The organism is Pontibacter sp. E15-1, assembly GCF_022601975.1.
In the GTDB taxonomy this organism is placed as follows: domain Bacteria; phylum Bacteroidota; class Bacteroidia; order Cytophagales; family Hymenobacteraceae; genus Pontibacter.
The window spans coordinates 115343-173013 of record NZ_JAKVIR010000003.1 but is presented as its reverse complement, the minus strand read 5'-3'; the positions used below and the strand labels follow the sequence as shown (position 1 = coordinate 173013).

The following is a 57671-nucleotide window of genomic DNA, read 5'->3' as shown; positions in this document are numbered from 1 at the left end:
GAAAAGTTGAGCACGTACTTTCAGTACGCCGAGCCGATCCGCCGCCTGATCTATACCACCAACACCATCGAGGGCTTTCACCGCCAGGTCCGGAAAGTAACCAAGACGAAGGGCGCTTTCCCCTCAGACATGGCCCTGCTGAAGCTGATTTACCTCTCCCACCAGAACATCAGCAAAAAATGGGTCATGCCCCTTGCAAACTGGAGCCAGACGGCCCAGCAGCTGGCCATCTGGTTTGGCGAGAGGATGCAACTGGACTTGAAGTGAGACGCACTTCAAGAGTTTGGCCCTGTTGCTGTAAGGATTCACACCAGTACACCAACAGGGCCAGTAAATTGAAATAATGAAATGACACAGTTAGAATTACACTCCCACCATCATCCAAAACATCAAGTTTTGATGCGTTTAACCTGTTACACTCCCGAACCCCTTCTATCCCTAATGTTCTATTTATTCAGCTTCACAAGCTTCATTTCAAGCTTCTTCTCTTCTAACTGGCTATCCAGAACCAACACGTATCCTGGTTTTGCAGGATACACGTAGGAAAACGTTTCCTTGCTGGATGTAACGTCAACTTTGTCCGTTTTAAGGTCGCCTTCACCAGCGTACATAATGTTGACCAACGTCTTTTCCCAATACTTGCTCTTCTTTACCTCCCTGTAGTTGATGTAAGCTGTGTTGAAACTGGTTTGTGTGTTTTCTTCCTGTGTGAACTGGTAATTAAAGCCCCCAGTCATGTTGATCACCAAACCTATCAGGCCAGCGCCATAAAAACCTGATCCGGGCGGCAGGAAACATTCTGTCTGGTCTTTCTCAAAAAAATGAACGCCTTCCAGGTTCAGGTCAGAGTCGAGTTTGTAGATCATCATGTTGCCAATCACGCCTTTCGCCGTGCTGGTGCCGCCTCCTAAAACCGCCAGCGCAATGCCCACACCGTCTGCCTTAACTTTATACTGTTCTGCCACAATATGCTGCTTGCCGTCTGCCCCTCTAACTATTTTATGCACGAAGTTAACAAAGCCCTCATCCAGGCTCTTCTTTGCGTTCTGCGGCAGTAAGGGGTTTACATCCTTGTCCCAGGCATAGAACTTTGCAACTTTCTCCTTCCCATCCAGGCCAACCCGCTTGACAAAGAAGCCTTGGCTTTTATCAACGATCGCCTTGTCCTCCGGCCCGTAAAACTCGCCCATCATTATAAACTCGCTCTTCTTGTCGTCAAACGAAAAGGAACTCACAGACAGCTGCCGGTTGCCGTCTCTTTCAACCCCCATATCCAGCAACTTCTTGCCAGTCACCACATCGAAAGCTACCATAGAGAAAGTAAGCTTTTTAGATAGCATGTTCGGTCTGCGGGCAACGGTAGCCAGTATGTACTTATCTGTCACCTCATTCACCAGCAGCGATTCGTAATCTTTAGACTTATCATCAGACGCGGAAGTCCATTTCAGGTTGAGGTTGTTGTCGTACATTTCCAGCAAGAATCCTTTCATCATACCGGTATACCCATTTCTGACAAACCCCATGTCAGGAACAGGATAAATATTCAGACCGGAAAGCGGCTTGTTATCTCCGTTGCCTGGTGTTTGAAGCTCCTGTAGTGCAACGCTCAGGTCAGCCTTCGAGAGGTTAGCGAACTGCTTTGTCGCTATTTTGTTCAATGACTTATCAAAGACATCAATCTCAAGCGTTTTCCGTCTTGAGTTGTAAAAGTAAAAGCTGAAAGCTTTCCCGTTATAGGCGCTTCTTAGCAAGTGACTGTAATACCGCTCTTTTGGTAGCATGACGCTCTTTACCTTCTGCAAGTTCTGATCAAAGAAGTCCAACCCGTAGTTGTCATTTCTCTTGTCAGCCTTATCTGCATGGTAGAACATGGTATAACCCTTCACTTCATTCCCTTCATATATGGGCGTAATAGCTTTCTTGTTAAAGTTTGTAAAACCAGCCAGTGTTTGAGTCTGTGCATGACCGGCTGTTGCGAATAAAAGCAGCAGAAATGTAATAACAGTTTGTAATCGTTTCATTGTATAGTAAATATTAAGTAAAGAGTTTGTTTCATTTCTATTTCAGGCTTGCGGAGAAGAGCGTTTCTCTGAACCTCCCCTCTTTGTGTCTGTCGAGATAAGTCTTTTTTATTTGCTCAGCTACCTCCGTGTCTTCGCGTAAAACAGCAAAGGCATACTGTGCCGCTAATTGGTATTCGTGCGTTCCCTCCTCTATCCGCATTTTCTGTGCAAAGCAATTGCCAATGCCTTCAAAGTCGGAGGTGTTTAGGTTATAGAGCACACGGAGCAAGTGCTGAAAATTCTCAGGGTGGTGCTCTGATTCTACAGATACCACCTCTGCAAAGCGATGGAGCAGCAAATGGCGCTTTAGCTCATACAGGCACAGCATCACCATACTCTTCAGGTAGCCGCTCTCCGGCTGTTCCCTGAGCAAGAGCAGTGCGTTAAACAGAGCGTAGTCGTAGTTCTGCGTTTCGTACAGGCTTTGTACTACCTCCCTCCTGCAGAGTAGCTTAATGCTTTCCAACGCTGATGTTTGATAGGTTTGCCTGTTTGCTTCAACCGGGAAAGCTCTTTCCAGCTCTCTGATGTAGCCCATCCGCTTGAGGCAGTCCGGGTGCGTTCTCAAGGTATCAGGGTTATCTGGAAAAGCGACCATCGTCTCCCTTACATCAAAAATAGAAGATTCTTTTGCTTGCCCTTCTTCAAAGCTATAGCTGAAGTCTGAGCAGCTGAAAAGCGCACCCAGGTCAAGCTTCTGGGAAGAGTATGGTGCATCTATTTTATCTAAGGCCTGTAAGGCAGTATAGGCTTCGGCAGTGCTGTACTTTGTTCTGGAGAGAAAAACAAAACCTAGGGAATCTGCCTGTTTTTCGAATGAGCGCCTATGCTGCAAGTTGCCTAAAGAAAGCCCTTGAAGCAAAGCTCCCATTTTAGCGTGACGGTTGTACTCAACCTTGGCAGTTTGTCTGTACTGCTTCTTAAACTCTTTACTATAGAAAGCATCCAGACTCTCTTTAATGCTTCTCTCCATATGGCTTAGCTTTATATGGGCCAGCTCATGACAGATGATGAATGCTATCTGACTTTCGTTCTCTAGCTTTGCCAACAAGCCTATGTTAAAGAAGACCGTCCCATCGGCCAGTGCATATGCGTTCTCAACAGCGCTTCGTGTGAGGATAAGCTTTGTATCAGGCAAATCGCTGTTGGCTCTTACAATCACCCGATAGACCGACTGAATATATGGATCCACAATAGTATCCAACAGTGCAGAGCTTAACACCCTTCTATAACTTTCCTCAGCGCTTTTCTTAATGATGGTATTGTAACTTTCCCGGTAGTCAGGGCTCATGTTACGGGGAACCACAAAATGATTTTTAAGGGAAGCCTGTTGCGCAACTGCTAGCTCTCTTAATTTTGTTGAATCACTGGAATAGAAAGGGTAATATTCTTCCTCCTGCGCATATAAAGGAAAAATAGCGCTCATCATCAAGGTGAAAACGCAGATAATCATTTTCCCGGTTTGTTCACAGACGAATAAAGCCAGCATCAATAGTATATTTTAAAGCGCCACAAATTACATAAATATTAAATATTTAAAATATAAAAATTTATTATTTTTTAAATAGCGCACAACTTCCTTCGAAAAAATCAGAACATCACTTAATAAAGTTGCTTTCACAAAGCTTGTAAGCCAAAGAACGATGATGCAAAAGAGCCTTAACAAAAATAACTTACTTTTTGTGGGTCGCCGGCACCGTGCACCTCTCGTTCGGGGTGGATGGGGAGCAGCGCTGCGGACCTGTCCCTGTATGGGGCAGCGGGTATTCGAATCCAGTCTGGTGAAGGTGGCGGCCGAACAGCCTATCGTGACAGACGCGGGAAAGACCAGAGACGGGGTGAAGTCAATGGCCACGGATACACTTCGGCTCGCGGTTTGGCAGAGGGTACTTCCATGAGAGCGACCTGATGGAGGTCACGCTCCTGACGCCGGCCCATGAGGAAAGGGTCCAGATAAGCGTGGATTTATTGGCGTGACACACGACACGAGGAAACGGCATGGAAATGACATCCTCCCGAAAAATTGACCTCCTCTCTACTGCAGATTAGTTCTAAAGAGGGGAAGCCGACAGTTTATAACAGGATTCTACAGTAAGGAAGGAAATCGGTCACCCTAAAAAACAAAAAAGCCTGACTCATTTCTGAATCAGGCTTTTCTTAATCTGTGGTAGCGGGGACAAGACTCGAACTTGTGACCTTTGGGTTATGAGCCCAACGAGCTACCAACTGCTCCACCCCGCACTGTTATACTCTCTAAGAGTATGATGCAAAAGTATGCTTTTGTTTTTTCCCTTGCAAGCTATACTTACCATAAATCGTAAAAAAAGTTGCGGCTCCCTAAAACTTACTTGTTATGCCAAAGTGTATCTTCGAATATTTAAAGGAAAGGGGCTGTTGGTCGGATTTGCCGAGAGAATACACCAGCTGAAAGATTCCTGCGCCTGTGCTGAAGCTAATGCCGCCACCCACGCCGAAGGGGAAATCGCTTGCTGAAGACTGCTCCAAGTCGCTGCGGTAGTAGCCTTGGTCATAGAACAGCAGCACATAGGAGTCGGTGGCGGTGAAGAGGCGATACTCCAGCGTGCTAATGGCATAGGAGGAGGCGTAGAAGAAGTAATCGTCGAAGCCGCGCAGCGAGGAGAGGCCGCCGATGCGGTACATGTCGTTCAGGAAAAGCTGGTCGTTGAAGAGGGCCTGGCCCTGCAGCCGCGCCAGCAGGGCGCTGTTCCGGCCCAGCCGAAAGAAGTTTTCCAGGCGCAGCGCCAGCCCAAGCTGTGTCGTTTTGATGTTCAGGGTGTCATAGAAGCTTTTCTCCAGATCCGGACTGCGCAGCAGCTTCTTGGCGCCTGCCGAAAGCTGCATCTCTACCAACCGGCCACGCCTCGGGAAGTAAAAGTCATCGAGGTTGTTCCAAAGGTAGTTGAGGCCGTAGGTTGTGGTTTGGGCATCGGCCAGGTTAAACTGCCGCAGGCTCTGCGGGTTGGCGTCAGAGAGAATACGCGAGTTGCGCCACTCCGAAAACACGCTGAACTTGCCGTACTTGAGGGTATAGTATGCCAGCTGCACCCGCGGCTGCACCGTGATGAAAGACGAGTCTTGCTTAAGGAGGTTGAACTTCAGGCCGACTTCGAAGGGCGTCCCGAGCAGGTTGGGGTGCAGATACTCGCCATCCAGTATTACGGAGCCCTTGTTTACGCGCCGCCATTGCAGGCCCAGTTGCTTGCCGGAGCCCCTGATGTTCCGAATGTTCAGGTTGGCCTCACCCGTGATCAGCAGCTTGTCTTTCCGCGTAGGGTCGGGCAGAAACCCGACCACGCCATCCAGCTGGTTTGCCTGGCGGTCGTCCATAAAGTAATACACGCGGGCCTTGTCGCGGGCGAAGCGCACCTGCGGGGGCCGGGTCACTTTTATATAGGGGAGTGCCGACAGCATCCGCTGCGAGGCATTGATCTGGTCCTGGTTATAGGGCTGGCCGGGCAGCAGTTGCAGGTAACGCATCAGGAATTTCGGCTGCGTTTTCGTGTCGCCCACGATCTCCAGCGAATCATACGTCACAACAAAGGCCTTCTCCACCATCAGGGCCGCCTCCATTTTATTTCCCTCTATCCGGATGGAGTCGAGCCACACGGAGGCGAAAGGGTAGCCGTTGCGCTCGGCGTAGTCGAGGATGCGCTGTTGCAGCTTCACGTACTCGGCGGGTTTGAAAGGCGTGTCGTGGTAGAACTTTTCCCGGAACCCGGACTCCAGCAGCACTCCCTCGCTCAGGTTCCCGTTGCGCAGCTGTGCCCACACAAAAGGCTGACCTATATGAAGTTTCACGTGGAGCGCGTCGCCTTGGCGGTATACCGTGTCGGCAGAGGCCAGCAGGTAGGTGTCCTGCTGCAGCCGGTATACCAGCGCCTTCAACTCTTTGTATGCCTCCACCGAGTCCGGGAGCAGGCGCTGGTAGGTATACTGCCGCAGTACCTGTGCACCCTGGGCATCGGTTGCCTCCACGTTTAACCCCACCTTGGCCAATGCCTTCTCCGGTTTCCGGGCCGCCGGTTGCGGCTGCACTTTCTGGGGCATCTGCCCGACCTGCGCCAGTGCCAGCGGCAGCCACAGCATCATGCAGAAGAGAAAGGCAGTTATTTTGTACATTTGCGGAGTGAACTGTTAATGGGTTGAATTGTTAAATTGTTGGATGGTTTAGTTCGTTTTCAACTCTAGCTAAGCAAAGTGACCAGTTATACTGTTTTGCAGCCGTTCATGCCGCAAGTTTTGGCTCAGCGGTAACTTGCGGCATGAACGGCTATATGATTTGGTATAACCGCATAACAATTAAACCATTCAACAATCTAAACAATTAAACAATCTAACAATCAAATCTTGTCCCTTTAACCATCCTACAATTTAGCAATTAAACCTTGTCCGGCATATACCTCCACATTCCGTTCTGCAAACAAGCCTGCCACTACTGCGATTTCCATTTCAGCACCTCGATGGGCCTGAAAGAGCAGACGGTGCAGGCCATTGCCCGTGAGCTGGAGTTGCGCCATCAGTACCTGCGGGGGCAGCCGGTGCATACCATCTACTTCGGCGGCGGCACGCCCTCGCTGCTTAGCCAGCAGGAACTGCAACTGCTGCTGGAAACAGCAAAGCGGCTGTTTATAGTTTCGGAGGATGCTGAAATCACGCTGGAGGCAAACCCCGACGACCTGACCCCAGCCAAGTTGCAGGAGCTGAAAGCCGCCGGTATAAACCGCCTAAGCATCGGGTTGCAGTCGTTCCATGGGCCGCACCTGCAGCTGATGAACCGCGCCCACAGCGCCACAGAGAGCCTGCAGTGCGTGAAAGACGCGCAGGCCGCCGGTTTCCACAACATCACCGTGGACCTTATCTATGGCATACCGGCACCGGACCACCAGGTATGGCAGCGCGACCTGGAGACGCTGTTTGCGCTGGGCGTGCCGCACGCGTCCTGCTATGCCCTCACTGTTGAGCCTGCCACAGTTCTGGGCCGCTGGAGCAAGCAGGGAACGTTCACCCCCGCCGAGGATGACTTTACCGCCCGGCAGTTTGAGATCCTGCTCGGGCAAATGGCCCGGCACGGGTATGTGCAGTATGAGATTTCAAACTTTTGCCTGCCCGGCCACGAGTCGAGGCACAACAGCAACTACTGGCGCGGGGTGCATTACCTGGGCGTTGGCCCCAGCGCCCACTCCTTCAACGGCGTATCGCGGCAGTATAATGTGGCGCACAACAGGAAGTATACAGACGCCCTTGCCCTGGGCCAGATTCCCTTTGAAATAGAGACGCTCTCCCTGGCAGACCAGGCCAACGATTACCTGCTCACCAGCCTGCGCACCATCTGGGGCTGCGACCTGCAGCGGATCAGCACCGCGTATGGCTACGATTTCAGGGTGACGCACGCAGGTTACCTACAAGAGCTACAGGAAAAGGGATTGGCACACATGGCGGAGGAGGTGCTATACCTGACGGATGCGGGCAAACTGCTGGCCGACCAGATCACGCTGGAGCTTTTTATAGCCTAGCGTTAGCTGTTGTGCTATATCGGGTGAGAAAAGCAGAATCACCTCTTTACCATGTGCAATACCGCTCTATTGCCAGATATTTATATATACTTTTCTGATGTTTCACTAATCTGCTGCTCTACTGACATTTACACAGTGTGTTGCTAAAATACTCAGTTATAGGTATTTCAAGTGTAGAAGAAAAATCCCATTTTTGTGTACTTACTGCTACGATATGAAAAAATACGCTACACTGATTGTACTCTTCACCGTTTTCCATGCGTTTGCGCATGCAGCGCCACTGCCCGGAGGGGGCGGCAAAACGGAGCCCGGCGCCCTAAAAGCGCTCTCGGCCTACAATACAATGGCAAAGAAAGAGCGGCCAGATGAAGTTTTCAGGAAGAACATCATCAAGATCAACCTTTCCTCGCTGGCCCTGGACAATTACAGCCTGAGTTACGAGCGCTCGCTGTCGCGTAAAATCACGGCTGTGGCGGGGTATAGCTTCATCCCGAAAACGGATGTCGCCTCCATCTACCTGGTCGACAAGGTACTAAAGAAGTATACCACCATCAGCGACGAGACCATGGATGAACTGGAGGCTGCCACGCTGGCCAACAAGGCCTATACCGGCGAGCTCAGGCTTTACACCGGCAGAAATGCAGGGGCTCGGGGTTTTTACGTGTCGCTGTATGGCCGCTACATGGACCTGGACGCAACGTATACCCACGAGTACGAGATAGACGGCAAGTCCTACATCCTTCCGGTTGCCGGCAATGTGGAGGGGCTTGGGGGCGGCTTGATGTTTGGCGCACAGTGGCTGATCGCCAGGCGCCTTACCTTCGACTGGTATGTAATCGGGGCCCATTATGGCAGACTGAATGTGAATGCCTCGGCCGTAACAGACCTGAGCACCATGACGCCGCAGGAGCAAAGAGAGCTGGAGGAAGACATTGAGTCTGTGAACGACCAGCTGGATGGAAGGGCGGAAATAAAGGCGACCGTGACGGACGAGGGGGTCAGCATCAAAGGGAACGCGCCCTTTGCGGGCATCCGGGGGCTGGGCTTTAGCCTGGGCATTGCCTTCTAGGTGCCGGGAAAAGCTCAGAGTACGTTTAAAAAATTCATCTTTGGGAAACGAAATTTAAACATCCTCTCCATAAAAAAGTCCGTGGCCAGCATGTATGGCCACGGACTTTTTTATTATACCCAGCCCAGACGTGCTAAAACAACGCCTCGGCCACTTTTCTAACGGAGCCAGACTTACCCATGGAGTAGTAGTGCAGGCAAGGCACGCCAAATTCCATCAGTTCTTTCGACTGCTTTATTGCCCATTCCACCCCTACCTGCGCCGCCGCTTTGTTGTCGTGGCAGGCCTCCACCGCGTCTGCCAGGTCCGTGGGGATGTCGATGTGGAAGATGCTGGGGAGTATGGTGAGCTGCGATTTGGTTGTGAGCGGTTTAAGGCCCGGTATAATCGGCACATGTATACCCTCCTGGCGGCACAGTCGCACAAAATCGAAGTACTTCTGGTTGTCGAAAAACATCTGCGTCACGACGTAACTCGCACCCATGTCTATTTTTTTCTTCAGCCAGCGCAGGTCGGCTTTCATGTTTGGCGCTTCCGAGTGCTTCTCCGGATAACCGGCCACCCCGATGCAAAAGTCTGTGCCGTTGGTGTTGAGCTGCTCGTCGTCCAGGTAACACCCGTTGTTCATACCTACCACCTGCTCTATCAGCTCAGTGGCATAGTGGTGGCCACCCAATTCAGGCACAAACCGCGACTCGTTTTTCACGCAGTCGCCGCGCAGCACCAGCACGTTGTCGATGCCCAGGAAGTGCAGGTCGATCAGGGCGTTCTCCGTCTCCTCCTTATTAAAGCCCCCGCAAATCAGGTGCGGCACCGTGTCTACTTTGTAGTGGTTCTGGATGGCGGCGCATATCCCCACCGTGCCGGGGCGCTTGCGCGTGCTGATTTTCTCCAGCAGGCCGTTTTCGCGCTGCTTATACATATACTCTTCCCGATGGTAGGTCACGTCGATAAACGGCGGCTTGAACTCCATCAGCGGGTCGATGTGGTTGTAAAGGGTATGCAGGTTCTCGCCCTTCAGTGGGGGCAGTATCTCGAACGTGAACTGTGTTTTCTCAGCGTTCTGGAAGTGTTCCGTTATTTTCATCTATTCTCGGGTGATGCTATTTTAATTGTTAAATGGCTGAATTGTTAGATTGTTGGTTCACAACTCCGGGTCCAATTACCCCCTAACCCCTCTCCCGAAACAAGTCCGGGATCTTCGACTTGTCTAAGGCGGGGAACTCTGTCACTACACCTGCTATAGCTTACTCTTAATAGCCCAAGGCTCTTTTTTTCAAACGCCTCAGAAAATAAATATCAGGAAGACAGTTTTTATTGTAAAACCTAAAGAAACAGTAGCAGCCGACTCCCCGCCTTAGACAAGTCGAAGATCCCGGACTTGTTTCGGGAGAGGGGCAGGGGTGGTTGGATATTACACCGATACCTGCTGCGCCACTGGCGTAGGCTCATAGTTCAGGTTGGGCGAGAGCCAGCGCTCCAGTGCCTCGAGTGGCATGTCTTTGCGCTGCGCGATATCGGCCACCTGGTCTTCGCCGATCTTGCCCAGTCCGAAGTAGCGCGACTCCGGGTGCGAGAAATACAACCCGCTCACGGCCGCCGTCGGGTACATGGCCAGATTCTCCGTCAGGATAACGCCGGTTTCCTCTTCGGCATGCAGCAGGTTAAAGAGCGTGATTTTTTCGGTATGGTCGGGGCAGCCAGGATAGCCCGGCGCAGGCCGTATACCCTCATACTGCTCTTTGATCAGGCCCTCGTTGTCCAACTGCTCCTGCGGCGCGTAGCCCCACAGCTCTTTGCGCACTTTGGCGTGCATCAGCTCGGCAAAGGCCTCGGCCAGGCGATCAGCGAGGGCTTTCACCATAATAGAGCGGTAGTCGTCGTGGTCTGCCTCGTACTTGTCCACCAGTTTCTCGATGCCGAAGCCTGTGGATACCACAAAACCTCCGATATAGTCGGGTATGCCGGTTTCCTTTGGCGCGATAAAGTCTGAGAAGGCCATGTTGGGCACGTTTGCGCCCTTCTTGCCCTGCTGCCGCAGGGTATGGAACTCGGTCAGCACGTTTCCACGTGAATCATCGGCGTATACCTCAATGGTGTCGTCGGCCTCCACGTTGGCTGGGTAAAACCCGACGATGGCGCGGGCCTCCAGCAGTTGCTTTTCCACAATCTCCTGCAGCATTTCCTGGGCGTCGGCAAACAGCTTGCGGGCCTCCTCGCCCAGCACCGCATCCTGCAGTATCTTCGGATACTGCCGCTTCAGCTCCCAGGTATGGAAAAACGGTGTCCAGTCGATGTATGGCACGATCTCGGCCAGCGGGTAGTTCCTGAAAACCTTATTGCCGATAAAGCTTGGCCTGGTTGGCTGCGAGGCCGCCCAGTCTACCTTAAACTTGTTGGCGCGCGCTTCCGCAATGGTGGCGAACGCGCGGTCTTTGGTGCGGTTCAGGTGGTCTTCGCGCAGCTTGGCGTAATCTGCCTTTATACCGGCAACATAGGCCTCGCTGTCGCTTCCCAGCAGGCTGCTCACCACGGTCACGCTGCGCGAGGCGTCGTGCACATGCACCACTGGCCCGCTGTACTGCGGCGCTATCTTCACGGCGGTATGGATTCTGGAGGTCGTGGCCCCGCCGATGAGCAACGGGATCTTCAGGCCGCGGCGCTCCATTTCCTGGGCCACGTATACCATCTCGTCCAGTGAGGGCGTAATCAGGCCGCTCAGGCCGATGATGTCCACCTGCTGTGCCTCGGCCTCCGAGAGGATCTTGTCCAGCGACACCATCACGCCCAGGTCTATCACCTCGTAGTTGTTGCAGGCCAGCACCACGCCCACAATGTTTTTGCCGATGTCGTGCACATCACCCTTCACGGTTGCCATCAGGATGGTGCCGGCAGTTGACTTGGATGTATCGGAGGCGAGCTTTTCCTTCTCCATATAAGGCAGCAGGTAGGCCACCGATTTTTTCATCACGCGGGCGCTTTTCACCACCTGCGGCAGGAACATTTTGCCTGCCCCAAACAAGTCGCCCACCACCGACATACCTGCCATCAGGGGCCCTTCGATCACCTCCAGCGTTTTGGTGGCTTTCTGACGGGCTTCTTCGGTATCCTGCTCTATAAACTCTACAATGCCTTTTACCAGTGCATGCTTCAGGCGTTCTTCCACTGGGGCCTCGCGCCAGCTGTTGTCGGCCTGTGCGGCCCCTTTGCCTTTGCCTTTCACCGTTTCGGCGTAGGTTACCAGCTTCTCGGTGGCATCGGGGTGGCGGTTGAAGATCACGTCCTCAATCAGGTCGCGCAATTCTGCGGGTATCTCATCGTACACACCCATCATACCGGCGTTCACAATGCCCATATCCATACCTGCCTGCACGGCATAGTACAGAAACACGGTATGCATCGCCTCGCGCACGGCGTCGTTGCCCCGGAACGAGAACGACAGGTTGCTCACGCCGCCGCTCACCAGTGCGTGCGGCAGGTTCGCCTTGATCCACTTCACCGACTCCAGGTACTCCACCGCGTAGTTGCTGTGCTCTTCTATACCCGTGGCGATAGCCAGGATGTTGGGGTCGAAGATGATGTCCTGCGCCGGGAAGCCCACTTCCTCCGTCAGGATGCGGTAGGCACGGCTACATATCTCGATTCTGCGGGCCAGCGTGTCGGCCTGTCCTTCCTCATCAAAGGCCATCACCACCACGGCCGCACCATACTGCCGCACCTTGCGGGCCTGCAGCTTAAAGTTCTCCTCGCCTTCTTTCAGGCTGATGGAGTTAACGATGGACTTGCCCTGCACACATTTTAGCCCAGACTCGATCACGCTCCACTTTGAGGAGTCGATCATCAGGGGCAGTTTGGAGATCTCAGGCTCCGAGGCAATCAGGTTCAGGAAGTTGGCCATGGCCTCTTCCGAGTCCAGCATACCCTCATCCATGTTCACGTCGATGATCTGCGCGCCGCCCTCTACCTGCTGCTGTGCCACAGAGAGCGCCTCCTCAAACTTGCCTTCTATAATCAGGCGCGCGAATTTCTTGGAGCCGGTCACGTTGGTGCGCTCACCCGCATTCACAAATAGCGTATCGGGGGTGACGGTGAGCGGCTCGAGGCCGCTGAAGCGCGGAAGTGGGGCGATTTGGGACGGGGTGCGGGGCTGGTACTGCTGCACCAGGTCAGCGATTACCTTCACGTGCATCGGCGTGGTGCCACAACAGCCGCCCAGCACGTTCACCAGGCCCTCGCTCAGGTATTCTTCAACGATAGCGCCCATCTCCTGGGCCGTTTCATCGTAGCCGCCAAAGGCGTTCGGCAAACCGGCGTTCGGGTAGGCGCTGATGTAGGCGTTGGAAATGCGCGACAGTTCCTGGATGTGCGTTTTGAGTTGGCGCGCTCCCAGGGCGCAGTTAAAGCCGATGCTCAGGATGGGCGCGTGGGAAATGGAGTTCCAGAAGGCTTCCACCGTCTGCCCGGACAAGGTGCGGCCGCTGGCGTCGGTAATCGTGCCCGATACCATGATCGGGAGTTGCTTGCCGCCGTCCTGCACAAACTGGTCTATCGCGAAGAGGCAGGCCTTGCAGTTCAGGGTGTCAAACACCGTCTCGACCAGCAGCAGATCAGCGCCGCCGTCCACCAGGCCGCGCACCTGCTCATAATAAGCCTCCACCAGTTGGTCGAAAGTGATGGCGCGGTAGCCGGGATTGTTCACATCCGGAGAGAGGGAGGCCGTGCGGTTGGTCGGGCCGATGGCTCCGGCCACGAAGCGCGGTCGGTTTGGCACTTTCGCCTCCATCTCGTCTGCCGCCTCGCGGGCCAACCTTGCCGACTCATAGTTCAACTCATACACCAGTTCCTCAAGGTGGTAGTCGGCCATAGCGATGCTGGTGCCGCTGAAGGTGTTCGTCTCCACAATGTCGGCCCCAGCCTCCAGGTACTCGGCATGTATGGCTTTGATGATGTCGGGGCGGGTAATAGAAAGCAGGTCGTTATTGCCTTTCAGGTCGCTGGGGTGGTTTTTGAAACGCTCGCCCCGGAAGTCTGCCTCTGAAAGTTGGTACCGCTGAATCATGGTGCCCATGGCGCCATCCAGCACGAGCACGCGCTCCTGCAGCAGTTTATGTATGGGGTGGTTTGTCATGGTCGGTGTCTTCATTCTTCTCGAAAGTCTCTCTGTAGTTAGGCTTATCAAGAAGGACACCTGGGGAGGGGTACATTCTTATCTTTTCCGGCACAATGCGTCCGGAAGGGAATTAGCACCAAGCTTTTACATGGTTGCTAAGACGTCGTAGGGCCCTGTCCCTCGGTCTTTCTTGATAAGAAGTTGCAAATTAACACTATATCCGCAGAAAAACGAATTTTGTTGCTATAAAAAGGAAAGGGCCGCGCGTAGCCAGACAATAGACAGAAGGCTCTTGATGGGATAACGTTGATTCTGTCCGCTGCGGCCGTGCCTGCCAAGTCCAGCCATCGCTAAACAACCCTCCTGTTGCAGCAGGAAAAGAGCAAAGCCGGAGGTCTGATTGCTCTCCATGCAAGTACTCCTGACAATACATACAGGGTAGCGACTTATACTGAATTGATGGTACAAAAAAAGAGGGTTACCGTGCGGTAACCCTCTTTTTGCGCGCCTGCCGAAGCAGCCGGAAGTCGCTTAGGCTTCTGCCTCTACCTTAGGTAGTACAGAAACGTAAGAACGGTTCTTCTTGCCTTTTCTGAAAGATACAACGCCATCAGTAAGTGCAAACAGCGTATGGTCTTTCCCCATACCTACGTTTGCGCTTGGATGGTGGGCAGTGCCCCTCTGTCTTACAATGATGTTACCAGCGATGATGGCCTGGCCACCGTAGATTTTAACACCAAGTCGTTTGGAATGCGACTCGCGGCCGTTGTTAGAACTACCTGCTCCTTTTTTGTGTGCCATTTTTTTAAATTTAATCCGGGTTAGTAGTGACTCCAGCCCGGAACGATTTCACGTTTAATTTCCTCTTACTGCTTATCCAATGCTCTCGATCAGGACTTTAGTGAAGTGCTGGCGGTGGCCGTTCTTCTTCTTATATCCCTTTCTTCTCTTCTTTTTGAAAACGATCACTTTGTCGCCTTTCACGTTGCCAAGGATTTTTCCAACCACTTTGACACCGCTCACGAAAGGAGCACCCAAGGTAATAGTTCCGTTATCATCAGTAAGAAGAACATTGGCGAACTCAACGGCGTCACCATCATTGCCGGAAAGCTTGTTTGCGTAGATGAACATGCCGCTCTCTACTTTGGTCTGTTGACCTGCGATTTCTACAATTGCGTACATCAGCTTCAATGTATATTTAAAAGTTTAGTGCGCAAAGGTACGGACCTTATTTTATATATGCAATGCCCTCTGGCACAATTTGTTCATGCCTTGCACACAACCTACACACCCAGCTGTGGATAACCGTGTGCATATCTACACACGCGTTTTGACATTTTGCGGAAAATCTCTTTAAACAGCTAAAAGGCAGCCACTTAACACCCAAACCCGGATGCCAGGTTTTCCACAAATTGCACTCTTTTGGCGTCACCCCGTATCCGGCTGCTACTCAGATGTGTTGCCGCCCTTCGTCGGCCAAAACTTACTCGCAGCCCACTGCTCCGCAGCCGCTAACATAAGGGCATCAACCCCCTAAATAGCTGTTATATACATACATTCCAATATTTTAGCGCAATTATATAGGTTATCCACGGTGTGGATAAGTATGTGCATTACCCCCGAAAATAGCCATTCCCACCGCCTGGGAGGGTGTGCATAAATTGAACAACTTTAGCCCCGATTTTCAAGTTCAATTCTATATATTTGAACTCCTGATGACGTTGCCAACGCTGGGCCAAGATCCTTGAACATAATCGGCCATCAGGAGTTGTGAGAGCAAACGCTCTGAACCAAACCCTTTACAACACATAATGTATGAATGATATGGAGCCAATACTGAAAGAGAATCCTAACCGCTTCGTCTTGTTTCCGATCCAGAATGATGAGGTGTGGCAAATGTATAAGCAGGCTGAGGCCAGCTTCTGGACAGCCGAGGAGATTGACCTGAGCCAGGACCTGAAGGACTGGGAGAACCTGAACGACGGCGAGCGCCACTTCATCAGCCACGTGCTGGCCTTCTTCGCGGCCTCAGACGGCATCGTGAACGAGAACCTGGCCGTGAACTTCATGAACGAGGTGCAGATACCGGAGGCGCGCTGCTTTTATGGCTTCCAGATCATGATGGAGAACATCCACTCCGAAACCTATTCGCTGCTGATCGACACGTATGTGAAGAACCAAAGCGAGAAAGACCACCTGTTTAACGCGCTGGAGACGGTGCCGGCGGTGGCTAAAAAGGGAGAGTGGGCCCTGAAATGGATTGAGAGCGAGCAGTTTGCCGAGCGCCTGATCGCGTTTGCGGCCGTGGAGGGAATATTCTTCTCCGGTTCCTTCTGCTCTATCTTCTGGATGAAGAAGCGTGGCCTGATGCCGGGCCTGACCTTCTCCAACGAGCTTATCAGCCGCGACGAGGGCCTGCATTGCGACTTTGCCTGCCTACTCTATAGGATGATGGTAAACAAACTACCGGAAGCGCGCGTGCAGGAGATCATCCGCGACGCGGTGAGTATTGAGCAGGAGTTCGTGACAGATGCCCTGCCTGTAGACCTGATCGGGATGAACGCCAAGCTAATGAGCCAGTACATTGAGTTTGTGGCTGACCGCCTGCTGGTTGAGCTGGGCTGCAAAAAGATTTACAACTCGACCAACCCATTCGACTTTATGGAGATGATCTCGCTGCAGGGCAAGACTAACTTCTTTGAGAAGCGCGTGGGCGAATACCAGAAAGCCGGCGTTGGCGGCGACAAAGACAAAAAGGTGTTCTCTCTGGACGAGGACTTTTAATATATAGTGCGTTTTAGTAATTTTAGGAAGCCAAAGGGAAAAGCGTTTCTTCCTTCTCCCTCCCAAACAATACATTGCACGCATACCGCTTACCGGGGATCCGGGCGGCCATGGCAGGCCCGGATCATACCCAACCCCACGACGTGCCATTTGCAGGGCATTTCTACTCCGCTATATAGCAAAGGCATTTCGCTTAACCTATAAGTAATTGTATTCCAACGCCATACATGGCTTCTTGCGTATGGTTCGGATGTATAGCGCATGAGCAAAAAACCTGGCAGCCGCAACGGCAGCTGCTTTATCCTATACCTGTACCTAATTAATAACCCGGGCCTTTAGACCCCGCTAATTGTATACGCTATGTTAGTAGTTAAACGTGACGGCAGACGCGAATCCGTTAAATTCGATAAAATCACGGCGCGCATCGAGAAACTGTGCTATGGCTTGCACATGGAGTATGTGTCGCCGATTGAGGTGGCCAAGAAAGTGATTGACGGCATTTATGATGGCGTGACCACGGTAGAGCTGGATAACCTGGCTGCCGAGACGGCGGCCTCCCTGACGACCAAGCACCCGGACTATGCGGTGCTGGCGGCACGCATCGCCATCTCTAACCTGCACAAGGTCACCAGCAAGTCGTTCTCCAACACCATGAAGCGCCTCTATACCTACGAGGACCCGAAAACGGGCGAGAACGCCTCTCTCATCGCCAAGGATGTGTATGAGATTGTGCGCAAGCACGCCGCCCTGCTCGACTCGACCATCATCTACGACCGCGATTACAACTACGATTACTTCGGCTACAAGACACTGGAGCGCTCCTACCTGCTTCGCCTGGATGGCAAGATAGTGGAGCGCCCGCAGCATATGTTGATGCGTGTTGCCGTGGGTATACATAAGGATGACATCGAATCTGCCATTGAAACTTACAACCTGATGTCAGAGAAGTGGTTTACCCACGCCACGCCAACATTGTTCAACGCCGGCACACCCAAGCCGCAGCTCTCGTCGTGCTTCCTGCTCACGATGAAGGACGACAGCATACCCGGCATCTACGACACGCTGAAGCAGTGCGCGCAGATCTCGCAGAGCGCCGGCGGCATCGGCCTGAGCATCCATAACGTGCGCGCCACGGGCTCTTATATAAAAGGCACCAACGGCACCTCCAACGGTATCATCCCGATGCTGAAGGTGTTTAACGACACAGCCCGCTACGTGGACCAGGGAGGCGGCAAGCGCAAGGGTGCTTTCGCGATTTACCTGGAGCCATGGCACGCGGATATCTTCGACTTCCTCGACCTGAAGAAAAACCACGGCAAGGAAGAGAACCGCGCCCGTGACCTGTTCTACGCCCTCTGGACGCCGGACCTGTTTATGAAGCGCGTGGAAGAGAACGGTAGCTGGAGCCTGTTCTGCCCGCACGAGGCACCCGGCCTGGCTGATTGCTGGGGCAAGGACTTCGAGCGCCTCTACGAGAAGTATGAGCGTGAGGGCCGTGCCCGCAAAACCGTGAAGGCGCAGGAGCTTTGGTTCGCTGTGCTGGAGTCGCAGGTGGAGACGGGCACCCCATACATGCTGTATAAAGACCATGCGAACCGCAAGTCTAACCAGCAGAACCTGGGCACCATCAAGAGCTCCAACCTGTGCACCGAGATCATGGAGTACACAGCCGAGGACGAGATAGCGGTTTGTAACCTGGCTTCGCTGGCCTTGCCGCGCTACGTGAAAGAAGAGAACGGCCACAAGGTGTTTGACCACCAGAAGCTGTTTGACGTGACGTACCACGCCACCGTGAACCTGAACAAGGTGATCGACATTAATTATTACCCTGTGGATGAGGCCCGTAACTCTAACCTGCGCCACCGCCCGATCGGGTTGGGCGTGCAGGGCCTGGCCGACACGTTCATCCATCTGCGCATGCCGTTTGAGAGCGACGAGGCCAAAGGCCTGAACAAGGACATTTTCGAGACGGTTTACTTCGCCGCTATGACGGCATCGAAAGACCTTGCCAAGAAAAACGGCGCGTACGAGACCTTTAAAGGCTCTCCGCTGTCGGAAGGCAAGTTCCAGTTCGACCTGTGGGGCATAACGCCAGAGAGCGGCCGTTGGGACTGGGAAGAGCTGCGCCAGGAAGTAGTAACCCACGGTGTACGCAACTCGCTGCTGGTGGCGCCTATGCCTACGGCTTCTACCGCGCAGATTCTGGGCAACAACGAGTCGTTTGAGCCTTATACCTCTAACATCTACCTGCGCCGCGTGCTGTCGGGTGAGTTTATGGTGGTGAACAAGCACCTGCTGAAAGACCTGATCGCGCTCGGCATCTGGAACGACAACATGAAGAACCAGATCATCGCGGCCAACGGCTCGGTGCAGGATATCCCGAACATCCCGCAGCATATCAAGGATCTATATAAAACGGTATGGGAAATCAGCCAGCGCACCGTGATTGACATGAGCGCCGACCGCGGTGCCTATATATGCCAAAGCCAGTCGCTGAACCTGCACGTGCAGAACGTGAACTTCGGCAAGCTGACCTCAATGCACTTCCACGCCTGGAAGATGGGCCTGAAAACAGGTATGTATTACCTGCGCACCAAGGCCGCTGTAGATGCCATCAAGTTCACGGTGGAGAAACAGGCCGCCGAAACCCTCTCGCCGGTCTACAGCTCACAAGACCAAAACCGCAACGATATGAGTTGCTCCCTGGACAACCCAGACGCTTGCGAGGCTTGCGGATCGTAAGGTAGAGATATTAATAATAAAGTATCAACCAATGGAAATCTTAATGGTTGAGGGCAGCACTCTCGATAAGAAAGCTATTGCCTTTTTAGAAAATAAAAATCCAGATTGGCAAGAGCTATCAAAAGACTGCGTTGCCTTTGCAAACTTAAATGGAGGACGAATTGTCATTGGTATTGATGATGAAAAAAACTCGCCTCCATTAAGCCAAACATTATCACCTAGTTACTTAGAATTAATAACTAAAAGAGTATACGAACGGACAACTAATGTTTTTATAGCTCTTGAAATAAAGACAGCTAGTAATGGGGGAGAATATATAGAAATATACGTTGCTCCGAGCAAGCAAACCGTAGCTTGTACGACAGATGGCAAATACTATATAAGATCATCTGATTTTAACAAGCCAATAATGCCAGAGGAGCTTATAAGGCTCCTTTCTGATAAAAACTCGTTTGTTTGGGAAGAGCAAACAACTAAGAAGATTAAGGTTGAAAATGCAGATGAGCTAAAACTGATTCAATTTGCAAACGATATACGGCAGTCAGAAAGAGTTAGTAATTTTGTCAAGTCCAAAACTGACAAGGAAATACTATCCTACTACTTACTTGAAAGGAATGGGCACTTGACTAACTTAGGAATATTGTGGATTGGGCAGCGTGAAGATAGGGCTTCGCTTCTTCATGCTCCGGCAGTTCAATTTATAAAGTATGATGAACATGAAAGGAAAGTTAAAAAGCTTCTTTGGGATGACTATAAGCTTAACCCAAAGGAATTGCTTGAAGCGATTTTAACAGAAATTCCCGATTGGAATGAATCTATTGAAGTATCTGATGGAATATTTAGGAAAAACATTCATAATTATGATAAGGATGTAATAAGAGAATTGGTTGCAAACGCACTTGTGCATCGCTCTTATACAACTAGAGGAGACATTTTCATTAATCTATTTCATGATCGCTTAGAAATTCATAGCCCTGGCACACTTCCACTAGGGGTAACTCCTCAAAATATTATTAGTAAATCGATTCATAGAAATACACATTTAGCAAAACTCTTCTATGATTTAAAAATAATGGAAAAGGAAGGCAGTGGTTATGATAAGGTTTATGAGATACTCGTAAGCCATGGAAAACCCATTCCAAGAGTGGATGACTGCGACGATAGAGTTACTGTTACAATCCAAAAGCGCATTATCAACACAGAAGTTATAAGACTTATGGAGAAAGCTCATGACCAGTTCTATCTAAAGCAAAAAGAAGTTATTAGCTTAGGCATCATCGCTCAACACAGCCTGATCCCTTCTGTAGAACTTGGTAAATTACTTAATATAAAAGACGATTCTAGAGACCTTTCAGCATGGATTGGTCGGCTTGTAGAGCTTGAACTTATACAGTCGCAAGGTAGGAGCAAGGGGACAGAATATTTTATAAACCCAGAGTACTTAAGACGTCTAGGTTATAAAGGCAAAACAAATCTAAAGAAAATAGAGCCTCATCGTCTAAAAGAGTTAATCATTGAGGATATAAAGTTATACCCTAGAAGTAGTATTGGGGAAATAGAATCAAGAATTGGTAAAGAAATAGGTAAAAAGAAAATAGCAAGAGCTTTAGTTGAACTCATTAATGAAGACAGAGTGCAGAAAGAAGGGAAACTAAGATACACCAAATATACGCTAAGCTTTTCACGAAGAACAGAGTAAATAATTGCGTTTAAAAGCTAAAACAAACTATTGTCTGCATCATATTAGCCTTAAGGTACTAATAGAATAGATAATAGTCGTACGCATGCAAATTATTCACATTCTTTATGTTGAAAAAATAATTTTCATGTTTATAACACTCCGAAAAGTAAATAGAGTGTCCTATAGAATACCCCTCAAAAACAGAAATTTTGTAAAGAGCAGGTTATAATAATCTTTAATTCCACCAGTATTTCCCGCCGTTGTTGGTGTTCTCACCAATAACTAAACCCCAGCTACGAAGCAGAACTTTGCCAATCCTATAAAAGTTAAAACTCGCACAAGCAGTATAAGCTATAACCGAAGGCAGCAGGAAGTGGTTTTTAGTGAGGACATCAACAGGCGGAAAAGCACAAATAACTAACATGATCATAGCATCAGTTCACAGACCTCGCGGTGTCCGAAGGTCCCGCGAGCGTCTGACCCTCTAATTCCTATCCACGTAGCAACAGCTTATCCTCCCCAGACACTCACAGGAGCTGCGCACGCTGTGAGGTCTTTGGGGTTGTTTATACTCCTTGATGTATAGGGTAGCTAGCGATACAGTTTTCTTTACAGAGGCTGAATCAGCCAGGCCATTGCCTCCTTTTCGTCTTTAAAGTCGCGGAATGCCAGCTTGGTGTCGGAGTGCAGGCCCTTGTCAATCATTATATCCACCGCTTCGCGGTTTTCCTCGGAGTAGGAGGGGAGGCGCGCCATGCGCAACAGCGAACTGCCTGCCATACGTGGCACATGCACTTCCAGACTCCACTCCATGTCTGCGGGGGCGATGGAGAGCATCAGGCGGTCGTCGGCCAGCCAGCGCGTCAGGTTATAGCGGTCTATTACCTCTAAGCACAACAAAAAGGCCTCGCGTAGTTCAGGGCCCTGCAGATGACCGCGCCAAACAGCCTTCCCCAAATGATTCTCCTGGTCATAGTAAATACTTATAAAGCTGTTCGTAAAGTATGTTTGCATTATGTTTCCCGCTTAAAGCCTTCTGCACACCCAGCATTGTACATGCGGTGAATGAGATGCTTCTGTAATACACCTCCTTTTTTTAGATATCCTAAATTACGTAAAAAGGACACGTAATAATCATATATTTTAAATCAATCTTTATGAAACGTCGAAATCCGGCGATCCGCAAGGAATTCATGCCTATACAGATGCAGGAGAAGGCCACTAAAAAAAAACAGTGTAGCTACATTTAAAGATATTAAAAGATGCAAAGTAAAACTTTTTCTATCGAAATTATAAAAATTATCAAGATTGAGCCCCTCCAAAATTACTGCTCCTGCAGCGTGGCTATGCCAATAGGTGCTGGCTTAGCACGTAGCGCAGCATACTGGTAAAGCGTTGTTTAATTTTTGAGGTGCGCGCACACATGCTGTTACGGGCACATCGAAACGGCAAGGCCCTCACATGAATCAAACACCCACTGTCCCCGTGGAATTTGCCTTGCTATAATCGATGTTACGGGCGACGCATGTACGCGCCTTAGATAAGGGAAGCGGTGTAGCAGAACTTTTGGTAGCGAAGTCTGCTGCCAGCATGCATCCCCCATCCATATGGCTGTGACGGAGTAATGCATAAAAAAAGGGAAGTGGTCTACCTCCCTTTTTCGTTATTCTAAAAACATTTCCCATCATTTATAGATGGCCATACTCGGTTAATTTGTAGCCACTACCACCACTACACGTCGGTTGAGTTGGCGTCCTCGTGCTGTTTCGTTCGTCGCGATAGGGGCAGTTTCGCCCATTGCCTCTATAGAAAGGCGCGAGGCGTCAATTCCACCTTTAGACTGTAGCCAATCCTTTACATTGTTTGCCCGCTCTGCCGACAGCTTCTCGTTATAGGCTTTGCCCGCAATGGCATCGGTATGGCCAAAGACGCGGATGGGCCCGCTATCGCTGATTTCCTTGATAGACTCGGCAATGGCGCTCAACTTCTCGTCGGCCCCGGCACGAAGCGCGGCCTTGTCCAGGTCGAACAGAACGCGTTCATCCATCGAGTAAACGGTATAGCCTTTATCGGCGCTGCGTTTCTCAATGCCGCTGTCTTTCAGTTTCGGGTCTGCCACTACCGGCGCGTCAAAGTCTACGGCTGCCCAAAAGTCTTCGCCCAACACGTTTACCTCCGCGCCATCGGCTTCCAGCTCTCCTTCCTTCCCGAGATCATCATACATCACGGCCGTGTCACCGGATGCCATCTCACGCACGTCCTGCGCATTGTCTACGTCTTTGCTTGTTTCAGAGCAACTCATGGCTAAGCCCGCTGCCAGTACTATAGCTGTAGTAATTCCAGTTTTCATAGTTTCGGTTATTTAGTTATACTCAGGTAATACGAGAGCGCAGGGGCAGCGTTATAGCACGGCTCCCGCAGGCACAGAACAAAAAAGCCCCGCCTGAAAAGGCAAGGGCTTCGCTGCTGACCGTATGGGTCTACATTCTAGTTCTTTACGAATCTTTGTGTTTCGCGCTGCTGGCCATTTGCAACTGTTACAAAATAAACGCCTTTGTTCAGGTGCTGCACTGGCACGACTAGCGCGCGGTCGGCAACATTGGTGTACTGGGCCACTGTTTTGCCCGTTGCGTCCATCACAATAATACTGGTCCGATCGTCTGTGTTCAGGCTTACGGTTACCTCAGCGGAAGCAACTGTGGGGTATACGGTGGCCAGGGCAACGGCTACATCGTTTCTTTTCCCGAACTCCACGGCCACCACGTTAGAGAATGTTGCGGTGCCGTCAAAGTCCACTTGCTGCAGGCGGTAGTAGTTTACCCCGGCAGCAGGGTTTGTGTCTGTAAAGCTGTAGTTAATCTGGCTGCTGCTTGTGCCATTGCCTTTCACCTGGCCTATCTGACGGAAGGCCTTGCCATCCTGGCTGCGCTCTACCACAAACTTCTCGTTATTCTCTTCAGAGGCCGTAGACCAGCCAAGCTTTGCGTTCCCGTTTTGGGCATATGCCTTAAAAAACGCCAGCTCAACAGGCAGTGTGGATATAGCGGCATCGTAAGATCCCCAAGACAGGTCTGTGATGGCAATACCCTGTCTGCCTTTGGCGGCATCCTCGTTGAAGTACCGGATTACAACCTTGTTCACATCGCCCACAAAGCTGATGGTCACGTTGCCCTTCGAGGAGGTAACCTTCGAATCCACGCCGTCTACGTTATCGCCTTTTGCCACAATCAAACCGCTTTTGTATTCGTTGGCTATTCTTGGCAGGATACTGTTCTTCGTAATCGCTACAATCTGCGTTCCATTATACCCAATTACTTGTATTCTGTCTTTGTACTGTCCGGAAGTGCGGTCTACGTCCAGGATATCGAAGGTTAAGCCGGCAACGCTCTGGCTCAACTGTAGGGTTACTTCCGTGCCTGTGTTTGCCGCCGCACCCGTCTGGATCAGGGTAAGGTTATTTTTCTTATGGAAATCCGTTGTTACTGCTGCCGTTTGCAGCGTAATGCCCGTTCCGATCGTAGCTTTTGACCACTGCAACGCAACACCGTCTACTTTGTATGGGTTGCTTGCACCCGAAGAAGTTGTGAAAGGGTCTTCGTTCACAGGTCTGGTGCTCCACTTAAAGGCAGAAGTACCGATCACGGGTGTTCCTCTCAGGATCACATCGTCCATTGCGTAATAGTCAGTGTTGGCGTTGTTTACGCTCACCTTCCAACGCAGGCGCACATTGGGCTGGTTCTCTGCGGCGGCCGGCAACTTGATCACAACACCGTTGTTTACAGTAGTCCAGGCAAAAAACGTTGTGTTGGCGGCATAGCTTCCCACGGCTGTATATGTCACGCCATCCAGGCTATACTCTAAGCTGACAGCTTTGGTGTTGTCGATTTTCTCATAGTTCTTTCCACCCGTGGTGGAGTTGTCCTGCTGGCCTTTTGTTTTTCTCCAGTACTGTGTGCGGTATTCTTTCCACTCAATGCTGATGTTGTTGAGGTTGTAAGTAGAGATCGAGTTGTTTAATACCAACTGGCTTGCCAAGTTGGTTGCCTCCATGTAAGCGCCGGCAGTATACAAGGTGTCTGTAGCAGGAGTGGTGATTGATGAAGTGAAGTTGCCTGTTACCCCCGTCACTGTGTTGTTGAAGTTTTCATGGTAAACTAATACCTGGGCCTTGGCAGCAATGGTAAGAGTTAAAAAGGCGATGAGGAATAGCGTAAAGTTTTTCATAATATCTGTGCTTGATGCTTTACCTATATGAAAGAAGCATGCCATCGCACTGACCCGGCAGCTCACCCGCGCTCAACTCAGCTATCTTAATATATAAATACATGTATAAATAAATTATTGAACATTGTTTATCAGCTATATAGAAGCAGGTAATCCGTCAAAAGAAATATGTTTCAGATTTTAAATAAATATTTTTGGGCCAAATTCATACATAGACAATTTCCCATATATGGAAATTAAGCCCCCTTAAATAGACTATATTCCATATATGGGAAAGCGTACCATTTTATAATTATACCCTTCCTGTGAGTGAATGCCGGGGCTTATACTATAACAAAGAGGAGCAAACGAGACAGCCCAAAAGCACATGCAGCAGAGGTGGCTTTTAGGCAGTGCGTCCCAGGCAAAACATACTAGCATTATTCCTTTATAAAAGAGGCTAAAATCACGACAATTTGTCTCTATTTAATGTTCTCCGAAAGGCAATTCAGGCTATTATGGCAGAAAGAAAGACAGTGTGTAGGTTTGGCTCACTAACGAATAGTTGGCACTGCGTTTGCATTATTCCACATGAACTACGAAAGAGGAGAAGAAGATGAAACTGATAAAAGACAAAGAATTCCTGAAGAATGTAGCGCAGCAAGTTGACCTACTCAACACCTTGGGAGGCGGCGTAAGCGAGACATACATGGACATAAAAAAATATAACAAAGGAGCAGTGATCACTATTTGGGCAGCCACTGTAGACCCCGAGGCATTTAAGATTGTGCTGAACAATAACCAGCTTAGTATCTTCTCGGTGCTGCAGAGCAAAGAGAACCCGGCCATGGCGGCACCCCTGTTTAACCGCACCTTCATGCTACCGCCGCAAGTAAACCTGAGCCGTGTGGAGGCTATATATAAGGAAGGCCGGCTGATGGTGAAACTGCCTTATTATGAGAGCACAGACCAGCCGAGAGAAATTGAAATCAAGCATCAATAAATTAATAAGCTAATCGCTTAAACAAAGAACGGGCTGCCATGTATGGCAGCCCGTTCTTTGTTTAAGTCGTTAATAATCTGTTCAGAAATGCTATACAGCACTATACCTGCCCAGGTTAACTAGGGGCGGGTATTCATCAGTCGGAACGCTTCGGCCCGCGTGATGTCTTTCTCTACAACAAGGGGAGGATCGTTTTCTTTAGCGATCACCAGCTTAAAAGCATTGCTGCCATCCTGATAATAGATCAGGGTTTGCAGGTCCTCATAGCCAACACTAAAAATTTTACGCACTGCTCCCTCCGCGTATATTTTATAATTATCTAATGTTATATTACGTATTGACTTCATATCCCTTCTCTCTTCTGGTATTTTAACGATTCATACCCATGCTTTTGTTTCATAATGCCTTTAAGGTGCAAGAAGATTCTTTGGATAGTAACACTCTTCGGCATCTATATGCACAGTTTACACGCTGCTTTCTACCGCCAGAACCTTATATTTGTGTATACGCAACGCTTTTGCGCATACCCATTTCGGGTGGCGCGCCATACCCCCATTATCATGACACACAAGCCTTCTGCGCTACCTGAGGCGGCCTTTGCCGTACAAGAAATCCGCGGCCTGGAGCCCATGCTGGCCCAGTACCGGCTGGTGCAGCAGCTAAACCCCAGCATGCCCAAGGAGCGCTACAAAGAGCTTTTGCAGCAGATGCTGCCCAGTGGATACCGCATGGTTGGTGCCTTTAACGAGGCAGGTGCCTGCGTGGGGCTCTCCGGCTTCTGGGTGGGCACAAAACTCTATAGCGGCAAATACCTGGAGCCCGACAATTTTGTGGTCGATGCTGCGTACCGCTCTGCGGGTGTGGGCAAGCTGCTCTCTGACTGGATGCTGGAGGAGGCCCAGCGCCTCCACTGCGACACGGTGATGCTGGATGCCTACGTAACCAACGGCCCCGCCCACCGATTCTACTTCCGGGAAGGGTTTCATGTCAAGAGCTTCCACTTTTTCAAGAGCCTGTAAAACATGAGCACAGGCAAATACAACTGGCTACTTTGGCTCTTTTACTTTATGGTGCTGGAGGTCGTGGTTTTCTTTGGGCTCCAGTGGCTCCTGTCCGACGTTGGGCTCAGCAATCAGTACCAGGCTGAAAACACCATTATCCCTAACTGGGTAAAAGCCGTTACATTTATACTGCTTTATCTGCTCTGCCTCCTGTTTGTGGTCATGCTGATCAGCAACACCGTGCCCAGCAAACACCGCAAACACCTGATGCGCTGGGTATACATGGCCCTGGCAGGTATGATCGTGATGGTTTTCCTGCTCTTTTTGTAGCGGCAACACGTGGCAGGCAGTACAATAATTTTGACCAAAAAAAGTTATTAACTATGATGAAGAACAGCATTTTATACCTGCTCATTTGCCTGCTGACAGGCTACAGCAGCCTGGCCCAGACCGGGGAAAGTCGCCCGGGCAGATACTTTTTGCAGCTCCAGAGCGGAGAGGTGATCTATGGCAACCGGATTCAGTACAAATCACCCATCTTCAAGTCGAGTCATTTCCTTGTGGACGACTCGCTGAAGTATAACCCCAGCATGGTGAGCGCCTTCCAAAACGACGAAGGCTTTTTTGCGCGCGTGGAGGCCGGCAACAGCTACGACGACTTTGCCAAGCGCTTATTGGATGGCCCCCGCATCGACAAGTACTATACCAGCCGCACCTCCTACGATTATGGCTACTCGCCTTACAGCTATGGCTACGGAGGCCCGCGCACCAGCCGCAAGCGCATCTACTTTTTCTCCAAAGACAATGGCCCGCTTTACCTCGTGGACTTCCAGAACCTGGAGCAGGCCCTGGCCGACAACCCGTCGAGCGTGGCCCTGCTCAACAGGTATAAAAAAGACAAATGGATAAACACGGGCATCACCATAGTGGGCGGCGGGTTGCTGGCCGCTGGCGCTATATCATCGTTGCGCGGCTCGCAGGACGTAAACAATGGCGGCAGTGTAAGCGTGTCGCCGTTGGTGTATGCGGGCGCAGGCGTGCTGGGGGCGCAGTTTGTGATCAACCTCTTCCAGAAAGACAAGCTGACGCAGGCCATGGAGGTATACAACTACCAACTGAAGCAGTAACCATATTTTATACCGGAAGGCGGGGTTGCACAAAATGCGGCTCCGCCTTCCGGTTTTATACCATTTCTCAATACAGCGCGAAACAAGCGCGGCCACTCCTGACATACCCTCTCCGAAATGCCCCATACCGCTACGTATTCCACCCCTTTTATTTATACCCTTATTTTTTTGGCGAAACGGGCCCTGATGGTCAGCTGCCTGGCCGCTGGCATGAGTGCCTGCGGCAGTGCGGCACCAGCTTTTGGGGAGCGGGGCTATACCGAGTCAGGGAAAGCATCATACTATGCCCGCAAGTTCCAGGGGCGCACGATGGCGAACGGCGAGGCGTACCGTAAGGGCAAACTGACGGCGGCCCACCGCACGTTGCCGCTCGGCACGAAGGTAAGGGTTACCAATACCCGTACCCAGAAGAGCGTGAAAGTGCGGATCACAGACCGGGGGCCGTTCGTAAAAGGGCGCATCGTGGACCTTTCGGAGAAAGCAGCCAGACGGCTCGACTTTATCAAGGCGGGTGTAATTCCGGTGGAGATGAAGGTGCTGAAGCCAGCCCCGGCAAAATAAGCACAAAAACCCAGCTTACCCCCTACAAGTTCGTAGTCAGGTGTTTACACACTGACACAGTATAGCCAGAACCCAACAAATCATCCTATTTATTGCTTGTTTCTTCTAAAAAAAATTAGTACTTTCGGGCATGAAATACCTGTGGCAGCATATACGCGAATTTGTTCCGATGGCAGCAATACTTGCCCTCTGCTTCGTGATTGTGCCTACAGCGCAGGCAGGCAGCCAAAACACAGGCTGCACAATCACCGCCACCGTGCAACAGTCTGCTCCGGGCGAGGCACCTGCCAAGAAGATAAAGCACGTGCGCGCCACCTCAACCAAGCCAGCAAGCAAGTCGGTGCTGGATGCCGAGGTGCTGGATAGCCCTTTCTCTTATTTTAAGAATGCCTTTTTCCCGGAAGAAAAGGAGAATGGTACTGCTTCAGGCCCTGCCGCAGCCCTGATCACCCTCAAGCTCCTTATCGCCACGCTGCTCTCCACCATCATGTAGGCTTCCGCTCCCGCTGATTCTTTTCACACGTTTCGTTTAATTTCTCTCACAAATTGCGCAAATGCGCAAAGCCGCCACTTCATACACAGTTTGGAGGGTTTTAAGCTGCTGTGCCACTCATTGCTGCCGCATACCATACCTAAATAAAGTCGCTGCCGAGGGCCAGGGCCAGCCCGAATAACGTGGCAACCAGCTTTGTGCGGTTGAAGCGGTGGTCGGGGCTTGTCTCAAAAAGAATGGTAGTGGAGATGTGCAGGAAGTTGCCTGCCACCAGGCCGGTCAAGGCAGTGTATACCAGGCCATCAGGCGCCTCTTGGGGCAAGACAACATTGCTGAAGAAAATGCCCAGCGGCGAGCCTGCCGCAAAGATCAGCAGCCATAGAAAAGCCTTCCGGAAATTCTCGAGGCGCGAGAGCAGCACCGACATCAGCGCAAAGGCGGCCGGCACATGATGCAGGCCAACGCCCAGCAGCACCAGGTAAAAGCTGTCGTTGGCGTGCGCGTGCCCCGCATGGGGTTGCCCATACTCCACCAGTATGCTCCCTTCCAGAAACGAATGCACGAAAAGTGAACCCAGCAAGAGGAACGGCATAGAGCCGATGCGCCCGTGATCGTGATGATGGATGTGCCCATGCTCCACACCGTGGGAGAAAAGCTCCAGCACCAACTGCAGGAAAAAGCCCCCCAGCACCCAGTAGCCAACGCCAAAAGACCTGGTGGTGCTGTTTTGCAGCACGTCGGGCAGCAGGTGTATGATGGTGATTGTGAAAAGGTAGGCCCCACTGAACGAAAGCGCGATTTTCAGCCACCTGGTATTGTGCGGCGGAAAGACCTTCACCAGAAAACCTGAAAGCACGACTGTAAAAAACAGGACGAGAATAGCTATGATCATCAGCGATTACTTCTTTAGCACGAAAATCATCCGGTCGCTAGTCTCGCGCACGAAAGGGCGAAGGGTATAATCGCCGAACACATCTACCAGACGCAGTTGCACCATCTTAAAGTAGTCCATAAAATCCTCTTGCCGTAAGGCCCGTACCCGTTCTTCATACTGGCAGTCCCGGCCCTCATCGCTGAAACGGATGGTTTTTACGATGAAGCCATTCTCTACGCCCCGCGTAATCCTAAAGTTGATCCCCCGCACCTCTTTTTCCTCCTCCGCTACAAGATTATCGATAATCTTGTCCGTGTTCATAAAGTCGATCACCAGTTTGCCGCCCGGTTTCAGGCTTTTGGCTGTGGCGGCGAGCGCCACCACGTTTTCCGTCTCATTCTCGAAATACCCGAAGCTGGTGAACAGGTTCAGGACAAAGTCGAAATACTCCGGCCTGTATACCTGCCGCATGTCGTGCAGGGCAAAGTGCAGGCGCGGGGTCGTGAACTGCCGGGCATAGGCGATGCTCTTGGCCGAAAGGTCGATGCCAGTCACGTCATACCCCTTTTGGTTGATGTAGATGGAATGCCGGCCCTGGCCGCAGGCCAGGTCAAGGATGCGCTCATGGGGCTTGGCGTGGAGGTATGCCAGCAGCCGGTCCATAAAGTGCTGCGCTTCCTGCATGTCACGGTTATTGTACAGTATGTGGTAATATGGAGAGTCGAACCAGGTACTGAACCACTCCTCTTCCTGTTGTGCCATGTAGGTATAAAAGCAATTATGTTGCAAATATAGGGGATTTTATCCAGACCGTCCGCCCCGCCAGCCCCGTGCCCCAGCGGCGAAGATGGCGCAATTTGGCGAGCCAGCACAAAAAAGCGCCTGCCGCTGCGATAGTTAAAGCAACGGCAGGCGCTCAAGGGGTTGGGCCAGGCTATTCTTTGGTGGTGCCTAGCACGGTGTTGGTCTCAGTAGACTCTTCCAGGCTGTCGCCTTTTTCGATGGTGTTTCCACCTGCATCGTGGTTCGGCATTACCTCCGCCTCATGCGACTCGTGGTGCACCTCGTTCACTTTTCCGATGTTGTGGGTATTGCGCGTGCCCGGGGGCACCATGTCTACAGACACTTTTGCGTCTGGCCTCATGTCCTTTGGCGTATCGCAGGAAGCTAAAAACAGGCCGCACACAGCGGCAAATACGGCTATTACGTTCTTATTCATTTTAGTGCGTTTTATACTTATTGTAGGCAAACCCTGCATTTCATATGGTATGCCAGGCTTTGTGTATTACTATTTTACGGTATTCCCTGACGCTTGGGTTGTGGCGTTTGTGGGCAAGAGGCTTTTGCGCCGCAAGATACTCTCCATCAGCTTTATGTCGTTTGAACTGTTGAAGATGCGAAACGGGAGGTGAATAAAGATCGGGGTCTCGAAGTTACGGGCCACCCAACCTTTCCAGCCGGTTGGCAACTGGGCATCTGAGGCAGGCTTGAGCCATAGCAGGTACGCATCCGTCTCCGCCTGGGCTTTCCCGATCATATCCCAGTTCAATGCCATACCCTCGCGCTCGTTGCGTTTCATCAGAATCTGGCGGTTATCAATCTCGTAGGTCATCTTCTCGAACAGCGGGTTGCCCTGCTCCATCTGCGTAACGCCCATTACCTGCGCCGAGCGGAGCAGCACAAACAGCAGCGTTACCACCACGGCAGCCACTACCCACCACCACGAAAAGCTGAACACAGCCGGCAACAGCAGCAGCACCAACGGGATGAGCGCATACCACCAGTCGCGGCGCCACACCTTCACGAGGGCCATGCGGGTATACATATTCTTGTCTAACTGGTACTTCTTTGTCCGGATGCCTTGCGGGGATGGCCCTTGTGCGGTCCGGAAACCTTTTTGATTTGGTCGCTGCATATACTCCTTAAAATCGAATCGATGTTTTGTTCCGTTACTGCTCCGCAGGGTGCCTTTATACTACTGTTGCCCTTGCCGATACCGCAAAGGTAACCCGAAATTCTTAAAAAGCTTTCAGGCTGATATCCAAGCTGCTGATAGAGTGCGTGAGCGCCCCCACAGAGATATAGTCGACCCCGCATTCGGCCACGGCCCGTATCGTCTTTTCCGTGATACCGCCCGAGGCCTCGGTTTCATACCTCCCGCCGATTATTTTCACGGCCTCCCGCATCATCTCCGGCGGCATGTTGTCGAGCATAATGCGCTGGATACCGCCTGTTGCCACGGCTTCCTCCACCTCCTGTAGCGTGCGCGTCTCCACCTCAATCTCCAGGTTTTTGCCCTTTTCCTGCAAATAGCGGTGCGTGGCGGTGATGGCCTCGCGTACGCCGCCGGCATAGTCGATGTGGTTGTCCTTGAGCATCACCATGTCGTACAGCCCAAAGCGGTGGTTATAGCCGCCGCCGATCACCACGGCCCATTTCTCCATCATCCGGAAGTTTGGGGTCGTTTTACGGGTATCAAGCAGCTTTGCGCCGGTGCCTTCAATCAGTTGCAGCAGGGAGCGGGTATAGGTGGCGATGCCGCTCATGCGCTGCATGCAGTTCAGGACGAGGCGCTCGGCCGTCAGGATCGACTGCGCCTTGCCGCTCACCGTCAGGCCCACGTCGCCATACTTTACGGGTGTGCCGTCTTGCAGCAGCACCTCTACCTGCAGGCTCGGGTCCACGGCCCGGAAGATATAGGTGGCCAGCTCTACGCCAGCCAGTATGCCGCCTCCCTTAATCAGCAGCCGCGCGCGGTTCTGCGCGTCCGCCGGCACCGCGGCCAGCGAGGAGTGGTCGCCGTCGCCGATATCCTCGGCCAGGGCGCTTGCGATAAACTCGCTGATGCTTTTTTCGGTTAAGTAAGTCGGTTTCACGGTGCAAAAATAAAAAAAGGCCCGGTATATCTACCGGGCCTTCCTAAAAATCTCATTTTTATCTGCTTAATCTTTAATAAAGTTCATCGAGTGGATCAGGTACTTGCCGTTAGCCGACTTCATCCGGATCAGCACTGTATACGAGTCGCCTTTGGAGGCATAGGTGCCGATGGCGTAGAGCTGGCCCTTGTCCGAAGCGCCGTTGTGGTTCACGCTGAAATCCACAGGGGCATTCTTGGCAAAGAAATTCTTCATCACAAACTCAGCCTGCGTGTTGCTGTAGCTGGTGGCGTCGCCGCCGTCCAGGGTAATCTCCACCATGCTGCCAAAATTCTTGGACAGCTCCTTGGCCGAACCCATTTTCATGGCCGCCTTCACGCTGCCCATGGCATCGCCTTGCGCCCCGGCCTGCCCCGCCGATAAAAACACGGCGACCAACAACATCGAAAATGCTACTACAAGGTGTTTAAAGTTTCTCATATTCCGTTTGTATCCTTAATACCGAACTTAATCCAAAACTATGCCATAAAAGGGTTTTCGGATTGTGTCTCTAAGTTAATAGTATTCCCTAAATATATAAAACAGTTTTTGTGTATCGCCCGGCCTGCTATTTGCCACGGTTTCTAAAACCCTGGGGCATCGAACAGAGTAGCCCCTATTAGGGGTTATCATAGGTTTTCATTGAAAGATTATAGTTATATTTGCATCATGGATAAAAAGGTACTCTTAATGATATTGGATGGGTGGGGTATCGCCACCAATCCGGAAGTTTCAGCTATTAACAAGGCCAAAACGCCTTTCGTTGACTCTATCCTTGCAAAATATCCGAATACTAAACTACAGGCCTCCGGCGAAGCCGTGGGTTTGCCGGAAGGGCAGATGGGCAACTCCGAGGTAGGCCACATGAACATTGGCGCGGGCCGCGTGGTGTACCAGGATCTGGTGCGTATCAACAAGTCCATCGCCGAGCGCAAGCTGGGCAGCATGCCGGTGCTTGCCGACGCCCTCGCTTATGCCAAGGAGAACAAGAAACCGCTACACCTGATCGGCCTGCTGTCGGACGGCGGCGTGCACTCGCACATCAACCACCTGAAAGCACTTTGCTCTGTGGCTGCCGACCATGAGCTGCGCGATGTATACATCCATGCCTTTACCGACGGCCGCGACACCGACCCGAAGGGAGGCGTGAAATATATCAACGAACTGGAGGAGCATTTGGAGCAGACCACAGGCACGATCGCCTCTATCGTGGGCCGCTACTATGCCATGGACCGCGACAACCGCTGGGAGCGCGTGAAGCTGGCCTACGACCTGATGGTGCACGGCACGGGCACGCCGTCGCAGAACCTCATCAAGTCGGTGCTGGATTCGTACAACGCGGGCGTGACCGACGAGTTTATCAAGCCGATTGTGAAGGTGAATGACATGCAGGAGCCTATTGCCACGATCAAAGACGGCGATGCGGTGATTTGCTTCAACTTCCGCACAGACCGTGGCCGCGAGATCACACAGGCGCTTACGCAGCGCGATTTCCCGGAGCAGGACATGTTCAAGCTGAACCTGCGCTACATCATGATGACCAACTATGATGAGAGTTTCCTGGATGTGGCGGCCATTTTTGAGAAAGACAACCTGGCAAACACCCTTGGCGAAGTGATCTCCAAGGCGGGCAAAAAGCAGATCCGCATTGCCGAAACCGAGAAATACCCGCACGTGACCTTCTTTTTCTCCGGAGGCCGCGAGACGGCTTTTGACGGCGAGAGCCGCCTGCTGTGCCCATCCCCGAAAGTGGCCACCTATGACCTGCAGCCCGAGATGAGCGCCTATGACATCCGCGACGCGATTGTGCCGGAGCTGGAGAAAAAGAGCGCTGACTTTATATGCCTGAACTTTGCGAACCCAGACATGGTGGGCCATACCGGCGTGTTTGAGGCGGCGGTGAAAGCCTGCGAAGTGGTGGACGCCTGCGCCGAGAAAGTGATCACGACGGCGCTGGCAAACGGATACGACACGATTGTGATCGCAGACCACGGCAACGCCGATTGCATGATCAACCCAGATGGCACCCCGAACACAGCCCATACCACCAACCTGGTGCCCTGCGTGTTGGTAAGCAACGACTTTAAAGGAAAACTGCACGAAGGGAAACTCGGGGATTTAGCCCCTACGATCCTGGAGCTGATGGGCATTCCGAAGCCAGCTGAGATGGACGGCGTATCCCTGATAAATAAATAGTACCTGTGGCCAAACGTGTTTCCAGCTTTTTTTTGGTCCTGCTGCTGGCCATTGTTGCTTGTGAGCGGCCCGCTCCGCCGGCTTCTGCCGATGCGGAGCAGGCCGCTTATAATTTAAGCGCCTACCTGGAGCAGCAGCAGCAACGCCTGACGGCAGAGAAGCCCATGGTGCTGAAGTCTGTGTCTGCGGAGGGCAAACCTACCGAGACCATTGAAACATCGGCAGTGGACTGGGAAGATGAGCTGGCGGTGTTTAAGGAAACTGACCTGAACCGCCCCGCGCTGCAGGAGTACTATACCCGGCAGGAACAGGTGCTGGCCGACGGCAATATTCTGGTGGAGTATACCCGGCTGAAAGACACCGAGCCCCTGGTGCACCACCTGCGCCTCGAACTGGGCCCCGACAGGAAACTCAGGAAACTGAATGCCCTGATTCAGGACCAAAACGTGCTTTTTTACTCGCGCCGCAACATCCAGCTCTCTACAGACACCGCAACGGGCAATATTGCAAGCTACCGGGTAGAAGGAGTTCAGAAACTGATCCTGTCAGACTCGCTGCACTATCGGGTAGACGCAAACCTCTAGGGTATACCTGCTTAAATACCAGCCCTTAGCAGGTACGCATTACCGGCATTTTGCTATCTTGCAAAAACAACCTCACCGGCAACTGTTTTATACCTGCTGTATGCGCACGCTTACTCTTCTGGCAATTTTCTTGATAGGCTTTGCCGCCGCCAGCCAGGCACAGCAAGTTAAGCCTGCGGCCAGTGGCCATACTTGCGCCACAGATGCCTACAGCACCGTGCTGCAGGCGCAAGACCCGGGCTTCGAAACCCGGCGACAGCAGATGCAACAGCAAGTGCAGCAAGCGCTGAGGCAACAGCAGCAAGGGAAGGCGTTGCAAGCTGACGTGGTGATCACCGTCCCGGTGGTGTTTCATGTGGTATACCGCACACAAACCGAGAATATATCAGACGCAGCGCTGCTGTCGCAGCTTGAGGTGCTAAACGCTGACTTCCGGCGGCTAAACGCCGACACGGTGAACACCCCGGACTATTTCAGGCCTTTCGCCGCCGACACCAAAATCCAGCTCTGCCTCGCCACCATCAACCCGAACGGCGACAAAACCAGCGGCATCACCCGCACCCAAACCAGCGTGAACGACTCCTTTGGGTATGGCTCCGACAAAGTGAAGTTTACAGGCAAAGGCGGGACGGATGCCTGGGACAGCAACCAGTACCTGAACATATGGGTCTGCAACCTGGACAATGGAATTCTGGGGTATGCCTCAGTGCCCGGAGCCAAAGACGACATCGATGGGGTGGTGCTGGACTATATTGCAGTGGGCAGCGCCCCAATTAACCAATTTGAGTCGAACTATAACAAAGGCCGTACAGGCACGCATGAGGTCGGGCATTGGCTGGGGCTACAGCATATATGGGGCAACGGGCTCTCTTGCGCCGACTCCGACGACATCGCAGACACGCCCAACCAGAAGGGCGAGAACACAGGATGCAACACCGGCATCCAGATGTCGTGCGAAGGCAGCCCCTTTGGCGACATGTATCAAAACTACATGGACTACAGTGACGATGCGTGCATGAACATCTTTACCAAGGGCCAGGCCAGCTACATGCAAACCTTGCTGGCTACTTCGCGCAGCGGCATTCTGAGCTCACTTGCCTGCGGCAACACCCTGCGCTCCGATTTCAAGTTCCGCAACCCATCCGATACCCTGGTGGCGGCAGGCGACGAGGTTCGTTTCGTCTCCGCGTCCGCAGGCATCCGGCCCGAGACGTGGTTTTGGGAGTTTGAAGGCGGGATTCCGGCTACTTCATCGCAGCTGGCACCCACCGTAACGTATCCGCAACCGGGCAGGTACAGCGTCCGACTCACCATCTCCAATGGCAGCCAAAACAGCACAGCGGTGAAAGAGGACTTTGTGCACGTGACCGTAAACGATTTGGTGGTTTACCCGAATCCGGCGACAGATTACATCACCATCGAGCAACCCGCCCGTGTTCAGGTGCTTCAGCTAGAGTTGGTGAGCCAGTTGGGCCAGGTGTTGGTGCGCGAGAAAACCCAAGACCGCGTACTTCGGCTGGATGTGCGCCACCTGCGGCAGGGCGTCTATATCCTGCGCATCAGGAGCTCAAACGGCACCGAAGTGAGGAAGATAAGCGTGCTGCGATAGGGGGTATACAGACACAAGTGCGCATCATACTACAGCGCTTGATGCTATACCTAACCCGGAACGCGTCATTCGGAACCCGAAACTCTAAAAAGATTACTTCCCCTGCAAGGTAACGACCACGGTGCGCTTTGCGGCATGGTCGCGGTGCTCGCAAAGGTATACGCCCTGCCAGGTGCCCAGATTGAATTTGCCTTTGGTGATTGGGATGGTGACGGAACTGCCGAGCAGGGCCGCCTTCAGGTGGGCCGGCATATCGTCAGAGCCTTCGAGGGTATGGCGGTAGTATGGCTGGTTCTCGGGCACCATGTGGTTAAAATGACTTTCGAAATCCTGGCGCACGGTAGGGTCGGCGTCCTCGTTGATGGCAAGGCTGGCAGATGTATGCTTGATGAAAACATGCGCCAGGCCAACCTGTATACCCTCCAGTTCCGGAAGCTGCGCTTCCAGCAGGTCTGTAATCAGGTGAAAGCCCCGTCTAACGGCAGGCAAGCGTATTTCTTTCTGATACCACTCCATGGCAATTCTGAGTAAATATTTTTTGACTGATTGAATAACTCTCGCAGCGATTTAATGCGCGGGCTTCCCGCTGCAAGCCTCTAATCGATAACGCGCTCAATTGCGCCCGCGTCAGGCTTTGTGGTGCTGCGGGACTTGCCTTTCAGGTCGAGTGGCAGGCTGGGCAGGTACTGCGCCGCGCTGCTGGCCGGAGACAAAGTGTCGAGGCTGAAATCGGCTTTATCGGGCGCTTTAAACTTGGGTGCTGCGTTTAGCTTGTTGCCGTTTTCTTTCAGCTCATCTTTATAGGCCAACGTCCGGAGAAGGTTATAGCTGATCTCTGTAGTGGCGCCCAGAGGCGAGACCAGCACCTCGTCCTCCGAATTGAACCGGTCGGAATACACAATAGAATTTGAAAGGCGAAGCGTCAGCGGCTGGTTCTCAATCTCCGTTCCGGGTATAAAGTCTGTCACGACAAACAGCGGCGTTTCGCGCACCAGCCGGTTGTTATAACTCACGATAGTGGAATACAGCACCTCGTAATTGCCGCCGCCCAAACCGCCGAAGCCATACTGGCCGCAGTTGTAGATGAGCGTGTTGCGCACCTGCACCTCCGAAGTGAAGGCCACGATGCCGTCGCGGTAGGCATCCGCCACGACACAGCCCTCCACCAATGTGCCAGCCTTGCCCGGGTTACCGATGCGCAGGCCATACACCGTGTTTCGGATATCGGCATACCGGATGATGTTGCCCCCGCTTTTTGTCAGTACCCGGATACCTTCCCACTGGCCCGGCGCGGCCTGATAGGCTTTCTCGCGCCGGTACCCGCTGAACGTTACGCGGGCCTCTGGCGTGCCCTCCACCCGCAGCTGCCCGTTTATAAGCAGCACCGCTTTGTTGTTGCCATATACATGGCTGCCCTCCCGAACGGTGAGCACAGCGCCTTCCTGCACCAGCACGGAATCGAGCAGCACATGCGGCTTGTCGTTCTCCCACACCGTAGTGCCGATGACGCCTTTGCGATGAAAATAGGCGTTTTGCCCATAGGCCACTAGTTGCACGGCTTGCTGCTGCCCGTTGGTTTGGAAAAGAATAGAGTCAGAAACAAGGAAAGGCAGGCTCTCGTCGGTAGGGTTGATGTTGACCTTCACGAGCACATACAGGCTATCGCCGCCGCGCAGCTCCACGTTGTTGGCCAGCGGGCTTTGCACGCCGTTGATGGTGAGTTGGTATGGAGAGGCTCCCGCACCCGACAGGGCAACCTCACGGATGCGTACAGCCTTGCTGTTGCGGTTATATACTTTTAGTCGCCTGGTGATGCTGCCGCGGCTCACAAACACGGTATCAAACAGCACCGTGTCAGCCGAAAACTCCAGCACAGCAGCAGGGTCTGTGGTAATGACCTCATCCTTGGGTTCGCAGGAGAAAAGGCTCAGCAGCAGCAAAAGGGGCAAAAGGGCAAGGGCGTATTTCAAAGCTTGTTAGTGATTGTTAGATAGTTAATTGCTGATTGTTTGTTAGTGATTGTTGATATATAAGTCTGAGGTATAAACTTAAACTGGCCATTTGAGAGCTATCTGAGAGGTGAAGCTAATGAAACCTTGGCCGCCCAACAATCAGCAATTGACCATCAGCAATAAAAAAGGATGCAGCGGCGGTATAAACCGGGCTGCATCCTTTTTTATTGCGTTATCCCACAGCGGATATGTTATGCTGTGGCACCTTCCTTCAGTCTTTCGGCATTCTCCGCGATGCGCAGCTGCTCCACAAAGTCGTCGATGCCGCCATCCATCACGTTTGGCAGGTTATATACAGTATAGCCGATGCGATGGTCGGTAACGCGGCCCTGCGGATAGTTATACGTACGGATCTTATCGGAGCGGTCGCCGCTGCCCACCATGCTCTTGCGCTGCGCGCCTTCTTCTTCCTGCTTCTTGGCAAGCTCCTGCTCATAAATACGCGAGCGAAGCACTGTCAGGGCCTTGTCGAAGTTCTTGAGTTGTGATTTCTGGTCCTGGCACTGCGCCACCAAGCCTGTCGGGATGTGCGTGAGGCGCACGGCAGAGTAGGTGGTGTTTACCGACTGACCGCCCGGCCCCGAAGAGCAGAAAAGGTCCTTGCGGATGTCGTTCATGTCGAGGTCGATGTCAAACTCCTCTACCTCAGGCAGCACCACGATCGAGGCTACGGAGGTATGGATACGGCCCTGCGTTTCAGTGGCCGGCACACGCTGCACGCGGTGCACACCCGACTCGAACTTGAGCTTGCCGTACACGTCCTCGCCCGACATGCCCACCATGATTTCCTTGTAGCCGCCGGAAGTGCCTTCCGTGGCATCGATAAGCTCTACGCGCCAGCCCATTTTCTCGGCAAAGCGGGTATACATGCGGTACAGGTCGCCGGCGAAAATAGAGGCTTCGTCGCCGCCCGCGCCCGCACGGATCTCCATGATGATGTCCTTGCTGTCGTTGGGGTCTTTCGGGATCAGGAGCTCCTTCAGGTGATCCTCCATCTGCTCGCGCTGCGGCAGCAGCTCGTCAAGCTCCTCCTTGGCCATTTCCCTGAAATCCTCATCCTTCTCGGTGGAAATCACCTGCTTGGCATTGTCGATGTTGCTCAGGATGTTCAGGTACTTTTTATATTCAACTACTATTTTGTCAAGATCCTTATACTCTTTGTTCAGCGACTTGTATTTCTTCATGTCGCTGGCCACGTCAGGTTGGATAAGCAACTGGCCTACCTCCTCGAACCGCTGACTGATGGCTTCTAACTTGTCTAACATTGCTCTTCTCAGGTTTTATACTGCAAAGATACGAAATTGCAGTGTAGTTTCTTTAATACAATTTTGGCTGTAAAGTTGTTCAATGGCCGTAAATCATTCACCCCTATAACTTTGCCGGCACCCTTTATAGTTTCAAGCCGTGCCAATCCCGCACAATAGGGCAGGGACTAAACAAAGCGGCCGTAAACTTGTTTTGCCATAGCAATCCGAAAGCTGTGTGTTTCGCCAGAAACAAGTAATTTTGCACCAAGTACCTTCTAAGTGTACCCCTAATTGATTTTTTTACCATACTAACATCAAATTTATATGGCCGTCATAATTGCAACCGACAACGACTTTAACGAAATACTGACCTCCAACGCGAAAGTAGTAGTGAAATACTACGCCGACTGGTGCGGCAACTGCCGTTTGTTCTCCCCTAAGTTTAAGCGCATGTCTGATGATGAGCAGTTCGCAAGCGTCGCCTTCGTGGACGTGAACGCCGAGAACAGCCCGGAAGCCCGCAAAATGGCCGGCGTAACCAACCTGCCGTTCTTCGCCGTTTTCAAAAACGGTGAGCTGGTAGACACTTTAGCCGCCAGCAAAGAAGACGCCGTGCGCGGACTGATTCATAAACTAGACGCTTAAGTGAACACACATGAAAATCCCTGCAATCAAGAAACTTGTTGAAGAGTATAGCCTAAAAGAGCTGATGGCCGCAGAAGAAGCCATCGTGGAAGAGCAGCAACCCGCCATTGAGGTAGCGGGCGAAGACGAAGGCGAGCAGCTGACGCACGTGCTGGCCGCCGTCTGGATTCTGAACGATATGCAAGACAACGGCACCGACTTTAAAACCGCGCTGCGCGAGTACACCAAAAAAGTGCGCGTCTCCATCAGCTAACCTGTGGCATACCCTAAAGGCGAAGGCCCGGCAATGTAACTTTGCCGGGCCTTCGCCTTTAGGGTATGCCTGTCTATAAAAAACTCCCTCAGAGAGGATCGGGCATTTGCCGAGAATCTGCGCTTGCTCTCGGCTATCTATCGCCAACCTCACATGGCCTGTGTTATGCCGCTACAGGTTGTTCTGCGCAAAATACTCCTCGGCCATCTTGCCGCCCTGCTCGGTGCAGATGCCCCGCACATAGTATAGGTAAATGCTCCGGAACACCTCGGAGAGGTTATACCGCTCCGGCGGAAACACGGCGGGGTTGATCATCATGTAAAACTGCTCCAGGATGATCTTGGTGACCAGCTGCAAGTTTATATCCTTCCGGAAGTAGCCTTGCAGGATACCTCTGTTGATAACCTCTGCGTTCAGGCGCTGCGCGTAGTTGTCCAGATAATCCTGCAGCAGCGCCCACGCCTCCGGATAGTGCTGCTGCACGTCGGTCAGGTAGAGCGGGTGGGTATTCTGCATCTGGGTCACGCCGTTGCGGATCAAGAACATGATTTCTTCTACCGGGTTTTGGGCATCTGCGAGCAGTTGCGCCAGGGCACGCTTCTGCCTGTCTATGTCGAAGAGAACGACCTGCCGCACCAGTTCTGCTTTGTTCTGGAACAGCTCATGGTAGGTCGACTTCCTTATATCCAATTTCCTGAACAGGTCCTCTTCTGAGTTGGCCTCAATCCCTTCGGCCTTGAAAATCGATAACGTCTCTTCCAGAATGGTCTCTAATAGTGTCATACTAAATGCGTTACAAAATAGAAGTATGGCTCTGTGCGCGCAAAGCGTTGAGCTGCAAACAAGCTTCAGCGCTTCCTTAACTCTTAAACCTTACAAATATAACTTTCTCCAGACTATTTCCTAAAGCCCTCAGCGCAACCGTTTGTATAAAATCCTACAGCGTGCTGTAGAGGCAGATAAAAAAGAGCAGTTGCACCAGGTATACCCAAGGGGCAATTTTGTTGTGCTTAAAAAAAGAGGCTTTCTGGAAATAAACCTGCAGCAGCAGCGCCACCCCAAACCAGCCCACAAAGTTAGACACCGGTATATGCCCCGCCTGCCAGCTCCAGAAATCATACTGCATGGCAACAGGCTCGATAAAGTAGTCCAGCACCACCATCAGCAGGGCGCCTATACCTGCCTTTGCCAGCCAGGGCAGCCTGGCCAGGTTGCTGATATGGCCGGTGCTGTACACCAGCATCAGCCAGTTCAGGCCGATCAGCAGCGGCACCTCCCACAGCTTGGGGCCCAAGGCCGCGCCATAGCTATAGTTGCCGAACAGCAGCCCGGTATGCACCCCCAAGACCTCCGCCAGAAAGCCTGTGCTTGCCACCACGACCGCAAACAGCAAAAATGCCTTGTTCCAATTCCGGTGGAAGCCAAAGAGCAGGGCATTCGTGAGCAGCAGGTTCATGGGCGTGAGCCGCTGAAAGGACGCGGGGTCACTGCTGTACAGCAAGCCCCATACCCCTACGGCATGGAAAATAAGCAGCACCGCCACTGCCAGCGGCAGGGTATACTGCTTATACCAGTAGGCTGTGCGCGGCGCAGGGGATGTTTTTCTAGTGGTATCAGGCATTGTTTATATGTCTTCGATGGGCATGACGGCAGGCACGAGCTGGCCCACAATTCTGGCCGAGAGCAGGCAGAGCGGCACGCCTCCCCCCGGATGCACGCTACCGCCACAAAAGTACAGGCCTTCGATCTGCGTGCTGAAGTTGGGATGCCGTAAAAAAGCCGCCATCATATTGTTGGAACTGCTGCCATACAGGGCACCCGCAAAAGAGGAGGTATGGCGCTCAATCTGCAGCGGGTCCAGCACTTGTTCCTGCTCAATGAGCGGTTCAATGTCGGTCTGCAGCATCCGGCTTAGTTTTTTAAGCACGCTGGCTCGCGTGGCAGCAATCAGCTGGCGCCAGTCCTGCCCCTGGTTGTGGGGCACGTTTACCATCACAAACCAGTTCTCGCAGCCCGGTGGCGCATCCGCAGCCTCCTGCTTGGAGGTGACATTAACATACACGGTGGGGTCCGGACTGATGGTCTTGTGCCGGAAGATGTGCTCAAACTCGGCTTTGTAATCCTCGCTGAAGAAAATATTGTGCAGGTGCAGCTGCCGGAACTGCTTGCTGATGCCCCAGTAAAAGATCAGGGCCGAGCTGGAGCGCGGCTGTGCCAGTGTTTTCTCGGGTGCTGGATGGTCGGGGAGCAGCTTGCGGTAGGTAGGCACCACATCCATGTTGCTCACCACCACATCGGCGTTGTAGTTGCCGTGCTTCGTCTTCACGCTCATCACTTTGCCCGCCAGCGCCACGATCTGCTCCACCGCCTCGGTATACCGGAACTCAACGCCCAGTTCCTCCGCCAGCTTTACCAGACTCGCTGCAATGGCATACATACCCCCCTTTGGGTAAAATGCCCCGATGTTGTGCTCCAGGTGCGGGATGATGTTGAGCGTGCCTGGTGCCTGGTAGGGGTCGGAGCCGTTGTACGTGGCAAAGCGGTCTAGCAGCTGCACGAAGCGCGGATCAGTAAACTTCTTTGCGTTGGCTTTGTGCATGGTGGTGCCCAGGCCCAGGTCGGAGAGGCAGCCCAGCGCCTTTAGTATATCCGCGCTCAGGTAGGTGCCTGTTTTGTGCAGCGATTTGTGCAGAAAGGTGTCGGCGGTGCCGTTGTAGAGGCGCTTGCTGCTGGCCAGCACCTCGCGCACGTCGTGCTCCGGCACACCCAGCTTCTGTGCTGCCTCGCGGGCAAAATCCTCCGGGTCGGCATAGGCCTTCAGCTGACTGCCGTCGGGCCAGAAGTAGTGCGTGATGGGATTGAGGCGGGTATAGGTGAAGTATGCCTGGGGCTTGCGGCCTGCCATCTCAAACAGCTCATCCACCAGGTGGGGGAGCGTAAACAGCGAAGGGCCTGCATCGAATCGGTACTTGCCCAGCCAGAACTCCTGCATCTTGCCGCCAAAGCTGTCGTTTGCCTCATATACCGTCACCAGATAGCCTTTTAGGGCTAACCGGATGGCAGCGGCAATCCCTCCGATGCCTGCTCCGACGATGGCTGCTTTCTTCATACCTCCCTGTACGCAATTTAAAATCCTGTACACAGCTAACTACGGCCACCGGAAAAGGTTTTGCAAAATCCGCCCGACAAGCTTCTCTGTTCAGGGCGAGCCCTTGTCCCGAAAGTCCGTTACTGCTCGCGGCTAAACACCTTTCTGTAAACCGGTTTTCGCATGCCAAACTGCGCCAGCATAAGCGGGAAGAGCAGCAGGTCGAGCCACTTGTGTCCGGTGCTATACGTGATGATGTCGTGCACCACAGCGCCACTGCCGTTTTTGGCGACGAGGTGCTTGTGGTGCCAGTAGCGCAGGGGAGGGGGCAACTGCTGGCCCTGGTCCACGAAATACGCCTCCGTATCCGTCACTTGCCTCTCCATGATATGGCTGGTCCAGCGAAACGATTTTATACCTGTCTGCAACTCTACCTCCACCACATCGCCGGGCTCGGAGCCATCGAAGCGCAGCAGCTTCATGCGCGGGTAAGGCGGCGACAGTTTCCGGAACAGCTGTTCGTCGAACGCGTTGAACACGGTCAGGAAATCTTGCTGCACGTTGGTTTTGAGGTGAAGGCGCATCTGATAAATTGCTGATTGTTGAATTGTTAGTTGCTGATTGTTGGTTGTTGTTTCTCCGGCGCGAGCATCTAATCGCGGTCGTTACCTTACGGGCACAAGCGGACGCTTGCGCCAGATAGGGTATACGGGAAGCGGCCTAACTTATACTTCCTGCCGAATCAACAACCAGCAACCAACAATTCTATTAACTAAGCAAATTGTCGATATCCTCCTTCGTCAGGCTCTTGATGATGGTCTCATCGGTGCTGATCAGGTCGGTTACCAGTTGGATCTTGCGGTTCTGCAGCGCCAGTATCTTTTCCTCCACCGTGTCTTTGGTGATAAACTTATAGGTAAACACCGTGTTCCGTTGCCCGATGCGGTGCGCGCGGTCCACGGCCTGCGCCTCCACGGCCGGGTTCCACCAGGGGTCCAGGATAAACACGTAGTCCGCCGCGGTCAGGTTCAGGCCAACGCCCCCCGCCTTTAGCGAGATCAGGAACACCTGGATGCTTTCGTCCTCCTGGAAGCGCTCTACCTGCTGCTGCCGGTTCTTGGTGTTGCCGTCCAGGTATGCGTACACAATGCCCCGCTCGTCCAACACTTTGCGCACAATGTCGAGGTGCTTTACAAACTGGCTGAATATCAAAACCTTGTGCCCTTTCGCCACGATGTTCTTCGTCATCCGCAACACTTCCTTCAGCTTCCCGGACTCGCCTTCGTAGCCCGCGTCCGTCATTTGGGGGTGGTTGGCAATCTGGCGCAGCTTGGTGAGGCCCTGCAAGAGCATAAACTGCGTGTTGCCCGGCCCGTGCTCCTCCAGGTTGGTCAGGATCTTGTTGCGGTAGTATGATTTTGTCTCTTCGTAGGCCTGCTCCTGCTCCACCGTCATCTTGCAGAAGGATATATGCTCGATCTTCTCGGGCAGCTCCTTGGCCACCTGCGACTTGTGCCTGCGCAGGATGAACGGCTTGATGAGGGCGTGCAGCCGGCGGGTTTTGTGCTCGTCCTTCTCCTTCTCGATCGGCTTCAGAAACTCCTTCCGGAAGAAGTGCTGGTTGCCCAGCAGGCCGGGGTTGATGAACGACATCTGCGCCCACAGGTCCATGGTGCTGTTCTCGACCGGCGTGCCCGTCAGGATGAGGCGGTGCCGCGACTTGAGCGAGCGGACGGCGCGCGAGGTGCTGGAGTCGGGGTTCTTGATTGCCTGCGACTCGTCCAGGATGATATAGTCGAAGTAATATGTTCTGAGCAGCTCCGCGTCGAGGCGCACGATGCCATAGGATGTCAGGATCACATCGTAATCCTGAAACTGCTCCACGTTTTTGTCGCGGTAAGTGCCGGTATAGGTCAGGATGCGCAGGCTGGGCGTAAACTTCTGGGCCTCATTCATCCAGTTATACACTAGCGAGGTGGGCATGGCCAGCAGGGTAGCCGCGCCGGCGCCACTTTCCTTGCGGTGCTGCAGCATGGCCAGCGTCTGCACAGTTTTCCCGAGGCCCATATCGTCGGCCAGGCAGCCGCCGAACTTGTAGTTCTGCACAAAATGCAGCCAGTTATACCCCGCTTTCTGGTAGGGGCGCAGCTCACCCATAAAACCGACAGGCAGGGGCTGGTCTTCTATGGTGTCGAAGGTGCGGAGCTTCTCCAGCTTCCGCGACATGGTGACGGTGGCCAGGTTGCCCTGCTCCAGGTCGTTCACCAAGGCCATGTGGTGCTTCTTCAGCGTCAGCTGGTCGTCGCCCTCCGAAAAGGCAAACAGCTCGATATACTGCGTAAACCACTCCTCGGGTATAATAGCCACCTGCCCATTGGGCAGCAGAAACTCGCTGTTTTTGGTGAGGATGTGGTTTTTGAGCCGGATGAACGGGATCGTGAACTCGCCGAAGCGCACCGTGCCGTAGATGTCGAACCAGTCGTTTTTCTCCGTGATGCCCACCTCCAGTGTGATCTCCCCGATAAAGTAGTTCTTGCCGCTTTGGGCCAGCTGCCGCACCGCGAAGCCCTGCGCCTCCAGCGCCGACAGGTTATTGCTCAGCCACGCAAAGGCGTCGCTTTTCTCCAGCATGGCCTGCCCGTTCTTCACCTCCAGCCCGCGCTTTTGCAGCTCCTTCGTGAATGTTTTCTCGTGGCTCAGGTCGCGCATGAGTTTGTGGAAGATGTAGGAGTCCGCTGTTTTCTCCATGCTCACGCTGATGCGCTTGCCCGCCGCCTGGGTGTGCACCATGTAGGTGCCATACATAAACGAGAGCTCAAAGCGAATTTTGCCGGATGACAGCATGCCGCGCTCGGCCCTGGCCTCGCCTGCCTTTGCCACGGGAGCCGCCTCTGCGGCCGAAATCTCCGAAAAGGTCAGGCAGGGGCTTGGCTCGTAGCGCTCCGCCTGAATAGCGAAGCCTTTGGCGTGCACGTCGAACGACTCTACCAGCGGGGCCACGAACTTGCGGTAGTAGTTCTCCTCCACCGAGCGGGGCACCACGATAAAGCGCTTGTTGAGGAAGGGCTGCAGCTTTTTGCCGTCCACCTCTTTCTCGAAGCTGTACACCACGTCGTTCACCATCAGCCAGGCAGGCTCATAGCAGATCAGGGAGGCGTTCCGGTACTGGAAATCCAGCTTCAGGCCCTCGTATTTTATCGTCGGGAAGTAATGCGTGTTGTCGGTGTTGCGCATGAAATGGAACAGCACCGTCGCCTTTTCGGGGGCAATCTGGATGCGCTTCCAGGTAGGCTCGCCGTCTTTGCCCATGATAAAGGTCATCTTGTTGTGCCGGAGCAGGTCCAGCACCTTGCCCATGCGCCCCTGTATATGGTGGCTGATGGTTTCCTGCAGCGCCTTGTCGCCCTTCTCCGGGTCGTATACCTTCAGGAAGAAATCCACGGGGGTCATGCGCTTCGACGAGAAACGCTTGAGCACAGCGTCCTGCTGGATCTGATCGATCAGGTTGATGAGCCTGAAATCGTCGGGGTCGAGGCGGGAGGCAAACTCGTCCGCGTTTTTTGAGGAGATGTTCTGGTGCTGTAACGTAAGCTGGCCTTTGGAATTGACCTGCACCACGAAAGATTCAAACAGATACCCCAGGTATTCGTGCTCGAAGAGCGAGTAAATAACCTGAAACGGCTGTGTGGTGTAGACTTTCATGCCAAAAACAGTTTGAGGCATCAAATCTAACCTTATTAGGTCTTAATTCCTATGAAGAAACCCCCTTTTCGCCGGGCTGGCTAAAGAGCAGGACGGATGCCTGTAAAACATAGGCGAATGCCTATAGCCGGGCCTCCGGCAGCACGCACCACCACCGGCCATACCACCTCCCGCGCAGGGAAAAGCACGCTACAGGTTCTCGCGCACCGACAGGGCGGCGGCCTTCCGGGCAGGCCGGATAGAGACCAGCAGCGTGATCACGATGATGGCCACCCCGGTCATCACAAAGTCCTCTACCTCCATCTTCACAGGGTATGCCTCCACCACCGACGTGGCCATACCCATGCTCACCAGCCCAAACGACTGCTGCAGGTTGCAGATCAGCATGCCGGTTGTCAGGCCATACGCCGCCCCGATAAAGGCCACCAGCGCGCCCTCCATCAGAAACACGTTGCGAATGGTGGTGGCTGTGGCCCCCATGGAGGCCAGTATGGCGATGTCCTTTTTCTTGTCGATCACCAGCATGGAGAGGGAGAAGAAGATGTTGAGTGAGGCGATGCCGAGGATGAAGGCGAAGGTGATGAACACAAACAGCTTCTCGACCTTTACGGCCCGCAGCAGGCTGGTGTGCTGCTCATCGCTGTTCTGTATCTTAAAGTCCTGGCCCAAAACCTGCTGCAGCGCTTCTTTCACCTGCTCAATCTTCGCCGCCGGGTCTACCTTTATTTCCAGGGCGGTGCGGCGGCGGCCATACTCCAGCAGTTCGGCCGCGAAGTTGAGCGGCACAAACACATACGAGTCGTCGTACTGCCGCTCGATGGCGAAAATACCGCCGGGTGCAATGTTCAAGCTGTTGAAAGCGCCCTCGGGGTTTAGCGGGTTAAACTTGGTGTTGCGCGGGTACAGAAACTGAAGCGGCACAAACTCGTTGGAGGGCCTGATGGAAAGCTGGTATTGCACGCCCCGCCCCACCAGCGCCTGGTAGGCCCCGTTCAGAATCAGGTCGGAGTGGCCCTCCACCACGGAAGAGCCGACTTTGTTCTGCTCAAAAAAGTTTTCGCTCACGCCCTTCACCTTCACCACCATCTGCCGCTCGTTGTAGCGCAGCAGGGCGTTGTCCTCTATCACCTCAGACACCACGGCCACGCCCGGCGTCTCGCGGATGCGGTTCATGAACTCGGTGTCTGTCTCAAAAGACTTCCCTGTGACGGCTGTTATCTTCAGGTCGGGGTCAAAGCTGGAGTATATCTCCCGGATCAGATCCTCGAGGCCGTTGAACACCGACAGCACAATAATCAGCGCCGCCGTGCCCACTGCCACCCCAATCATGGCTATGTTGGAGATGATGCTGATGATGTTCCTCTTCTTTCTGGAGAAAAAGTATCGCTTCGCTATCAGAAAAGGTACATTCATGTGTTTCGTTCTTCGTTGCTCGTTTTTGGTTGATTAGGGTGTATTGTTGATTGTTAGTTGCTGATTGTTTGATGATGTAATATATAATTCAGCGCCTTATTACAGTTTATCCAATCAACAATTATCAATCAACAACCAACAATTAAATTATTTCCACGCTTTCACGATCAGGCCGGTGCCCGACTTGTGGTTGCCGTTCACGTCCATCCAGTTGAGCACCAGGCTCACCGGGAAGGTGATCAGGTAATAGAACGGCAGCACCAGGAAGAAAATTTTGGATACGTTGAGCAGCAGCAGCGGGTACTTCATCGACAGGCGCCACGAGATCTGGCCGGGGGTGCCGTATGAGTAGCGTGCCTCCACCTTGCTGAAGCCAGCCTGCTTCAGCTTGTCCTGAATCTCTTTGATGTTGTAGCCGTCGCGCACGTGCTCCTCTATAAAAGAGGCCTCGTCGGTGCCGTGCACATCGGAGCCGCCCTGGTCGGATGGCGTGGAGATGAGCAGCATGCCGCCGTGGCGCAGCGAGGCATGGAAGTTATGGAACACCTCCACATCCTCCAGTATATGCTCCATCACATCCACCGACAGGATCAGGTCGTAGCTCTTGGGCTCGCGGTAGCGCACCAGGTCGGCAATCCGGAACAGCACGTTGTGGCGGCCAATGGCCCGGATAAAGCAGTTGCTGTCTGATATCTGCTCTTCCTTCACGTCTACGGCCAGGATGCTCCACTTGCGGCTCATGCCCGACAGGTAATAGGTATACTGGCCAAAGCCGGAGCCTGCATCCAGGATATATTGCTCTTTGTTGCGGCGGTTTTCGGCCCACGTGCGCAGTTCTTTCTGCACGTGCCAGGTGCGCAGCAGCAGCAGGTCGAGGAGCTTGTAGAACACGCGGCGCAGGAAAGGCGTTCTGTTGAACGCGTCGCCCAGCACGCGCTTTATCGGGTCGTACTGCATAAGGGTGGTGAGGGGCTAAGGCTAGTTAGGGTATGTTTCGGCGTCCTCATCGTCCTCGCTCGCCGGCGGAATCTCGATGCCGTCAAACAGCTTGTCGATGCGGGCGGCGTACTCGGCGCTGTCGTCAAGGAAGAAGGCCAGCTCGGGGATAATGCGCGCCTGGTTTTTGATGCGCTGGGCCAGCATGTGCCGTACCGTCTTGGTATTGGCGCGCACGTCTGCCAAAAGTGCCTCGGCATCCTTGGCCATCATCACGCTGATGTATACCCTCGCCAAGCCCAGGTCTGGCGACACCCGCACCACGCTTACCGAGATGAACGCGCCCCCGAACAGGTGCGGCACCTCGCGCTGAAAGATGTCGGCCAACTCTTTCTGAATCAGGCGAGAGAACTTGTGTTGTCTTTTACTTTCCATAGAAGCTGCAAATATCATATTAATTTCGCATTTTTACCCCAAAAGCGCCTTACTCATTTCGGGTAGGGGGCGCTTGTGTTGTTTCAGACCAGGCAATGGCCCTCCGGGCTTTTGCAATGATAAACCCGCTGCATGTATTCATACCGCTTGTCTGTAGTCTGTTGTGTAGTCTCTTCTAACACTGTCTTTCCTTGATTAGTTACTTCCGCAGCATACTGCCTTCCCGACTTATCCTGCTGGTCCTGCTCTTTGTTGCCATTCAGCTTCCACTCATTATGTGGGGCATACCGGGCACCTCGCCCGAGCTGCTGCACATGCTGGTGGGGGAGCGCCTGGACAACGGCTTTAGCATGTACCATGATATATACGACAACACGGCCCCGCTCTCGGCCTTGGTGTTCTGGCTGATAGACGTGCTGGCGGGGAGGTCTTTTCTGGCTTACCGGCTCACGGCCATGGGGCTGCTGCTGCTGCAGGCGCTGCTCCTGAACACCACCCTGAACCGGCACAACGTATACGCGACCAAAGATTACCTGCCTGCCTTGCTATACCTCGTGCTGGGCAGTATCTCCTTTGAGCTGAACATGCTCACGCCACTGCTTATCGGCAACACCTTTGTCATTCTGTCGCTGCCATACATTATTACGCTGTCGAGGGAGGGGTTTGACAACAACAGGCTGTTTGTGGGGGGATTTATGCTGGGCCTGGCCGCACTGAGTTACCTGCCGATGGCGCTCTTCCTGCTGGTTGGTGCGTTCGCGATCATCTTCTTTGCCTCCCGCACCTTCCGGAGCATGCTGCTGATGCTCTGCGGTTTCCTGTTTCCGTATGCCATGCTCATTACTTATTACCTGTACACCAACACCACGCAGGAGTTTCTGGAGCTGCACCTGCTGCGCCCCTGGCACCTGAGCGTGGCCTTCCTGCGCCCGCCCATCGATGTGGCCAAGCTGATGGCCGTGCCCGCCGTGGTGCTTTTGCTCTCGTTGCTGAGCGTAGCCTCGCTGCCGCAGCGCCTCGTGTTCCAGGTAAAGTTTCAGCAGCTGATGTGGGTATGGCTCCTCACCAGCCTGCTGGTCATCTTCACCCGCGATGAGATTTCTGTGGCCACGTTTATACTGGTGCTGCCCCCGGTGGCGTACTTCAGCGAGTTCTTCTTCAACTCGAGCCGCAAGATGTGGCTCCTGAACCTGGTGATGCTGCTGGTGCTGGCCTCGGTGCTGGTGCTGCGCTACCGGCTGGTGCTGGGCATCAACCGCTTCCTGCTGCTCGACGAGTCGCCGTTGCTGCTGCCAGCACGGCAACTGCCCATGCGGGGCACTACCGTGCTGGTGCTCGGAGACGACATCGGCTACTATACCCAAAACACCCCCGTGACCCCTTACCTGAACTGGGAGCTGGCGCAGCGCCACTTCGGCAGGCTAAGTGAGTACCAAGCCGGGTTCGACATTTACCAGAACTTCCAAAAAGAGATGCCAGCGTACATTGTAGACCAGTCGAACCTGATGCCGGAGCTGCAGTATAAGCTGCCTGCCATTTTCGGGAGGTATGGCCCCACCGACACCGCAGGCATCTACCAGCTCTCAAAGTAACTACCCCAGTTGGGCCGTTTCATTTTCCCGAACTATTTTCCCTAAAGGGGGTCATAAGGGTGCAAAGGCCACTATTATATTTGCCAAAAATTAATCTTTTAGTGTTAAATTCCCTAATGTAAACACCCCTCTGACCTATGGTCGCAAGCTTCAAACTCACGTTCTCGCTTGTCCTCAAGGGGAGAATCTGCTGGAATGATACGATCCTACTCCTTAAGGGCTGACACTCAAAAGATTTATACCCCCTATATATGAAAAGAGGCTGCGCCAAATAACTGGCGCAGCCTCTTTTTATATATACCTTCCGGCAGTTCTAGCAGTCCGTGATTTTATCCACGCGGGTTTGGTGCCGCCCTCCTTCAAAGGTTGCGCTCAGGAAAACGCGCGTCATCTCGCGGGCCTCGTCCTCCGAAACAAAACGCGCCGGTATGCAGAGCACATTGGCATTGTTGTGTTGCCGGGCCAGCTTGGCCACCACCGGTAGCCAGCACAGTGCCGCCCGTATACCCCGGTGCTTGTTGGCCGTGATGGCCACGCCATTGCCGCTGCCGCAGATCAGGACGCCAAAATCAGCGTCCTTGCGGGCTACTGCTTTCGCCAGCGGGTGCACGTGGTCAGGGTAGTCTACGGAGGCGTCAGAGTCCGGGCCGAAGTCCTGTATGTCGTGCCCCAACTCCTCTAACACGCCCTTTAGCATGCCTTTGTAAGTAAAGCCGGCGTGGTCTCCGCCGATTGCGATCTTTAGTGCCATCGTACTATTTATATAGTGTTGTTATCGTTTAGTCTCTTCAAATCCTTTTTACGGATAGAACGGGAAATGTTGATGCTTACCTCATAAAGCAACATAAGCGGCATGGAGATAAGCAGCTGGCTCACCACATCCGGCGGCGTAATAATCGCCCCCACAATCAGGATCACAACCAAGGCGTGCTTACGGTATACCTGCATGGTTTCAGCCGTTATCAGCCCTGCCTTAGTCAGGAAGAACACGATCACGGGCATCTCAAACATAAAGGCGCAGGCCAGGCAGAGCGTGGTCAGCGTCGAGATGTAAGACGACAGGTCAAACTCGTTGATAATCGTCGGGTCGACCTGATAGCCTGCCAGGAAGTTGATGGAAATCGGGGACACCACATAGTACCCGAACAGCATACCCATGATAAACAGGATAGACACAAAGAACACTGCCCCCTGTGAGTTCTTCTGCTCCTGGGGGTATAAGCCGGGCTTTACAAAGCGCCAGATCTCCCAGAACGCGTACGGGAAGGCGCATACCAGACCCAGTATGGCGGATACCAGCAAGTGCATGGTAAACTGCCCGCTCATCTGCCTGCTCTGGATGGTAAAGCCCATCTGGTCGATGCAGAGCGCTTCAGACCCGATGCGTTGCCCGATATCGCACATAATCCGGTAACTGAAAAAGTCGGTGCGGGACGGTGCCAGAATAATATCGTGGAACACAAAGTTCTTCGCGAGAAAAGCAATGGTTGCGAAAACAAAAATAGAGGCAAACGCCCGTATGATATGCCATCTCAGCTCTTCGAGGTGGTCCACGAAGGACATCTCCTGTGGCTGCTCTTCCTCCCCTATGTATGGTTGATCCATCAAGTATGGCTCCTGTTTTATTGTTTAGTAAGCAAACAGCGGATAATCCTGCATCCAGCTGTTGATTTGTTTGCGGGCAGCGCTGATCTTGCTGTCGTTGTCGTGGTTCATCAGCACATCGTCGATCAGGTCTACGATGCGCACCATATCGTTTTCTTTCAGGCCCCGGGTGGTAATGGCCGCCGTGCCCACGCGCATGCCCGACGTCACGAAAGGAGACTTGTCGTCGAACGGCACCATGTTCTTGTTGATCGTGATGTCTGCCTGCACCAGTGTGTTTTCGGCCAGTTTGCCTGTCAGCCCTTTCGAGCGCAGGTCGATCAGCATCATGTGGTTGTCCGTTCCACCGGAGATGATATCGTAGCCGCGCTCCAAAAACGCCTTGGCCATCGCCTGCGCGTTTTGCTGCACCTGCTTTATATAGCTCGTGTAGTCGTCGGAGAGGGCCTCAAAATACGCCACTGCCTTCGAGGCGATCACGTGCTCCAGCGGCCCGCCCTGCGTGCCAGGGAACACCGCGCCATCCAGCAACGACGACATCATGCGCGTTTCGCCTTTCGGGGTTTTCAGGCCAAAGGGGTTCTCAAAGTCTTTGCCCAGCATAATCATACCCCCGCGCGGTCCACGCAGTGTTTTGTGGGTAGTGGTGGTAACAATGTGGCAGTGCTCGAATGGGTTGTTCAAAAGCCCTTTCGCGATCAGGCCGGAAGGGTGGGAGATATCTGCCAGCAGCAGGGCGCCTACCTCGTCGGCGGCGGCACGCAGCTTCTTGTAGTCCCAGTCGCGGCTATAGGCCGAGGCACCGCATATTATCAGCTTCGGACGCTCTCTGCGAGCGGTTTCCACTACTTTATCAAAATCGATCAGGCCGGTTTCCTGTTCCACCCCATAAAAAGACGGGCTGTACAGTTTGCCGGAGAAGTTTACCGGGGAGCCATGTGTCAGGTGCCCGCCATGCGACAGGTCAAACCCCAGGATCTTGTCGCCGGGTTGCAGCACGGCCAGCATAACAGCGGCATTGGCCTGCGCCCCAGAGTGTGGCTGCACGTTTGCCCACGCCGCCCCGAAAAGCTCCTTGGCGCGGTCAATGGCCAACTGCTCCGACTGGTCTACAATTTCGCAACCGCCATAGTAGCGCTTACCGGGCAAGCCCTCGGCATACTTGTTCGTCATTACGCTGCCCATGGCCTGCATCACCTGCTCCGAAACGAAGTTTTCGGAAGCGATCAGCTCGATGCCGTGGGTCTGGCGGTGTTTTTCTTTGGCTATAAGGTCGAATATGGCGGTGTCTTTCTGCATGGGTTCAGTTGGTTTAGTAGCCATCAAAATTAAAGCTTGCGATGGAATAAACCAATGTTTCAGAAGTTTATCTACGGCGCAACAGCGGCTGCCAGATTTAGCTGGCCGTAGAATAGCCGGAATAATATGCTGCAAAGGCAAAAGCCCGGTGCACAGGGCGCCGGGCTTTTGCCTTAACCATCATAGCTTCAGGGCTTACTGCTTTACTACTTTCACCTGGTGTAGCTGGCCGTTCAGCGCTACTGTCAGGATGTATACCCCCTTTGCCAGCTGGTCGTAGAGCGGCAGCGGCACCTCGTTTGGCCCCGCGTTTACATCGATAGCCTTCTGGTACACCTGCTTGCCCGCCATGCTCTGCAGCACCAGGGTTGCCTGGCCCTGTGCGGCGGCAGACACAAATACTTTCGAGCTGTAGACGAGCGGGTTAGGGGCCACGGTCACTTTCTCTCTCCCCGAACCGGCAACCTCCACCGCAATCACTTTGCTGTAGCTCGCGGTGCCGTCCAGGTCTACCTGCTTCAGGCGGAAGTAGTATAGCCCGGCGCCTGGCAGACTATACTGCAACAGGTAGTCCGTTGTCACGGAGCTGTTCACCGACTTGCTGCTGACCCGCCCTATCTGGGTAAAGCCCGCCTCAGGGTCTGTGGTCATCTCTACCTCAAAGTGTGAATTATTCTCTTCTGAGGCCGTCACCCAGCGAAGTGTCACTTCGCTGGCATTGTTATCGGCTTTGAATGAGACGAGCTCTACCGGAAGGGTAGTGTTGCTGCTGCCATTTGCCGCCAAAGGCACGCTCGCCGCGTTTGTGGAGGAGTGCACGATATTGCCACTGTGCACACCTGTAGCCGCCGGCTTGTAGCGCACATACACCGTCGTGCTCGCGATGCTGGTAGCACCTGAGGGCAAAGCCACCGTCACTTTCGGGGAAAATATACTGTTATCCAACGACACCTCAAACTCAACAGGGGCATTGATGGCAATTCCCGCCTCCATGTTCGCTCCGCTAACGGTATAACTCTGCGCGTCTGACGTTCCTCCTCCCGCCGGAGCAGAAAACTCCGACAGTGTTCCGGTGACGGTGATGGTCGGGTCCAGGGTGGCACCCTGGACGGCGATGGTTCTGGTTGTGGCATTCGGTGAACTGTTCGATACGTTTCCACTATGGGTCCCTCTGGTGGCAGGCACATATCTGACATACACAGGCGTTGAAGCAACAATACCATTCAGTGCTATAACCGCAACAGAGCTAGCAAAAATGCTGTTGTCTGTCGACACTTCAAAATTTGCAGGAGCCGCTACCGTAATATTGCCATCCAGGTTTTCGCCCGATACCTGGTAGCTTTGAGATGCAGACGCCGCATTAAGCATGGCACTGAACGGCGAGAGGGTGCCTGTTACGGTAATTGTTTGGACCAATACCGTGAACGGTTGACTCTGTCCATTTCTTCCAGCTGTAGTTACGGTAACAGGGCCAGTCGTGGCACCGCTAGGAACCTTGGCGGAAATTTCTGTATTGCTTGTATAAACAATATCGGCGGCTGGTACTGCTACCCCATTGAAGCTAACGGTACTGCTTGCATCGAAGCCAGTACCTGTCAGCTTTACTACAAAGCCTATTTTCCCTGAAGTTGGGTCCAGCGCTGTAATGGTCGGCCCGGTTACTGTGAAACTGCTACTGGTGGCTGTACCATTACTATTTGTCAAATATATTGGCCCGGACACGGCGGTCAAAGGCACTTTGACCTTAACCTCAATATCTGTTTTACTGATGATGGAAGCAGTAACCTGAGTACCTCCCGAACCGGTGAACTTGACTGATGGCCTGTTACCAGCGTTAAGATTTTCTCCTGTTAAAGTTATAATGTCATTTATAGTCCCTGAATTAGGCGTTACGG

At 52.9% G+C, this 57671-nt stretch carries 50 protein-coding genes, 1 tRNA gene and 1 riboswitch (1 of these 52 cut by a window edge); of the genes, 18 read left to right on the top strand and 33 right to left on the bottom strand.

Going from position 1 to position 57671, the window contains the following annotated elements:
• On the top strand, window positions 1–267 hold the 3' portion of the coding sequence (locus MKJ04_RS03410) for a transposase (protein ID WP_262918045.1). The gene continues 18 nt to the left of window position 1, outside the view; only the last 267 of its 285 coding nucleotides appear in the window; its start codon lies off the left edge, out of view; it ends in the stop codon at window positions 265–267.
• 179 nt (window positions 268–446) lie between these two features.
• Here the strand turns inward: MKJ04_RS03410 and MKJ04_RS03405 are convergent, their stop codons facing one another.
• From MKJ04_RS03405 to MKJ04_RS03390, 4 genes are all read right to left on the bottom strand, one after another.
• Complete coding sequence (locus MKJ04_RS03405) at window positions 447–2021, bottom strand: DUF6770 family protein (protein WP_241639409.1); 1575 nt, start codon at window positions 2019–2021, stop codon at window positions 447–449.
• Window positions 2022–2058: 37 nt separating this feature from the next.
• A complete protein-coding gene (locus tag MKJ04_RS03400; RefSeq protein ID WP_241639407.1) occupies window positions 2059–3552 on the bottom strand; it encodes a M48 family metallopeptidase in 1494 nt (497 codons plus the stop codon).
• A 676-nt stretch (window positions 3553–4228) separates the two neighbouring features.
• Window positions 4229–4304: transfer RNA gene (locus tag MKJ04_RS03395), tRNA-Met, on the bottom strand.
• Between the two features lie 96 nt (window positions 4305–4400).
• Window positions 4401–6203, bottom strand: coding sequence for a BamA/TamA family outer membrane protein (locus tag MKJ04_RS03390; RefSeq protein ID WP_241639405.1), 1803 nt, complete (start codon window positions 6201–6203; stop codon window positions 4401–4403).
• 266 nt (window positions 6204–6469) lie between these two features.
• On the opposite strand from MKJ04_RS03390, the gene hemW reads away from it, so the two are divergent.
• Window positions 6470–7597 carry a radical SAM family heme chaperone HemW gene (gene hemW / locus MKJ04_RS03385; RefSeq protein WP_241639403.1) on the top strand — a complete coding sequence of 376 codons (1128 nt, stop codon included), beginning with the start codon at window positions 6470–6472 and terminating at the stop codon, window positions 7595–7597.
• Between the two features lie 214 nt (window positions 7598–7811).
• On the top strand, window positions 7812–8666 hold the full coding sequence (locus tag MKJ04_RS03380) for a DUF3575 domain-containing protein (protein ID WP_241639402.1): 855 nt from the start codon (window positions 7812–7814) through the stop codon (window positions 8664–8666).
• Between the two features lie 133 nt (window positions 8667–8799).
• On the opposite strand, the gene metF is transcribed toward MKJ04_RS03380, so the two are convergent.
• The 4 genes from metF to rplU all read right to left on the bottom strand — a co-directional run bounded on the left by metF (window position 8800) and on the right by rplU (window position 14958).
• Entirely contained in the window at window positions 8800–9753 is a 954-nt protein-coding gene (metF, locus tag MKJ04_RS03375) for a methylenetetrahydrofolate reductase [NAD(P)H] (protein WP_241639400.1), read from the bottom strand.
• A gap of 327 nt (window positions 9754–10080) precedes the next feature.
• Window positions 10081–13809, bottom strand: coding sequence for a methionine synthase (gene metH / locus MKJ04_RS03370; protein ID WP_241639397.1), 3729 nt, complete (start codon window positions 13807–13809; stop codon window positions 10081–10083).
• A 60-nt stretch (window positions 13810–13869) separates the two neighbouring features.
• Window positions 13870–13976: riboswitch (SAM riboswitch) on the bottom strand.
• A 331-nt stretch (window positions 13977–14307) separates the two neighbouring features.
• Window positions 14308–14577 carry a 50S ribosomal protein L27 gene (gene rpmA / locus MKJ04_RS03365; protein WP_241639394.1) on the bottom strand — a complete coding sequence of 90 codons (270 nt, stop codon included), beginning with the start codon at window positions 14575–14577 and terminating at the stop codon, window positions 14308–14310.
• A 72-nt stretch (window positions 14578–14649) separates the two neighbouring features.
• Window positions 14650–14958, bottom strand: a complete 309-nt coding sequence (rplU, locus tag MKJ04_RS03360) for a 50S ribosomal protein L21 (RefSeq protein WP_241639524.1) — start codon at window positions 14956–14958, stop codon at window positions 14650–14652.
• A gap of 633 nt (window positions 14959–15591) precedes the next feature.
• Here rplU and MKJ04_RS03355 point away from each other — a divergent pair.
• The 3 genes from MKJ04_RS03355 (at window position 15592) to MKJ04_RS03345 (ending at window position 21001) form a co-directional block, all read left to right on the top strand.
• Window positions 15592–16560 (top strand): ribonucleoside-diphosphate reductase small subunit, encoded by a 969-nt coding sequence (locus MKJ04_RS03355; protein WP_241639391.1) that lies wholly within the window; start codon window positions 15592–15594, stop codon window positions 16558–16560.
• A gap of 360 nt (window positions 16561–16920) precedes the next feature.
• Window positions 16921–19302 carry a ribonucleoside-diphosphate reductase subunit alpha gene (locus MKJ04_RS03350; protein WP_241639388.1) on the top strand — a complete coding sequence of 794 codons (2382 nt, stop codon included), beginning with the start codon at window positions 16921–16923 and terminating at the stop codon, window positions 19300–19302.
• Between the two features lie 31 nt (window positions 19303–19333).
• On the top strand, window positions 19334–21001 hold the full coding sequence (locus MKJ04_RS03345) for an ATP-binding protein (protein WP_241639385.1): 1668 nt from the start codon (window positions 19334–19336) through the stop codon (window positions 20999–21001).
• A gap of 591 nt (window positions 21002–21592) precedes the next feature.
• Here MKJ04_RS03345 and MKJ04_RS03340 read toward each other — a convergent pair.
• From MKJ04_RS03340 to MKJ04_RS03330, 3 genes are all read right to left on the bottom strand, one after another.
• Window positions 21593–21997, bottom strand: a complete 405-nt coding sequence (locus MKJ04_RS03340) for a hypothetical protein (RefSeq protein WP_241639383.1) — start codon at window positions 21995–21997, stop codon at window positions 21593–21595.
• Window positions 21998–22691: 694 nt separating this feature from the next.
• Entirely contained in the window at window positions 22692–23333 is a 642-nt protein-coding gene (locus tag MKJ04_RS03335) for an OmpA family protein (protein WP_241639381.1), read from the bottom strand.
• Window positions 23334–23470: 137 nt separating this feature from the next.
• The gene (locus MKJ04_RS03330; RefSeq protein ID WP_241639378.1) at window positions 23471–25207 is read right to left on the bottom strand and encodes a T9SS type A sorting domain-containing protein; all 1737 of its coding nucleotides are present in this window, start codon (window positions 25205–25207) and stop codon (window positions 23471–23473) included.
• 595 nt (window positions 25208–25802) lie between these two features.
• On the opposite strand from MKJ04_RS03330, the gene MKJ04_RS03325 reads away from it, so the two are divergent.
• Window positions 25803–26189 carry an Hsp20/alpha crystallin family protein gene (locus tag MKJ04_RS03325; RefSeq protein ID WP_241639375.1) on the top strand — a complete coding sequence of 129 codons (387 nt, stop codon included), beginning with the start codon at window positions 25803–25805 and terminating at the stop codon, window positions 26187–26189.
• A 119-nt stretch (window positions 26190–26308) separates the two neighbouring features.
• Here the strand turns inward: MKJ04_RS03325 and MKJ04_RS03320 are convergent, their stop codons facing one another.
• Window positions 26309–26479, bottom strand: a complete 171-nt coding sequence (locus MKJ04_RS03320; RefSeq protein WP_241639373.1) for a hypothetical protein — start codon at window positions 26477–26479, stop codon at window positions 26309–26311.
• 165 nt (window positions 26480–26644) lie between these two features.
• Between MKJ04_RS03320 and MKJ04_RS03315 the strand changes: the two genes are divergently transcribed.
• The 5 genes from MKJ04_RS03315 (at window position 26645) to MKJ04_RS03295 (ending at window position 29371) form a co-directional block, all read left to right on the top strand.
• The gene (locus MKJ04_RS03315) at window positions 26645–27208 is read left to right on the top strand and encodes a GNAT family N-acetyltransferase (RefSeq protein ID WP_241639370.1); all 564 of its coding nucleotides are present in this window, start codon (window positions 26645–26647) and stop codon (window positions 27206–27208) included.
• Between the two features lie 3 nt (window positions 27209–27211).
• Window positions 27212–27520: a hypothetical protein gene (locus MKJ04_RS03310; RefSeq protein ID WP_241639367.1), complete on the top strand. Its 309-nt coding sequence runs from the start codon at window positions 27212–27214 to the stop codon at window positions 27518–27520.
• 53 nt (window positions 27521–27573) lie between these two features.
• Window positions 27574–28317 carry a hypothetical protein gene (locus MKJ04_RS03305; RefSeq protein WP_241639365.1) on the top strand — a complete coding sequence of 248 codons (744 nt, stop codon included), beginning with the start codon at window positions 27574–27576 and terminating at the stop codon, window positions 28315–28317.
• A gap of 168 nt (window positions 28318–28485) precedes the next feature.
• A complete protein-coding gene (locus MKJ04_RS03300) occupies window positions 28486–28878 on the top strand; it encodes a septal ring lytic transglycosylase RlpA family protein (protein ID WP_317246697.1) in 393 nt (130 codons plus the stop codon).
• Between the two features lie 169 nt (window positions 28879–29047).
• The gene (locus MKJ04_RS03295) at window positions 29048–29371 is read left to right on the top strand and encodes a hypothetical protein (protein WP_241639362.1); all 324 of its coding nucleotides are present in this window, start codon (window positions 29048–29050) and stop codon (window positions 29369–29371) included.
• A 139-nt stretch (window positions 29372–29510) separates the two neighbouring features.
• Here MKJ04_RS03295 and MKJ04_RS03290 read toward each other — a convergent pair whose 3' ends face one another.
• From MKJ04_RS03290 to MKJ04_RS03265, 6 genes are all read right to left on the bottom strand, one after another.
• Window positions 29511–30263, bottom strand: coding sequence for a ZIP family metal transporter (locus tag MKJ04_RS03290; RefSeq protein WP_241639359.1), 753 nt, complete (start codon window positions 30261–30263; stop codon window positions 29511–29513).
• Between the two features lie 6 nt (window positions 30264–30269).
• Entirely contained in the window at window positions 30270–31007 is a 738-nt protein-coding gene (locus MKJ04_RS03285) for an SAM-dependent methyltransferase (RefSeq protein ID WP_241639357.1), read from the bottom strand.
• 172 nt (window positions 31008–31179) lie between these two features.
• Entirely contained in the window at window positions 31180–31464 is a 285-nt protein-coding gene (locus tag MKJ04_RS03280; RefSeq protein ID WP_241639354.1) for a hypothetical protein, read from the bottom strand.
• Between the two features lie 69 nt (window positions 31465–31533).
• Window positions 31534–32160 carry a hypothetical protein gene (locus MKJ04_RS03275; RefSeq protein ID WP_241639351.1) on the bottom strand — a complete coding sequence of 209 codons (627 nt, stop codon included), beginning with the start codon at window positions 32158–32160 and terminating at the stop codon, window positions 31534–31536.
• 103 nt (window positions 32161–32263) lie between these two features.
• The gene (gene nadC, locus MKJ04_RS03270; RefSeq protein WP_241639348.1) at window positions 32264–33121 is read right to left on the bottom strand and encodes a carboxylating nicotinate-nucleotide diphosphorylase; all 858 of its coding nucleotides are present in this window, start codon (window positions 33119–33121) and stop codon (window positions 32264–32266) included.
• A gap of 66 nt (window positions 33122–33187) precedes the next feature.
• Window positions 33188–33601: a DUF4783 domain-containing protein gene (locus MKJ04_RS03265; RefSeq protein ID WP_241639346.1), complete on the bottom strand. Its 414-nt coding sequence runs from the start codon at window positions 33599–33601 to the stop codon at window positions 33188–33190.
• A 228-nt stretch (window positions 33602–33829) separates the two neighbouring features.
• Here MKJ04_RS03265 and gpmI point away from each other — a divergent pair, with 228 nt between their 5' ends.
• From gpmI to MKJ04_RS03250, 3 genes are all read left to right on the top strand, one after another.
• On the top strand, window positions 33830–35356 hold the full coding sequence (gpmI, locus tag MKJ04_RS03260) for a 2,3-bisphosphoglycerate-independent phosphoglycerate mutase (RefSeq protein ID WP_241639344.1): 1527 nt from the start codon (window positions 33830–33832) through the stop codon (window positions 35354–35356).
• A gap of 5 nt (window positions 35357–35361) precedes the next feature.
• On the top strand, window positions 35362–35940 hold the full coding sequence (locus MKJ04_RS03255; RefSeq protein WP_241639342.1) for a hypothetical protein: 579 nt from the start codon (window positions 35362–35364) through the stop codon (window positions 35938–35940).
• Window positions 35941–36040: 100 nt separating this feature from the next.
• Entirely contained in the window at window positions 36041–37549 is a 1509-nt protein-coding gene (locus MKJ04_RS03250) for a M43 family zinc metalloprotease (protein ID WP_241639340.1), read from the top strand.
• Between the two features lie 93 nt (window positions 37550–37642).
• On the opposite strand, the gene MKJ04_RS03245 is transcribed toward MKJ04_RS03250, so the two are convergent.
• The 3 genes from MKJ04_RS03245 to prfA all read right to left on the bottom strand — a co-directional run bounded on the left by MKJ04_RS03245 (window position 37643) and on the right by prfA (window position 40826).
• Entirely contained in the window at window positions 37643–38065 is a 423-nt protein-coding gene (locus MKJ04_RS03245; protein WP_241639338.1) for a secondary thiamine-phosphate synthase enzyme YjbQ, read from the bottom strand.
• 80 nt (window positions 38066–38145) lie between these two features.
• Window positions 38146–39519: a hypothetical protein gene (locus tag MKJ04_RS03240; protein WP_241639336.1), complete on the bottom strand. Its 1374-nt coding sequence runs from the start codon at window positions 39517–39519 to the stop codon at window positions 38146–38148.
• A 233-nt stretch (window positions 39520–39752) separates the two neighbouring features.
• Window positions 39753–40826 carry a peptide chain release factor 1 gene (gene prfA, locus MKJ04_RS03235; RefSeq protein ID WP_241639334.1) on the bottom strand — a complete coding sequence of 358 codons (1074 nt, stop codon included), beginning with the start codon at window positions 40824–40826 and terminating at the stop codon, window positions 39753–39755.
• 306 nt (window positions 40827–41132) lie between these two features.
• On the opposite strand from prfA, the gene MKJ04_RS03230 reads away from it, so the two are divergent.
• Both MKJ04_RS03230 and MKJ04_RS03225 read left to right on the top strand, forming a co-directional pair.
• Entirely contained in the window at window positions 41133–41453 is a 321-nt protein-coding gene (locus MKJ04_RS03230) for a thioredoxin family protein (protein ID WP_241639332.1), read from the top strand.
• Between the two features lie 10 nt (window positions 41454–41463).
• Complete coding sequence (locus MKJ04_RS03225) at window positions 41464–41706, top strand: DUF6952 family protein (protein WP_241639329.1); 243 nt, start codon at window positions 41464–41466, stop codon at window positions 41704–41706.
• 171 nt (window positions 41707–41877) lie between these two features.
• Here the strand turns inward: MKJ04_RS03225 and MKJ04_RS03220 are convergent, their stop codons facing one another.
• The 8 genes from MKJ04_RS03220 to rbfA form a co-directional block, all read right to left on the bottom strand.
• Window positions 41878–42489 carry a TetR/AcrR family transcriptional regulator gene (locus MKJ04_RS03220; protein ID WP_241639326.1) on the bottom strand — a complete coding sequence of 204 codons (612 nt, stop codon included), beginning with the start codon at window positions 42487–42489 and terminating at the stop codon, window positions 41878–41880.
• A 154-nt stretch (window positions 42490–42643) separates the two neighbouring features.
• A complete protein-coding gene (locus MKJ04_RS03215; RefSeq protein WP_241639323.1) occupies window positions 42644–43327 on the bottom strand; it encodes a carotenoid biosynthesis protein in 684 nt (227 codons plus the stop codon).
• 3 nt (window positions 43328–43330) lie between these two features.
• A complete protein-coding gene (gene crtD, locus MKJ04_RS03210) occupies window positions 43331–44815 on the bottom strand; it encodes a 1-hydroxycarotenoid 3,4-desaturase CrtD (RefSeq protein WP_241639322.1) in 1485 nt (494 codons plus the stop codon).
• Window positions 44816–44934: 119 nt separating this feature from the next.
• On the bottom strand, window positions 44935–45378 hold the full coding sequence (locus MKJ04_RS03205) for an SRPBCC family protein (protein WP_241639320.1): 444 nt from the start codon (window positions 45376–45378) through the stop codon (window positions 44935–44937).
• A 184-nt stretch (window positions 45379–45562) separates the two neighbouring features.
• Complete coding sequence (locus MKJ04_RS03200; protein ID WP_241639318.1) at window positions 45563–48496, bottom strand: DEAD/DEAH box helicase; 2934 nt, start codon at window positions 48494–48496, stop codon at window positions 45563–45565.
• Between the two features lie 189 nt (window positions 48497–48685).
• Window positions 48686–49909: an ABC transporter permease gene (locus MKJ04_RS03195; RefSeq protein ID WP_241639317.1), complete on the bottom strand. Its 1224-nt coding sequence runs from the start codon at window positions 49907–49909 to the stop codon at window positions 48686–48688.
• Window positions 49910–50056: 147 nt separating this feature from the next.
• The gene (locus MKJ04_RS03190; protein WP_241639315.1) at window positions 50057–50866 is read right to left on the bottom strand and encodes a class I SAM-dependent methyltransferase; all 810 of its coding nucleotides are present in this window, start codon (window positions 50864–50866) and stop codon (window positions 50057–50059) included.
• 21 nt (window positions 50867–50887) lie between these two features.
• Window positions 50888–51280 carry a 30S ribosome-binding factor RbfA gene (rbfA, locus tag MKJ04_RS03185; protein WP_241639313.1) on the bottom strand — a complete coding sequence of 131 codons (393 nt, stop codon included), beginning with the start codon at window positions 51278–51280 and terminating at the stop codon, window positions 50888–50890.
• 191 nt (window positions 51281–51471) lie between these two features.
• On the opposite strand from rbfA, the gene MKJ04_RS03180 reads away from it, so the two are divergent.
• Window positions 51472–52872, top strand: a complete 1401-nt coding sequence (locus tag MKJ04_RS03180) for a hypothetical protein (RefSeq protein ID WP_241639311.1) — start codon at window positions 51472–51474, stop codon at window positions 52870–52872.
• 313 nt (window positions 52873–53185) lie between these two features.
• On the opposite strand, the gene rpiB is transcribed toward MKJ04_RS03180, so the two are convergent.
• From rpiB to MKJ04_RS03160, 4 genes are all read right to left on the bottom strand, one after another.
• On the bottom strand, window positions 53186–53623 hold the full coding sequence (gene rpiB / locus MKJ04_RS03175) for a ribose 5-phosphate isomerase B (protein ID WP_241639310.1): 438 nt from the start codon (window positions 53621–53623) through the stop codon (window positions 53186–53188).
• Between the two features lie 8 nt (window positions 53624–53631).
• Complete coding sequence (gene tatC, locus MKJ04_RS03170; protein WP_241639308.1) at window positions 53632–54477, bottom strand: twin-arginine translocase subunit TatC; 846 nt, start codon at window positions 54475–54477, stop codon at window positions 53632–53634.
• A gap of 24 nt (window positions 54478–54501) precedes the next feature.
• On the bottom strand, window positions 54502–55776 hold the full coding sequence (glyA, locus tag MKJ04_RS03165; protein WP_241639305.1) for a serine hydroxymethyltransferase: 1275 nt from the start codon (window positions 55774–55776) through the stop codon (window positions 54502–54504).
• Window positions 55777–55971: 195 nt separating this feature from the next.
• Window positions 55972–57192, bottom strand: coding sequence for a T9SS type A sorting domain-containing protein (locus tag MKJ04_RS03160; protein WP_241639303.1), 1221 nt, complete (start codon window positions 57190–57192; stop codon window positions 55972–55974).
• Window positions 57193–57671 lie beyond the last annotated feature (479 nt).

What these genes read in the sequence shown, in the direction of transcription:
- MKJ04_RS03405 (WP_241639409.1), bottom strand. Translation starts at nt 2,021, where the DNA reads ATGAAACGATTACAAACTGTTATTACATTTCTGCTGCTTTTATTCGCA.
- MKJ04_RS03400 (WP_241639407.1), bottom strand. Translation starts at nt 3,552, where the DNA reads ATGCTGGCTTTATTCGTCTGTGAACAAACCGGGAAAATGATTATCTGC.
- MKJ04_RS03390 (WP_241639405.1), bottom strand. Translation starts at nt 6,203, where the DNA reads ATGTACAAAATAACTGCCTTTCTCTTCTGCATGATGCTGTGGCTGCCG.
- MKJ04_RS03380 (WP_241639402.1), top strand. Translation starts at nt 7,812, where the DNA reads ATGAAAAAATACGCTACACTGATTGTACTCTTCACCGTTTTCCATGCG.
- metF (WP_241639400.1), bottom strand. Translation starts at nt 9,753, where the DNA reads ATGAAAATAACGGAACACTTCCAGAACGCTGAGAAAACACAGTTCACG.
- metH (WP_241639397.1), bottom strand. Translation starts at nt 13,809, where the DNA reads ATGAAGACACCGACCATGACAAACCACCCCATACATAAACTGCTGCAG.
- rpmA (WP_241639394.1), bottom strand. Translation starts at nt 14,577, where the DNA reads ATGGCACACAAAAAAGGAGCAGGTAGTTCTAACAACGGCCGCGAGTCG.
- rplU (WP_241639524.1), bottom strand. Translation starts at nt 14,958, where the DNA reads ATGTACGCAATTGTAGAAATCGCAGGTCAACAGACCAAAGTAGAGAGC.
- MKJ04_RS03355 (WP_241639391.1), top strand. Translation starts at nt 15,592, where the DNA reads ATGAATGATATGGAGCCAATACTGAAAGAGAATCCTAACCGCTTCGTC.
- MKJ04_RS03350 (WP_241639388.1), top strand. Translation starts at nt 16,921, where the DNA reads ATGTTAGTAGTTAAACGTGACGGCAGACGCGAATCCGTTAAATTCGAT.
- MKJ04_RS03345 (WP_241639385.1), top strand. Translation starts at nt 19,334, where the DNA reads ATGGAAATCTTAATGGTTGAGGGCAGCACTCTCGATAAGAAAGCTATT.
- MKJ04_RS03340 (WP_241639383.1), bottom strand. Translation starts at nt 21,997, where the DNA reads ATGCAAACATACTTTACGAACAGCTTTATAAGTATTTACTATGACCAG.
- MKJ04_RS03335 (WP_241639381.1), bottom strand. Translation starts at nt 23,333, where the DNA reads ATGAAAACTGGAATTACTACAGCTATAGTACTGGCAGCGGGCTTAGCC.
- MKJ04_RS03330 (WP_241639378.1), bottom strand. Translation starts at nt 25,207, where the DNA reads ATGAAAAACTTTACGCTATTCCTCATCGCCTTTTTAACTCTTACCATT.
- MKJ04_RS03325 (WP_241639375.1), top strand. Translation starts at nt 25,803, where the DNA reads ATGAAACTGATAAAAGACAAAGAATTCCTGAAGAATGTAGCGCAGCAA.
- MKJ04_RS03315 (WP_241639370.1), top strand. Translation starts at nt 26,645, where the DNA reads ATGCACAGTTTACACGCTGCTTTCTACCGCCAGAACCTTATATTTGTG.
- MKJ04_RS03310 (WP_241639367.1), top strand. Translation starts at nt 27,212, where the DNA reads ATGAGCACAGGCAAATACAACTGGCTACTTTGGCTCTTTTACTTTATG.
- MKJ04_RS03305 (WP_241639365.1), top strand. Translation starts at nt 27,574, where the DNA reads ATGATGAAGAACAGCATTTTATACCTGCTCATTTGCCTGCTGACAGGC.
- MKJ04_RS03295 (WP_241639362.1), top strand. Translation starts at nt 29,048, where the DNA reads ATGGCAGCAATACTTGCCCTCTGCTTCGTGATTGTGCCTACAGCGCAG.
- MKJ04_RS03290 (WP_241639359.1), bottom strand. Translation starts at nt 30,263, where the DNA reads ATGATCATAGCTATTCTCGTCCTGTTTTTTACAGTCGTGCTTTCAGGT.
- MKJ04_RS03285 (WP_241639357.1), bottom strand. Translation starts at nt 31,007, where the DNA reads ATGGCACAACAGGAAGAGGAGTGGTTCAGTACCTGGTTCGACTCTCCA.
- MKJ04_RS03280 (WP_241639354.1), bottom strand. Translation starts at nt 31,464, where the DNA reads ATGAATAAGAACGTAATAGCCGTATTTGCCGCTGTGTGCGGCCTGTTT.
- MKJ04_RS03275 (WP_241639351.1), bottom strand. Translation starts at nt 32,160, where the DNA reads ATGCAGCGACCAAATCAAAAAGGTTTCCGGACCGCACAAGGGCCATCC.
- MKJ04_RS03265 (WP_241639346.1), bottom strand. Translation starts at nt 33,601, where the DNA reads ATGAGAAACTTTAAACACCTTGTAGTAGCATTTTCGATGTTGTTGGTC.
- gpmI (WP_241639344.1), top strand. Translation starts at nt 33,830, where the DNA reads ATGGATAAAAAGGTACTCTTAATGATATTGGATGGGTGGGGTATCGCC.
- MKJ04_RS03250 (WP_241639340.1), top strand. Translation starts at nt 36,041, where the DNA reads ATGCGCACGCTTACTCTTCTGGCAATTTTCTTGATAGGCTTTGCCGCC.
- MKJ04_RS03245 (WP_241639338.1), bottom strand. Translation starts at nt 38,065, where the DNA reads ATGGAGTGGTATCAGAAAGAAATACGCTTGCCTGCCGTTAGACGGGGC.
- prfA (WP_241639334.1), bottom strand. Translation starts at nt 40,826, where the DNA reads ATGTTAGACAAGTTAGAAGCCATCAGTCAGCGGTTCGAGGAGGTAGGC.
- MKJ04_RS03230 (WP_241639332.1), top strand. Translation starts at nt 41,133, where the DNA reads ATGGCCGTCATAATTGCAACCGACAACGACTTTAACGAAATACTGACC.
- MKJ04_RS03225 (WP_241639329.1), top strand. Translation starts at nt 41,464, where the DNA reads ATGAAAATCCCTGCAATCAAGAAACTTGTTGAAGAGTATAGCCTAAAA.
- MKJ04_RS03220 (WP_241639326.1), bottom strand. Translation starts at nt 42,489, where the DNA reads ATGACACTATTAGAGACCATTCTGGAAGAGACGTTATCGATTTTCAAG.
- MKJ04_RS03215 (WP_241639323.1), bottom strand. Translation starts at nt 43,327, where the DNA reads ATGCCTGATACCACTAGAAAAACATCCCCTGCGCCGCGCACAGCCTAC.
- crtD (WP_241639322.1), bottom strand. Translation starts at nt 44,815, where the DNA reads ATGAAGAAAGCAGCCATCGTCGGAGCAGGCATCGGAGGGATTGCCGCT.
- MKJ04_RS03205 (WP_241639320.1), bottom strand. Translation starts at nt 45,378, where the DNA reads ATGCGCCTTCACCTCAAAACCAACGTGCAGCAAGATTTCCTGACCGTG.
- MKJ04_RS03200 (WP_241639318.1), bottom strand. Translation starts at nt 48,496, where the DNA reads ATGAAAGTCTACACCACACAGCCGTTTCAGGTTATTTACTCGCTCTTC.
- MKJ04_RS03195 (WP_241639317.1), bottom strand. Translation starts at nt 49,909, where the DNA reads ATGAATGTACCTTTTCTGATAGCGAAGCGATACTTTTTCTCCAGAAAG.
- MKJ04_RS03190 (WP_241639315.1), bottom strand. Translation starts at nt 50,866, where the DNA reads ATGCAGTACGACCCGATAAAGCGCGTGCTGGGCGACGCGTTCAACAGA.
- rbfA (WP_241639313.1), bottom strand. Translation starts at nt 51,280, where the DNA reads ATGGAAAGTAAAAGACAACACAAGTTCTCTCGCCTGATTCAGAAAGAG.
- rpiB (WP_241639310.1), bottom strand. Translation starts at nt 53,623, where the DNA reads ATGGCACTAAAGATCGCAATCGGCGGAGACCACGCCGGCTTTACTTAC.
- tatC (WP_241639308.1), bottom strand. Translation starts at nt 54,477, where the DNA reads ATGGATCAACCATACATAGGGGAGGAAGAGCAGCCACAGGAGATGTCC.
- glyA (WP_241639305.1), bottom strand. Translation starts at nt 55,776, where the DNA reads ATGCAGAAAGACACCGCCATATTCGACCTTATAGCCAAAGAAAAACAC.